The following is a 57,671-nucleotide window of genomic DNA, read 5'->3' on the forward strand; positions in this document are numbered from 1 at the left end:
CGCCTCGAAAACGGTCAGCGGGACGCCGACCTCTCCGTTGTAGGAACCGCGCGGGGCGACGGTCGGAGCGTCGGCGGCGAGGATACCCGCCAGCAGGTCCTTGGTGGTGGTCTTGCCTGCCGACCCCGTGATGCCGATGACCGTGAGGTCGCCGTGCGCACGCAGCCGTCGCACGGCTTCGGCGGCGAGCTGACCCATCGCGAGGACGGCATCGGCCACGATGACGGCGGGGAACGGACCGTCCGGACCGGCCACCGCGCGCTGCGCCAGGGCCAGGACGGCACCGCACTCGAACGCCGATGCGATGAACAGGTGTCCGTCCGACTCCTCGCCGGGCTTTGCGACGAACAGGGATCCGGGCACGCATTCGCGCGAATCGGTTGCTGCGGAGGTGACGGTGATGGCGGGACCGGTGGGGTCTGTACCGGTCAGGACACCCCCTGTGAGTGCCGCGATCTCGGCTGCGGTGAATTCAATCATGACGGTTCAGGACTCTATCCCGGAGGTGGAAAGCCCAGAGAATCCGTGCCTTGTCAACGCGGTGCGCAGTTCCACGCGGTCGTCCAGGGACAGATTGACGCCCTTCACCTCCTGCCACACTTCGTGGCCGCGGCCCGCGATCACGATGGTGTCGGAAGGGGTCGCCAGCGCCACCGCACGATCGATCGCATCGGCGCGGGGGAACACCTCCAGCACCTGGCACGAGAGCCCCTCGTTCCGCACGGCGTCCCTGGCCCCCGCCAGCACGGCACTGCGGATGACGGCCTCGTCCTCATCGTGCGGGTCGTCGTCGGTCACGATGAGGATGTCCGAAAGCCGGGCTCCCACGGCCCCCATCACGGGGCGCTTGGACTCGTCACGCTGCCCGGTGGCCCCGAAGACGGCGATGACGCGTCCGGTGGGACGGCGGACCGAGGACAACGTGCGCTCCAGCGCGTCGGGGTTGTGCGCGAAGTCGACGATGGAGGCGGGCTCCTCGCCGATGAGCTGCATCCGGCCCGGTACCTCGGTGGTGAAGGGATCGTGCGCGTCGAGGGCACGCTGAATGTCCTCCAGGGCGACGCCTGATGCGAGGACCATGATCGTCGCGAGCGCCGCGTTCGAGATGTTGAAGGTTCCCGGCAGTCCGGTACGGACCCGGAGCCGCTCGCCCGAGCGGTTCTCCAGCACGAAGGCATGACCCAGCCCGCTCGGCTCGACCGAGGCCACCACCCAGTCGGCGTCGACGGTGCCGCCGTCTCGCGAGCGGTCGGTGCGAAGCGTCAGCACGGGGACGTCCGCCGTCTCGGCGAGCTTCCGCCCCCACGCATCGTCGACCAGCACGACCGCACTCCCGCACCGCTCGTGCGTGAACAGTGAAGCCTTGACCGCGAAGTAGTCCTCCATCGTCCCGTGGAGGTCGAGGTGGTCCTGCGTCAGGTTCGTGAAGCCCGCGACGTCGAAGCGCACTCCGTCCACGCGACCGAACTCGAGGGCGTGGGAGGAGACCTCCATCGATGCCGCGTCGAGCCCGCGCTCTCCCATCAGGGCGAGCAGGGAGTGGACCTGCGGGGACTCCGGCGTGGTCAGCAGACTGGGGATCGCTTTCTCGCCCGCGCGGATCTCGATCGTGCCGATCAGTCCGGTGGTCCTGCCGAGCGCTTCGAGCAGCGCGTTGAGGAAGTAGGTGGACGTGGTCTTCCCGTTCGTCCCAGTGATGCCGAAGAGCGTCGGCGCGGAGCCCTGCTGCCGGCTCTGGAAGACCTCGCGCGCGAGGGGCCCGACGGCGCGCCGCGGATCGGGTACGACGACGACCGGAGGCAGGTCGATGCCGGCGGCAGCGGCCGAGCGAGCCGCGATGGCTGCTCCTGCCTCATCCGTCATGATCGCCGATGCACCGCTGAGGACGGCCTGCGCTGCGAACTCGGCGCCGTGGCGCGACGCTCCCGGAAGGGCCGCGTAGACATCTCCCGGAAGGACGGACCGGGAGTCGAGCGTGACGCCGCTGACGGTTGGCAGCGAGCCGGCGTCAGGTGTGCCTGCGAGGGGACCGAGGACCGCCAAAGCGGTCGAGAGGCTGATAGGGCGCGGAACTCGCGGCCGCATCAGGGAAGCGGTGCTCCCCCGGGGAGTGTTCGATTGCACGGTGCTGTGTCCTCCGGGTCAGAATTCGACCGGGTAGATGTCCGGTTGCGTTGTCGATGCCGGGACGTTCCTGGAGTTGAGGACCTGCTTCATGACCTTCTGGAAGGACTCGCCCGGGATGAGGTAGTACAGGTCGCCCTGGGGCTTCTGGAGCGTGATGACGACGACGTACTGGGGATCCTCGATCGGCGCGATGCCGGCATAGGAGAGAGTGTAGCCGTCGTAACCGCCGGTCGCGCTCGGCGCCTCGGCCGTGCCGGTCTTCGACCCCACCCGGTACTGCTCCAGTTCGCCCGACTTCCCGGAGCCCTCCTCCGTCACCGTCTCGAGCATCTTGCGCATCGTGAGGGCTGTCTCCTCGGAGACGACCCTCGTGCCCTCGTCCTCGGGCACGACGTGTTCGGTACCGTCCGGGTCGATGTACGCGTCGATCAGCCGTGGCTGCAGCCGAACGCCGTCGTTGGCGAGGGTCTGGTACACCATCGCGGTGTGCAGGGCGGTCTGCGTCATGCCCTGACCGAAGAGGACGGTGTACTGCTGCCGGTCGTCCCAGTTGTCGGGGGTCGTGAGGAGGCCCTGGTTCTCCTCGTTGAGTCCGGTTCCGAGAGGCTCGCCGATCCCGAACTTCTTCAGCCAGTCGTAACGCTCCTGCTTCGTCAGCTTCTCGCCGATCTGCACCGTCCCGGTGTTCATGGACTTGGCCAGGATGCCGGCGGTCGTGCGCTTCTCCGTGCCGTGCTCGAAGGCATCCTTGAACGTCTGGGCGCCGACCGTGTACCGGTTCTCGAGGGTGAATTGCGAGGTGGGTTCGATCAGCCCCCCTTCCAGCGCCGCCGCCATGGTGATCACCTTCGTCGTCGAGCCAGGCTCGAAGGAGGCGCTCACCGAGTTGGGCGTGCGCTTCTCCGGCGGGGTCGCACCCGGATCATTCGGGTCAGGGGTCGTCGATTCGGCCATCGCCCGGATCGCGCCGGTCTTCGCCTCGACGACGACGATGTTGCCCCACTCTGCGTTGTAGTCCTCGACCTGCGAGGCGATGGTCTGCTGGGCGAACCACTGCAGGTCCTGGTCGATCGTGAGCCTGACGTCCTGGCCGTCGACGGCGGGATCGTCCTCGTTCGTGGCGTAGGGGATGCGGATGCCGTCTCCGCCGATCTCGAACGTCCGGCTGCCAGGGGTGCCTTCCAGGGCGTCGTTGAGCGAGTACTCGAGGCCCTCCTGCGGCTTGCCGTTCTCGGACACGAAGCCGATGATCGACCCGGCGACGGGACCCGCGGGATAGGTCCGTACGCTCGTCTTGTCGGCGTAGACGCCCGGTATGCCGACCGCGAGAGCCCGGTTCTTGACCTCCGGCGTCACCGATCTCGCGACGTAGTTGAAGGGCATGTCCCCCATGATCGAGGCCCTCAGCGTCTCCGCGTCGATGCCGAGGACCGCCGACAGCTCGTAGACACCCTGGTCGATGGGGACGCCGGTCTCGCGCTGGTCGGAATCGGGGATGGTCCTGGTGAAATCGTCCACGGCGCTCAGACGCTGGTCGACGACGATGTCGTAGCGTTCCACGCTGCGGGCGAAGTACTTGCCGTTCATGTCGACGATCGACCCGCGGATGGGCTGCACCGCGGTATTGGTGAGCCGCTTCGACAAGCCGGTCTGCGCCATCCCGTTCAGGTCGAGTGCCTGCAACTGGAACAGCCGCACTCCCAGCACCAGGAGCAGCACGAGGACGAAGGCGAGCCCCACGCGGAGCCGCGTCGACCCGAGGGCCAGTCGGAGGCTGTCCGGGCTACCGGTGCGTGCAGGGGTCACGAGCAATCCTTGTCGGTCGGTACGTGCAGTGCGGGGAGCGGCGGACGCGGACCCCGCTACCGGTCGGAGCCGAGCTGCAGGGGCGCCGGAATGGTTCCGGGGATATCGCTGCCGTCGTAGCTCTCGACGGCCGGGAGGTCACCGGCTGTGGCAGCACCCTCCACCGGTTCGATCGCCTGGACCGGCGCGGGCTCCTCAGCGACAGGATCGGACGGCGCCTCCACCACCGGCGGAGCCGGCTGCACGGCGAGGTTCGGCGCGGCGATCAGCACCTCCGGCTCGGGGCCTTCCTTCGCGGGTTCGGGAGTGCCCGTCACCTTCTTCGAATCTAACTCAACCGTTCCGAAGGTCGGGGAGGAAACCATGCCGAGTTCCGTCGCTGCCGCCGCCAGGTTCTGGGGCGTCTCCCTGCTCTCGATCTCGAGGACCAGCGCCTCGTTCTGCTGACTCAGCGCGACCTGCTGGTTCCGGAGCTGCACGAGGTCGTACTGCGTGCCGGAGACGGAGATGTTGAGCATGAGGACGGCGGTCAGGGCCGCACCCAGCACGAGCAGGCTGAACACCGCGAAGGGCACCCTCCGGCGTGCAGGTGGGGCCGGGACGACCGACAGGGGTGTCCGCGGCTTCTGGGCGACGTCCGGCGCTCCCCCGCTGAGCCTGCCGCGAGCGACGGCGAGAGCGCCGTTGTCGGAGTAGGCGGCAGCGGTGTGTGGCTTCTCAACAGTCAATGCCTGGCTCATCTGCTGTTCCTGTCGACTGGTCCTGCTTTGATTCGTTCCACGGCCCGGAGTTTGGCCGAAGCCGCCCGGGGGTTCTCCCCGATTTCGGCCTCAGTAGGTGCCTCGGTGCCGCGGGTCAGCGAACGGAGGTAGGCCTTGTGCTGCTCGAGTTCCACGGGGAAACCGACGGGCGCCGACGATTTCGCACCGGCGGAGAAGGCGCTCTTGACGATGCGGTCCTCGAGCGAGTGGTAGGACATGGCGACGATGCGCCCACCGGTCAGGATCGCATCCACGGCTGCGGGTATCGCGCGCTCGAGGACGGACAATTCCTCGTTGACCTCGATGCGCAGAGCCTGGAAGGTGCGCTTCGCCGGGTGACCCCCGGTGCGCGCGGCGGATGCGGGCACCACCGCTCGGATCACCTCGACGAGCTGCGACGTCGTCCGGAACGGTTCTGCTGCCCGGGCCTGGACGATGGCCGTCGCGATCCGCCCGGCGAACCTCTCCTCGCCCCAGGAACGGATGATGCGCAACAGGTCCTCGGCGGAGTAGGTATTGACGACCTCGGCCGCCGTGATGCCCCTGCTGGTATCCATCCGCATATCGAGCGGCGCATCGTAGGAGTAGGCGAAACCCCGGTCGCGCTCGTCCAACTGCAGGGAGGAGACGCCCAGGTCGAACAGGACGCCGTCCACTCCGTCGATCCCGAGGTCGGCCAGGACCTCGGGCAGTTCGTCGTAGACGGCGTGCACGAGGTCGGTGCGGTCGGCAAAGGGCTCGAGCCGCTCCCCGGCGAGGTCGAGCGCTTCGGTGTCGCGATCGATGCCGACGAGGTGGGCGGTCGGGAAGCGCTGGAGCATCGCCTCCGAGTGCCCGCCCATGCCCAGGGTGGCGTCGACGACGACGGGGCGGCGTCCGGCCGCTTCGGCGGAGGCGACCGAGGGAGCGATGAGGGAGACGCAACGGTCGCGGAGGACGGGTATGTGTCGCTCGCCCGTCGGCCGGTCACCGCTCATGCGTCCTCTCCTTCCTGCAGCTGTTCGTCCATCGTCTCGGTGTGGTCTGCAGGCTGCCGGAAGGAGGCGCCGCCCTCTTGAATCAGACCCCCATCCGGCCGGATAGTCGTCGCCTGGCTCCGGGGAAGTGAAGCCAGGTGGCGATCCATGTCCGGCGGCTGGAGATCTCATCCAAGGGATGGTGCCGTCCGCGTTGTGATTGCTGCGTCCTGGTCCTGCTGGTGCTGCCTGTCCTGCTGGTGCTGCCTGTCCTGCTGCTCGGATCAGATGATGCCCGGGAAGGCATCCTCATCCGTTTCGGAGAAGGCGGTCTCCTTCTCCGAGAGGTAGGACTCCCAAGCCTCCGCCGCCCAGATCTCCGCTCGACTTCCTGCGCCGATGACCGCGAGGTCCCGGTCCAGTCCGGCGTACGTCCTGAGTGCAGCTGGGATGGTGATCCTGCCCTGCTTGTCCGGCACCTCGTCCGAGGCCCCCGACAGGAAGATGCGGTTGTAGTCCCTCGCCTGGCGTGACGAGATGGGCGCCGCCCGCATCTGCTCGTGAACCCTTTCGAACTCACTCATGCTGAAGACGTAGATGCACCGCTCCTGGCCCCTCGTGAGGACCAGCCCTTCGCTCAGTTCCTCCCGGAACTTCGCAGGAAGGATGAGCCTGCCTTTCTCGTCGAGGCGCGGGGTGTGAGTTCCGAGGAACATCCCTGACCGCCTGTTCTGAGTCCGCCAAGCCCAGCTCGTTGCCGTCTTGCTCTTATGTCCCCCACTTTACTCCACAACTCTCCACCGTCAATGCTTGCGGGGCGTGGCGCGCCCCTCGTGCTCCCTTGGGAGGAGAAAGCGGCCCGTGAGAATCTGCAGATTCCGGGGTCCGCTTCGATGGGGGAGGGAAGTGGAGGACAAGTGGAGGGAAAACGGCACACCAGAGCTCGAAGCAGTTGTTCCAGGCTTTAAATGGAGAAGAACCCGCCGTGGCGGGTTCTTCTCCATCGTGACGATCTCTTCGGTTACTGCGACCCGAGGATCAGATGCTGCCGCACGGGCAGCTCCTGCTACGTCTGGTCGCGCTTCCGCTCATCCCATTTGTCCTCGAGGCTCGACATGAAGCCGCTCTTGCCGCCCGAGGTCGCCTTCGTGGGCCTCCCGAGTGGCTGACCCGCTTCAACCTGCTTCGACTTCGTCGTCGCGAAGTAGACGCCGCCACCCATGATCAGGAATCCCGCTACCCCGATGAAGATGTTCTGGTACACGATGCCGGCAAGCAGGACGAGGATGCCGGCGATCGTGATGAGGGACCCGATGACCAGGCGCCTGGTCGACATAGACCTGCGAGTATCGGAAGCCATCGAGTGCGCGAACTTCGGATCGTCGGCGTGCAACTGCTGTTCAAGCTGATCAAGCAGCCTCTGCTCGTGTTCCGAGAGTGCCATGACCGCCTCCTTGATGTCGGTACCAACGTTCCTGCATCCAACTAACGTCCCGGACGCGGACCGGGTTCCCGGCGGAGGGATCGACGGCCTCGGGTTCCGGAAAGTGGATTGTGCGTGTCGGACGGCAGCTGGACTACCTGATCCAAGACTAGTTTGCTACGGGGTGGGTGCAAAGTCACAATGCGGTGTTGATCGGGTGTGAGGGCGGTGCTATCTGCCCGTGATTCCCGCTCAGTCACGCGGTTTTCGCGACTGGACGGCAGGGGGACGCAGCCGCGCTCCTGGCACGTCCCGCTTCCCGGCCCAAAGCCGCGCCGGCTGCTCTCCCTCCAGCTGCTCGTCCTGTCCATCACGTGGTCCGTCCGTCGAGTTCGCTCGCCCCCTCGGAATGAGCAGACCCGCCGGCACGACACCGGCGTCACCGAATTTGCGGTTCACGTCGTCCAGCGCGCGCTCCGCTATCCTCCAGTTGTCGTCCCGGCGATCGATCGTCAGCTGTGTGGACCCGTCTCCGCCCGGCTCGAGCGATTCGGCGCGCAGACCGATCAACCGGACGGCCATCGGCCGGTCCCCCAGCGCTGCGAGCAGCGCGGTGGCGGCACTGTAGAGGGCGTGAGCGCTGTCCACCGGCTCGTCCAGCTTCCGGGACCGCGTGAGAGTCGAGAAGTCGGCATAGCGGAGCTTCAGGGCTACTCCCCCGGCACGGTAGCCGGAGGACCGCAGCCGCGTGGCGGTCCTGTGCGCGAGCCTCAGGAGTTCCCTGCGCAAGACGTCCGTATCGTCCACATCGCTCGAGAAGGTCTCTTCCGCACCGATGCTCTTCTCGGGCCTGGAGACCACCACGCGCCTCGGGTCCCGGCCCCAGGCGAGGTGGTGTACGTGCTCCCCCGACGCTCCCAGCAGGCTCCGGAGGGTCGAGAGCGGCGTACGGGCGACATCCTCGACGGTCCGGATGCCGATGCGGGCCAGGACTTCCTGGGTCTTCGCTCCGACGCCCCACAGCGCGGACACCGGCAGGGTATGGAGGTAGGCGACCGTCTGGTCGCCCGGGATGAGCAGGAGGCCGTCGGGCTTCGCCCTGGTCGACGCGATCTTCGCGACGAACTTGGTGCTGGCGGCCCCGACACTGGCCGTGATGCCGAGAGTGGAGCTGATCTCTGCACGGACCTGTTCGCCGATCTCGCGGGGGCCGCCGAGCCTGCGCATCGAGCCGGCGACGTCGAGGAAGGCCTCATCGACGCTCAGCTGCTCAACGTCGGGCGTGACGGAGCGGAAGATACCCATCACCCGGGCGGAGACCTCGGCGTAGCGCCGCTGGTGAGGAGGAAGGATCACGGCCGTCGGGCACTGACGCATCGCCACCGACATGGGCATCGCTGAGCGGACTCCGAACCGGCGAGCCTCATAGGAGGCCGAGAGTACGACGGACCGTCCGGACGGTGAGCCGACGATCACCGGGACACCGTGGAGGTGAGGATGATCCAGCAGTTCGACGGAGACGAAAAAGGCATCCATGTCGATATGCAGGATGTGGCACTCCGCATGCTCAATCGCCGTCGGGCGCTCGTCCTTTGACACGCAGTCATCGTACGCAGTGCCACTGACACGCGGGCGCGGCGTCCGGCGGAAGGGCGGGCAGAGGGCGCACCGCCCTCCGGATAGAGTGGGATCACCACGACCAGCCGAGCTGCCCGGGAGACCCATGCTGTCCGCACCCGCCACCCCCGACCAGGGCGGCTCCACTCCCGAGACCATAGCGGCGGAGCAGGACGTGTTCCGGGCCGCACTCACGAGCAGCATCGACGACTTCCTCACGAACCAGCGGGATGTCCTCGCAGCCATCTCCGTCGAGTCGCTTCCCCTGATCACGAGCATCGCGGCCCTGACGAGCGGGGGCAAGCGGATGCGCGCCCTCCTGTGCTATTGGGGGTGGCGGGCGGCCGGCGGCTCACCAGCAGCACCTGCTCCCGTGATGGCGGGGACGGCCCTCGAGTTCTTCCAGGCGGCTGCCCTGATCCATGACGACATCATCGACCGTTCGGATACGCGGCGAGGACGCCCCAGTGTCCATCGGGAGTTCACGACACAGCACGCCGACGCGGGCTGGCACCTCGACCCCGAGCGCTTCGGCGTCTCGGCGGCGATCCTGGCGGGCGACCTCTGCCTCGCGTTCAGCGAGGAACTGTTCACTGCGTCTTGCTCCGGTACGGGTGGCAGTGCGGCGAGGACGATCTTCAACCGCATGCGGACGGAGGTCATGGCGGGCCAGTACCTCGATCTCCTGGAGGAGGCTGTCGGCCCTGATCAGGCACCGGCGGTGGCTGAACAGCGCGCCCTGAACATCCTGCGCTTCAAGTCGGCGAAGTACTCGATGGAACGTCCACTCATGCTCGGCGGTGCTCTGGCAGGTGCGGACGGCGCCCTGCTCGCGGCCTACTCGGCCTTTGCGCTGCCCCTCGGGGAGGCGTTCCAGCTGCGCGACGACGTCCTGGGCGTGTTCGGCGATCCCGAGGTCACGGGGAAACCGGCGGGCGACGACCTCCGCGAGGGCAAGCGGACCTTCCTCATCGCGCGCGCCACCGGCGCGAGCGACGATCGGGCCTGTGCCGAGATCAATGCGATGCTGGGCGACACGGACATGGACGCCGGCGCTGTCGAGAGGCTGCGGTCGCTCATCACGGCCAGCGGCGCGCTGGCCCACACTGAACAGCTCATCGAGGAGAAGTCCGGGGAGGCGTTCGCCGCGCTGTCCACGCTGCCGGTCGATCCGGTCTCACGTCAGGCTCTGCAACTGCTCGCCGAGGCGGCCGTCACCCGCACGGCCTGACCGGACCACGCCGTCACCAGCACGGCCCGACGGAGTCTTGACACGCCGGCCGGCATCAGCAAGCAGACTGGAATGGTCCCCGGTACGGCCGCTCCTCCTACAGCCCGGGACGGTACCGGCTCAGGCACGGGCCCCAACGCCGCGCGGTTCGACCTGCGCAGCTACCAGGCGGCGGCTTGTGCCCGACGACGTATCTCGGTCTTCCGCCCCGCACGGAGCGCGTCGATCGGCCGGCCGGGTAGCGACTCGTCCTCGGTGTAGAGCCACCGGATGATGTCCTCGTCGCCGTAGCCCGAGTCCGCGAGGACCACGACGGTGCCCTTCAGACTGTCGAGCACCTCACCGTCCGCGAGGAACTCGGCGGGAACGCTCCTGATCTTCCGCTCACCGACCCTGACGCTCACCAGGGACCGTTCGCTGATCAGCGAATGCACCTTGGTGATGGGCAAGCCGAGAGTGGCGGCCACTTCGGGAAGATTGAGCCAGGCGGGAACGAGTTGTTCGAGTTCAGTCACCGTCCAAGGGTGCCACGGCTTCAGCACACAACTCCACTCGCGGAAGGTGCCGCCCGACGGCCCGGATCGAAGCGATCAGCGCAGGGACTCCCGGGGCCGTAAACACCCGACGGGAGCGACACGCCGTAACCGGTCCTCCACTAATTTCGGGACCTCTTGTGCTAACGCCTTTTTCGTGTAAATTCACAGGAGTCACACAAGTAACAATATCAACAGGTGACACAAGAGCATCACAGCACCTGCATGCGCCCGGACAGGAAGAACTGCCCCGGGCACGTGCGTCCGCGCGGACTCAGCCGCCAACAGACGAGGAACGAAACATGACTGCCCAGCGTTCGAACGCACCGCTGAACGGCACCAGCAGGAGGGCACGCGGCACCGGCTCGCGTGGCCTGAATGTCGCCGTGACCACCGCCGCTCTGCCTGCGGTGATCCTCTCCTCCGTAGCCCTGGCTCAGCCTGCGTCGGCGGCTCCGGGTCAGCAGGCACCGGCTGCACGGCATCTCGGAGGGACAGTAACACCAGCCACCCAGCGTGCGGTCGTACCAGCGGCACTGGTCGCCACCCAGATCCCTGCGCAGAAGATCGCTGTCGCGACGCAGAACGTGCCGAGCGAATACACCATCAAGCCGGGCGACACGATCGGCGCGATCGCGAAGCGTTTCGGTCTCGTCACCCAGGAAGTCCTCTCGCTCAACTCTCTGGACGCGCGCACCCTCATCTTCCCAGGCCAGAAGATCAAGCTGACGGGCTCCGCTTCGCCCACAGCCGGGCCGGCTGCCCCCGCAGCTCCTTCGCCCGCGTCCGGTGCCGCCTCCTACACCGTCAGGTCGGGCGACACGCTCGGAGCCATCGCAGCCCGTCACGGCGTGGACCTGCGGGCCCTTCTCCAGTCCAACGGTCTCTCGATGACGTCCATCATCCACCCGGGCCAGAAGATCAACCTGGGCGGACCCGCTCAGACACCGGAGAAAGCTGCACCCGCACCCGCACCCGCTGCACCCGAATCCGGAGCGTCGTACACGGTCAAGCCGGGAGACACCCTCAGCGCTATCGCAGCCCGCAACGGCGTCAGCCTGCAGACCGTCCTCGCGTCGAACAACCTGTCGATGACGTCGATCATCCGACCCGGCCAGAAGCTGACGCTCGGCGCCACCGTCAGCACGCAGTCCACGCCACCGGCGACGGCGGCACCCGCCGCTCCCGCTCCCGCTCCCGCTCCCGCTCCCGCTCCCGGCAGCTACAGCGTCAAGGCGGGCGATACCCTCGGCGCCATCGCCTCACGACACGGAGTCAGCCTCGGCGATCTCCTGGCGGCGAACAACATGTCGCGAACGACCGTCATCTACCCGGGCCAGAAGCTCGCACTGCCCGGTGCCGGTTCTGCTCCCGCACCGGCAGCCGTCCCCGCACCGACCGATCTCGTTCCGTCGACTTTCCTCGGATACAGCTACCCGGACAAGGTGGTGGCGGACGCCAATGCGAACAAGGCCCTGCTCAACTCCCTGCCCGCCCCGTCGCAGGCGGAGATGAAGCAGATCGTCGCCGACACCGCGAGGTCCATGGGCGTGGACCCGAGCCTCGCCATGGCCTTCGCCTTCCAGGAGTCGAGCTTCAACCAGCGGGCCGTGTCGCCGGCGAACGCCATCGGCACGATGCAGGTCATCCCCTCGTCCGGGCAGTGGGCGGGCGACCTCGTCGGGCGCAAGCTCAACCTGATGGACCCCTACGACAACGCAACGGCAGGCGTCGCCATCATCCGGTCGCTCATCCGGACCAGCCCGTCGCTCGACGTCGCCATCGCCTCCTACTACCAGGGTCAGTACTCGGTACAGAACCGAGGCATGTTCGAGGACACCAAGCAGTACGTCGCCGCGATCAAGGCCCACCAGAACAACTTCCGGTAGGCCTGCATCGGCGGACGCCGCATCAATGGAGGGGGCGGGACCCGTGGTGGTCCCGCCCCCTCCTGCTGTGCCCGCTTAGTATCGAGAGGTGCACCAGCAACGGAAGGACCCTCTCGAGGGCGCGATCGTCGACGGACGCTATCTCGTCCATTCGCGTCTGGCCCGCGGCGGCATGTCCACTGTCTATCTGGCTACGGATCATAGGCTGGACCGCCGGGTGGCGTTGAAGGTCCTGTACCCCCACCTTGCCGAGGAGCCCGGCTTCATCGACCGCTTCGAGCAGGAGGCGAAGTCCGCGGCGCGCCTGTCCCATCCCCACGTGGTCGGTGTCCTCGACCAGGGCGTGGACGACGTCGGTGGACAGCCGGTCGCCTACCTCGTCATGGAGTTCGTCGCCGGCAGGACCCTGCGCGACGTCCTGCGCGAGCACGGCCGCCTGACCCCGCGCCACGCCCTCGTGCTGCTGGACGCCGTGGTGGAGGGTCTGGCCGCAGCCCACGAGGCCGGGTTGATCCACCGCGACGTCAAGCCCGAGAACGTCCTGCTGTCCGACAGCGGACAGGTGAAGATCGCCGATTTCGGCCTCGCCCGCGCGGTCTCTGCCGCTACCGGGACGGCGACGCTGGCCGGGACCGCCGCCTACCTCTCGCCCGAGCTGGTGCTCGGCCGCCCGGCGGAGGCCCAGAGCGACATCTATTCCACCGGCGTCATGCTGTACGAGCTCCTCACGGGACAGCAGCCCTTCACGGGCGAGACTCCCATCCAGGTGGCGTTGCAGCACGCGCAGGCCGACGTTCCGGCACCATCGGTACTGCTACCCGGACTTGCGCCCGATATCGACGAACTCGTCCAGTGGTGCACCTCGCGGGATCCGGAGGACCGGCCGGTCGACGGATCGGCACTCCTGGGCGAACTGCGCCACATCCGTACCACCCTGAGCGACGAAGACCTGGACTTCACGGCAGCTGATGCCGGCGTGCTGCCACAGCACCAGGATCACCCCACGGTCGCCGTCGTACCCCCTCCTCCCCTGGATGACGCACGGACCGAGGTGTTCAAGCGCGCAGCGTCACGGTACGACGACGGCTCGACCGCTCCGTCCGGTTGGACGGAGGTGCTGCCCGGGGATGGGAACGGCGACGACACGACGCGTGTCATCAGCGGCGATCGGCACGCGACGCGGGTGATCGGAGCGATGCCACCGAGGCCGCCGTCGCCCGCGCATCAGGGACTGCCGGACCCGAACGCCACCTCCCGGTTCGGTAGGAACGAAACCGAGCACGACCACCGGCACGGCACCTGGGACGACGACGACGCAGCCGACGATGAGCCGGGACTGCGTTCCGACGCCCGCTTCGTCGACGCTTCGGCCGATGGACCGTCCGCACGGCACGGGGGCAGCAGTGCCGCTCCACTGTCGAAGAGGCAGCAGGCACGGCAGGCGCAGCGACCGCAGAAAACCCTCCGCAGCCGCGCCGCGCATCGCTCGGTGCGCCTGCTCGTGGTCCTGCTGGTGCTCCTCGCAGCCCTCGTCGCAGGAGCGGGTTGGCTCTTCGGCGCGGGACCGGCAGGCGTGGTCTCCCTCCCCGACGTCGCCAATGTGCCGCTGGCGGAAGCACGTGCCGCCCTTAGTGAGGAGGGGCTGGCGACGCTGTCCACCGAGGAAGTGTTCAACGAGGAGGTGCTGCCAGGCCTCGTCGTCGCTACCGATCCGGGTGCCTTCTCGGAGGTGCGACGCTTCGAGCGCGTCGAACTCATCGTCTCGAAGGGCCCAGAGCTGTTCCGGGTTCCGGACCTGCTGGGTCTGACACGATTGGACGCTGACGCAGAGCTCCAGGAGGCGGGGCTCGCCGTCGGCGGCCTGCAGGAGGAGTACAGCGAGTCCGTACCGGCGGGCGACGTCATCCGCCAAACCCCGGAGCACGGGGCGGAGCGTCGCCGCCACTCCACCGTGGACCTTGTCGTGTCCCTCGGACCCGCGCCCGTCGCAGTCCCCGACGTCGTCGGGCTCACCGCGCAGGAAGCTGTCACCGCACTCTCGGATGCCGGACTCGAAGCGGTGGTGAGCGATGTCCCGGAGTACAGCCGCACCGTACCGGCGGGCGCCGTGCTCGGGCAGGACCCTTCGGGGGTCGGGGTTCCGCGCGGAACGCGTGTGACGCTGACACTGTCGCAGGGGCCGCGCATGGTCAAGGTGCCGAACGTCTTCTCGTTGCCCGAGGGCCGCGCGGTCGACGCCCTCGAGGCGGCCGGGTTCACCGTGCAGGTCGACTACACCTTCGGCAGTGCGGTGCTCGGGTTGGTAGCGGGCCAGAGCCCGTCGGGCGAGCAGCCGGAGGGTACGACCATTCGCATCACGGTCACCTAGGACGGGCTCCGGCGGAACGACCGAAGGCGGCCACCGGAGTGGCCGCCTTCAGTCGTTCTCCCTGGTCGTCGGACCTCAGCTCTTCGAGAGGGCGCCCGCGACGAGGAACGCCATCTCCAGGGACTGCATGTGGTTGAGGCGGGGATCGCACACCGATTCGTACCGCTCGACGAACGCCTCCTGGTCGATGGGATCGGCGCCGCCGAGGCATTCGGCCACGTCGTCGCCCGTCATCTCGACGTGCAGGCCGCCGGGGAACGTTCCCAGCGAGTTGTGCACCTCGAAGAAACCACGTACCTCGTCGATGACGTCGTCGAAGTTGCGGGTCTTGTACCCGTTCGGTGACGTCACGGTGTTGCCGTGCATCGGGTCCGTCACCCAGAGGACCTGGGCCCCCGAGCCGGTGACGCGCTCGACCAGCTTCGGCAACTTCTCCCGGATGTTCTGCGCGCCCATGCGGGTGATGAACGTGAGCCTGCCGGGTTCGCGGTTCGGATCGAGCTTGTCGATGAGCGCGAGGGCGTCGTCCCCCGACGTCGAGGGTCCGAGCTTGACGCCGATCGGGTTCCGCACGCGGGACAGGAAGTCCACGTGCGCGCCGTCGATGTCGCGGGTCCGCTCACCGATCCAGAGGAAGTGTGCCGACGTGTCGTACGGCAGGGACGTGCGGGAATCGATGCGGGTCAGCGCGCGCTCGTAGTCGAGGAGCAGGGCCTCATGGCTGGCGAAGAACTCGACGCGCTTCAGCGCCTCGAAATCGGCACCGCAGGCATCCATGAAGCGCACCGCACGGTCGATCTCGCGGGCGAGTGACTCGTAGCGGGAGTGCGCCGGGTTGGCCATGAAGCCCTTGTTCCAGTGATGGACGAGCCGCAGGTCCGCGAACCCTCCCTGGGTGAAGGCCCTGATCAGGTTCAGCGTCGACGCCGACGTGTGGTATGCCTTCACCATGCGTGACGCGTCGTGCCCACGGCTCTCCGGGGTGAAGTCGTAGCCGTTGACCATGTCGCCCCGGTAGGCGGGGAGTGTGACGCCGTCGCGTGTCTCGTCATTGGAAGAGCGGGGCTTGGCGAACTGGCCCGCCATCCTGCCCATCTTGATCACGGGCAGCGACGCGCCGTAGGTCAGGACGACGGCCATCTGGAGGATCGTCCGCACGCGGGCGCTGATCTTGTCGGCGGTTGCCCCGTCGAAGGTCTCGGCGCAGTCGCCGCCCTGAAGGAGGAAGGCCTTGCCCTGCGCGGCGGCGGCGAGCCGTTCACGCAGTACGTCGACCTCACCGGCGAAGACGAGTGGAGGCAGGCTCGAGAGTTCCTTGACCGACGCCGAATAGACTCCAGGGTCCTGCCACGAAGGCTGCTGGACTGCGGTCATCGAACGCCAGGCATCGAGGCCCTGGGTGGTGGACGAGGCAGGTTCCGCTGTACGCGGGAGGACGGGAGCGAGTGAATCAGTCACACCGAAATTCTACCGGTTGCGCGTCGGGCTCCCGATTCGGCCCGTCATCGCCGCTTCACAGTCCGACGGCGGTCACGCTAACCGGCGGGCGGGCCGGCGTTCCGACCGTCGTCCGTCCCCGTGGGTCCCTCCGCAGGGGCCGTGCGACCGATCTCCGTGACGGTGCCGGGGGCCGGGCCGGCGGCCTCGTTCGACATCCTCACCGCGGCCCGGCGGGTGTCCGCTCCGGGCTTCGGCGTCTTGCGCCCGGCAGCTTTCTCGGCGGCGAGGCGCTCCTTGACCGTACTGGCGTAGGCGTCGACGTACTCCTGGCCCGACAGCCGCATGAGCTCGTACATGATCTCGTCCGTGACGGACCGCTGGACGAAGCGGTCGTCTTCGAGCCCCTCGTAGCGGGAGAAGTCGAGGGGTTCGCCGATGATGATCCCGACACGCCGGATGTTCGGGATGCGCCGGCCGATGGGCTGCACCTTGTCGGTGCCGATCATCGCGACCGGGATGACAGGAACGCCCGTGGCCAGGACCAGTTTGGCGACGCCGGTCTTGCCGCGGTAGAGGCGGCCGTCGGGGCTGCGGGTTCCCTCGGGGTAGATGCCGAGGATGCCGCCTTCGTTGAGGATGTCCATGCCGGCGGACAGTGACGACGACGACGCCGCGCCACCCGAACGATCCATGGGCAACTGGTTCGACAGCCTGAAAAAGAGCGCCGTCAGGCGACCCTTGAGGCCCTTGCCCGTGAAGTACTCGGACTTGGCAAGGAAGACGACCGGCCGCGGGACGACGATCGGGAGGAAGATCGAATCGGAGAACGACAGGTGGTTGCTGACGATCACCGCCGGGCCTGACGACGGGATGTTGTCGAGCCCCTTGACCCATGGCCGGAACAGGAGGTTGAGGATCGGACCGACGATGATCCGCTTCATCACCCAATAGAACACGCTGCCAGCCTCCCTGCATGGACGGCGCGGCATGTGGCATGCCGCCCGCTTTTTCATGTGGAAGCCTACTCTAAGGACGCGGTGCCGTCGGCTGGTTCCGGCATCGGGGAGACCCGCGGCGGGCAGGGCGACTCCCGCCCGTATCCTCCCGAGGTGCGATGCCGTGGTACCGGGCCTGTCGAGCACTGTCGACACGCGGACGGACGGTTGACGTAGCGGCGCGCTGTGCCCACGATTAGACGAGCACGCCCTCTGATTTCCACGACGCCGGGCCGGATACCGTCCGACCCCAGCCGCAGCACGCGACAGCAGGTAGCAAAGTATGGGCCCCCGAGGTCAGGAACCGAACGAATCCACTGATGACGCCGTCTGGCAGGATCTCGTGGCACGCCTGGAAGGAACGCCCGCGGACTCCGGTCCGCCGGACGTCCCTCCCGCCCAGGGCGCCTCGCCCGTGACGGCCAAGGGGCCACACCAGGATGAAGCGGCCCGTCGCAGGCCGGAGGCGGCAGAGCCCCTCGGTGAGACGGGCGCGGGCGGTGCCGGCCTCACGGACAGGGAGAGGGCGGATGCCATCTTCCGCAATCAGCCGTTCCGGTCGACGGGACCCCGCGACTACAGCCCACCCGACGGACCTGAGGACGACGAGGGGTTCGTGCCGGAGGAGCCGCCGCCCCTCGGTACGGGCGATCCGCTGACGGTTCTCGCCTGGATCGGCGCCGCGGGCGGGCCCATCCTGCTGCTCCTCTTCGCCATGTTCTGGCGTGACGCGCCGCTGGCCGCCACGCTGGGGGTCCTCGCACTGTTCCTGGCCGGCGCCGGCTACCTCGTCACGAAGCTGCCGAAGCATCGCGACATAGGGGACGACGGCGCCGAGGTCTAGCGACCAGCCTGGCGCGACCAGCCCGGCGATCGCAGCGCGACCCTTCAACTCGATCGTCCAGCGCCGGGCCCGCGCCACCCTCCGCCGTCGTCCGGAGCGCCGCTCACGTACCGCTGCGGGAGAGCAGGCGCGACAGGTCGGCTGCTCCGATGAGCCCCGCTTCCGGCCCCAGCGCCGCGCGCTCTATCCGCGCCGCGGGTCGGAAGCCTCGGCCCGTCAGGTTCCTCCCGAAGGCCCGCCTCGCCGGATCGAGCAGGAGTTCACCGGCTGCGCTGAGCCCACCGCCGATGACGAAGGTTCCAGGGTCGAGGGCGGCCGCCAGGTTGGCGAGCCCCAGCCCCAGCCACTGACCGACGTCGTCGACCAGTTCACGGGAGGCCGGATCGCCCTCCATGGCCAGCCGGGTGACGAGCGCGCCCGTGATGGGCGATCCGTCGACCGGCGCTGCTCCGATGATGGCCTGCGCCACCGGGCTGTTCGCCGCGGCCAGCTCCCGCGCCTCGCGCCCGAGTGCGTTGCCGGAGGCGTACTGTTCCCAGCAGCCGCGGTTCCCGCACTCGCAGCGGTGCCCCTGCGGAACGATGATCTGGTGCCCGAACTCCCCCGCCACGCCGTACCGGCCCCGCTCCACGCGCCCACCCATGATCATGGCGCCGCCGATCCCCGTACCGAGGGTGACGCAGACCAGGCGGGACTCGCCCCTCCCCGCACCGAATCGCCATTCCGCCCACGCAGCGGCGTCCGCGTCGTTCACCACCGTGACGCGGCGTCGCAGCAGCTTCTCGAGGTTGCGGCGCAGCGGCTCGTTGCGCCATGCCAGGTGGGGACTGAACAGGACCGTGCTGTTGGACAGGTCCATCCACCCGGCCGCGCCGATACCGACCGAGCGAATCCGATACTCGCGTGACAGCTCGCGAACGAGTTCCGCGATGACCTCCTCGACCGCGCGCGCATCCTGGCCCGGCGTCGCCCGGCGTGCCTCGGCGAGGATCCGGCCCCGCACGTCGACGACCCCGGCGGCAACCTTCGTCCCGCCGATATCGATGCCGACCGAGAGGCCGCGACGTGCCGGGTTGGGGAAGGTGCTGCGGGCGGCCCGCGCGCTCAACTGGCCGTTCCCCCGCCACGCGGCACCGGCGTCGGTCCGGGGTCGGCGGGCGCGTGGGCCGGCGGCCTCCGGCATGATCGGCATGCGGTCCTTTCGTCGTCCCCGGGGGAAGCGTGTGCCGCCACCGTTACCGATTCGTACATTACTGGACAGTGATTCAAGCAGGCGAAGCTATAGGCTGAAAGCCACCCACGGTCGAGTGATACCAAAGGAGCTATCGTGCGCGACATCAGCGTTCCCGTCCTCGTGGACGTTCCCCGCCAGACCAATACGACCGACCTCGTCGTCCGGCAGGCAGCCAAGCCGTCGAATCCCGCGTTGTTCGCCGTCAAAGGTGCGTCCGGCGATTGGGAGAACATCTCGGCCACCGAGTTCCGACGTCAGGTCGAGGACGTCGCCAAGGGCCTGATCGCTTCGGGCGTGCAACCGGGCGACCGCGTGGCGATCATGGCCCGCACCCGCTACGAGTGGTCCCTGGCGGATTTCGCGATCTGGTTCGCTGGCGCCGTGTCCGTGCCCGTCTATGAGACGTCCTCCCCGGCGCAGGTCGCGTGGATCCTCAGTGACTCCGGTGCCGTCGGAGCCTTCGTCGAATCGGCGCGTCACGAGAACGTGGTCCGCGAAGCCGTCGCGCTCGAGGACATCGAGTCCGTCCAGCACGTCTGGCAGTTCGACGGCGACGGACTGGACACGCTGAGGACCGCCGGTGTCGGGACCGACGAGCAGACCCTGTCCGACCGGCGAGCGTATGCCGGCCTCGACGACATCGCGACCATCATCTACACCTCCGGTACCACCGGCAAGCCCAAGGGCTGCGAACTGACCCACGGCAACTTCGTGGAGCTGTCGGAGAACGGTGCTGCCGCACTGCCGGAGGTCGCCCACGAGGGCGCCCAGACCATCATGTTCCTCCCCCTGGCCCACGTCTTCGCGCGCTTCATCTCCGTGCTCTGCGTTGCTGCGGGCGCCACCGTCGCCCATACGCCCGACGTCAAGAACCTGTTGCCGGACCTGCAGAGCTACAAACCGACGTTCATCCTCGCCGTGCCGCGCGTCTTCGAGAAGGTCTACAACAACTCGATGCTGAAGGCCGAGGACGGCGGGAAGGGCAAGATCTTCCATGCGGGTGCCGACGTCGCCATCGCCTGGTCGAAGGCAGAGCAGGCCGGGAAGATCCCACTGGGTCTGAAGGTCAAGCACGCCCTCTTCGACCGGCTGCTCTACGGCAAGATCCGGACCGCGATGGGAGGCCGTGTCCAGCACGCAGTCTCCGGTGGCGCGCCCCTCGGAGACCGGCTCGGACACTTCTTCCACGGCATCGGGCTCATGGTGCTGGAGGGCTATGGCCTGACCGAGACGACTGCACCGATCACCGTGAACACGCCGAAGCGCATCAAGATCGGAACGGTCGGGGCGCCCCTTCCGGGCAACGCCGTCAGGATCGCGGACGACGGCGAGATCCTGGCGAAGGGTGTCTGCGTCATGAAGGGCTATTTCAACCGCCCCGACCTGACCGAGGAGGCCTTCGTGGACGGCTGGTTCCGGACAGGTGACATCGGCGAACTCGATGAGGACGGCTTCCTGAGCATCACGGGCCGCAAGAAGGAGATCATCGTGACGGCCAGCGGAAAGAACGTCATCCCGGCGTTGCTGGAGGACGCGATCCGCGCCAACGCCCTCGTCTCGCAGTGCGTGGTGGTCGGTGACCAGCGCCCCTTCATATCGGCGCTCGTCACCCTCGACGAGGAGGCGCTGCCGGGCTGGCTCGAGCGGCACCACCTGCCGGCCGCCACCACGACGGCGGAAGCCGCGGAGCACCCGGCGGTCCTCGCCGAGATCCAGGAGCTCGTCGATACCGCCAACACGACCGTATCGCGTGCGGAGGCGATCAAGGTGTTCCGCATCGTTCCGACCGACTTCACCGAGGCCACCGGTCACCTGACGCCCTCGATGAAGATCAAGCGGGCGCAGGTCCTGAAGGACTACTCGGACGTCGTGGAGTCGATCTACTCGACGGCCAAGGTCTAGGTCCGGACGCGGTCTCCCCGGACGTCAGCCGGTCTTGAGGTTCAGCAGCGCGTTCTCGACCACCTCGGTCAGGGCCGGGTGGATCCAGTACTGACCCCGCGCCATCGTATGGGCATCGAGCCCGAAGGACATCGCCTGGATGACGGGCTGGATGATCATCGATGCCTCATGGCCGATGATGTGCGCGCCGAGGATCCGTCCGCTCGCCTGCTCCGCGATGAGCTTCACGAATCCCTGGGTGTCCTCCATGGCCCACCCGTACGCCGTCGAGCCGTAGTGCTGCACCGCCGTGACGATCGCGGTGTCGGTAGCCTCCGCGTGTCCGAGTGCCTGCTCCTCGGTCATGCCGACGGCGGCGACCTGCGGGTGGGAGAAGACCGCTGACGGCACGAAGCGATGGTCACTCGCCCGCAAGTCCTGCGGATGCAGCAGATTGTGGGCGACGACCTTTGCCTCGTGATTCGCCACGTGCTTGAGCTGGTACCCGCTGCTCGCGTCGCCGAGCGACCACAGTCCGTCCACGGGCTTCCCGCCGCGGAGGACCCGCTGGTACTCGTCGACGACGAGGCGTCCGTCGTCGTGCAGGTCGAGTCCGGCGTCCGCCGCTCCCAGCCTGTCGGTGTTCGGAATCCGACCGACGGCGACCAGGACCATGTCGACCTCGAGAGGGGTCGGACCCGCCGGTCCGTTGAGGCGGGCGGTCACGCTTCCGTCGTCGTTCGCGGCGATCCCGGTGACGTCGGTGTCCAGTCGAAGATCCCATTGCTCCGCCGCCTGCTCCGTGAAGGCTTCGGACACCGTGTGGTCGAGGTGGCGCAGCATGGCGCCGGAGCGGACCGCGATGGTCACGCTGGTACCGAAGGCGGCGAAGACCTGGGCGAACTCCGCCGCGATGTAACCTCCTCCGACGATCAGCAGTCTCCTCGGACGCTGATCGACGCGCATGATGGTGTCCGAGGTGTGGACCTGCGGCAGGGATATCCCGGGAATGTCCGGCAGGACGGCTCGGGACCCGGTCGCGATCACCAGCTGGTCGGCCGTGATCAGATCGCCGGCTGGTGTCTGGAAGGACCTCTCCCCCGTCAGCCGGACGTGCTCCTCGATCAGGGTGACGTTCTCGAGCTCGTCGGCACGGTAGGCCCGTCCACCGCTCGATATCGCGTCTATGCGCGTGAAGATGCGGTCACGGATATCCCGCCACCGCACACCGTCGAGGGAGAGATCCACGCCGAGCCGCGACGAGGTTGCCGGTGCCGATGCAAGGAGCGCCGGGTAGACGTACATCTTCGTCGGGATGCAGCCGACGTTCAGGCACGTTCCACCGAAGGTTCCGCCGTCGACGAGCACGACCTTCCGGTCATCCCACTCGGGTGAGATGAGCGTGTTGCCGGAGCCGGAGCCGATGATGGCGAGGTCGTAGTGGGTCACAGGACGCAGTCTAGCCCCGGTCAGGACGCGAGCTGGTCCACCAGAAGCGCCGCCAGTTCGGTCACCGCCCGCCTGGTGGCGGGGCGGAGTTTGGCCAGGTCGATGCGCGATCCCTCCGCCAGGTGACGGTCGTAGGGAATCCGGACGACGGTGGAGACACGCGAGCGGAAGTGCTGCTCGATCTGGTCGATGTCGACCTGTGTCCCGTTGCCCGAGGACAGGTTGATCACGACGATCGCCTTCGCCAGCAGGTCCTGCCGACCATGCGCCTCGAGCCAGCTGAGCGTCTCGGACGCAAGCCTCGCCTCGTCGACGCTTCCACCCGAGACCAGGACCACGGAGTCCGCCTTCTCCAGCGTGCCCTTCATGACGGAGTGCACCATGCCGGTGCCGGAGTCGGTCAGGACGATGGAGTAGTAGCGGCTCAGGACGTCCGTCACGGCGCGGTAGTCGGCATCGTCGAAGGCCTGTGCCACGGCGGGGTCGGTGTCCGAGGCGAGCACATGGAGCCGGGAGCCGTCGCGGGTGACATAGCCCGCTAGCTGGGCGAACGATTCGATCGTGTAGCGGTTCTGCACGAGCTGGCGGGCGGTGTAGTCGGCACGGCCCGGCGAGCGGTCCGACAGCGTGCCGCGGTCGGGATTCGCATCCATCGCGATGATGCGGTCCTCGCGAAGATCGGCGAGTGCCATACCGAGGAGCGTCGTCACGGTCGTCTTGCCGACACCACCCTTGCGGGACAGGACGGGAACATAGCGCGTCCGGCCGCCGAGCCTGACGGAGATGCGGTGCTCGAGCGCACGCTGGACGCGCACGGCGTCGGAATCCCCGACATTGACGCGGCCGAACGTGATGGCGTGGAGCCACCTCCGCCAGCCGGCAACCGGAGGCTTGTCGGCCGCGACGAGCAGCCGATCGGCCGTGAGCGCCGACGCGGGCTCCGGTCCGACCTCTTTCTCCCGCCGGGCGCTGCGTTCCGTCACCGGCTTTCCCTGCGCAACCGCTCCGTGCGTCAGGACCACGGCGTCGGTCGATGGAACGATGCCTCCCGGCACAGCTGCCTGCTGCGAGGCGGCGGCCCGGCGGTCGTCACCTGTAGCGGTCGCAGCGGTCGAAGAGGTCGAATCGGACGGAGCGGTCGAAGAGGACGGAGCGGTCGAAGAGGACGGAGCGGCCGAAGAGGACGGAGCGGCCGAAGAGGACGGAGCGGCCGAAGAGGACGGAGCGGCCGAAGAGGACGGAGCGGACGGCGGGAAGGCCGGAACGGTGAGGGCCGGTCCCTGCAGGATGGCTGGGGGGACGGTCGTGACCGGTACAGCGAAGGCGTCCAGGTGGAAAGCGACAGGGTCAGCGGAACCGGCTGCGTCCTTCGATGCCGGCTCATGGGTGGGCGCACTGCTGTCCCTGCTGTCCCTGCTGTCCCTGAGGGCAGGATCGGCCGCACCTGCCGCGCCGTCATCGACGCTTCCGTTCCCACCCGTGGCTTCGCGTGGTTCCCCATCCCTCCCCTGGTTCGGGGTGGGCTCGATGAAGGGGACGCCCGGCACGATCGGCACGCCGTGCGTCGGGTTCCCCGTCGTGCCGTCGGTGCCGCCGTTCAAGGGCTCATTCGGGTCGCTTGCCATGGTTCCTCACACATCGTCGGCCGGGCCACTCGGTCGATCGGACCGGAGCGGCCGCACTGATTCCAGCGCCCTACTCTAGCGTGCTGGCCCCTGCCCGCAGGAAGGCCCGGTCCACCTCACGCGGGGGCCACCACCAGGAGGAGATCGCCGCCCTGCGCTGGCCCGGCGCCGTCGAGCGCGACGCGTTGTACCGTGCCGCTGATGGGACTGGTGATGTTGGCTTCCATCTTCATCGCTTCGATGGTGGCGACGGTGTCGCCGGCGTTGACGGCCTGCCCCTCGGTGACGGTGATGGTCACGGATCCGGCGAAAGGCGCGGGGACATGGCCCGGAGTGCCGGGGTCGGCCTTCTCCGCCGCCTTGACGTCGCTGGCGATGCTCCGGTCACGGACACTGACGGGCCTCATCTGCCCGTTGAGGGTGCACATCACAGTGCGCATGCCCTTCTCGTCAGGTTCGGACACCGCTTCCAGGGTCGCGATGAGCCGCACACCCTTCTCCAGCTCGATGACGTGCTCAACCCCGGGCTGCAGGCCGTAGAGGTAGTCAGCCGTACTGAGCAGGGACACGTCACCGTAGGTGTCGCGCGTGGCCGTGAACTCCTTCGTCGGCCCGGCGAACAGCAGGGTATTGAGCACAGTGCGGCGCTCCGAGGAGGTGCCTGCGAGCTTCGCCTCGTCGTCGTCGGACAGCTCGGCGTCGCGGGGTTTGAGTTCCCGTCCCTGCAGTGCCTTCGTCCGGAAGGGCTCGGGCCAGCCACCCGGAGGGTTGCCCAGATCCCCGTTCAGGAACCCGATGACGGAGTCGGGGATGTCATAGTCCTGGGGATTCTGCTCGAACTCCGCCGGGTCGGCGTTCCTGCCGACCAGGGCCAGGGCGAGGTCGCCGACGACCTTCGACGACGGGGTGACCTTGACGAGCCTGCCCAGGATCCTGTCGGCCGCGGTGTACATGTCCTCGATGGCCTCGAAGCGTTCCCCCAGGCCCAGGGCGATGGCCTGCTGCTTGAGATTGGACAGCTGCCCGCCCGGGATCTCGTGCCGGTATACGCGGCCGGTGGGGCCGGGAAGCCCTGACTCGAAGGGCGCGTACATGCGCCGCACGGCTTCCCAGTAGGGTTCGAGCGCGCACACGTTTCCGAGATCCAGTCCGGGGTCCCTCGGAGTATGGGCCAGGGCGGCAACCAGGGCTGACGCCGAGGGCTGGCTCGTCGTGCCTGCCAGGGGTGCGCTGGCGACGTCGACGGCGTCCACGCCGGCTTCGACCGCTGCCAGCAGCGTGGCCAACTGACCTCCCGCGGTGTCGTGGGTGTGCAGATGCACCGGCAGGTCGAACCGTTCGCGCAGGGCGGCGACGAGTTTCGCGGCCGCGGCCGGACGGAGGAGCCCTGCCATGTCCTTGATCGCGAGGATGTGCGCGCCGGCGTCGACGATGCGCTGCGCCAGCTCCAGGTAGTAGTCCAGGGTGTAGAGGTCCTCCGCGGGATCGAGCATGTCCGCCGTGTAGCAGAGCGCTACTTCGGCGACCGCGGTCCCGGTGTCCCGGACCGCCCGGATCGCCGGCTCCATCTGGGACACGTCGTTGAGCGCGTCGAAGATCCGGAAGATGTCGATCCCCGACGAGGCCGCCTCGTGCACGAAAGCGGCGGTGACCGCTTCCGGGTACGGGGTGTAGCCGACGGTGTTCCTTCCTCGCAACAGCATCTGCAGGCAGATGTTCGGCACCTCGCGGCGCAGCGCGTCGAGGCGCTCCCACGGATCCTCACCCAGGAAACGGAGCGCGACGTCGTACGTCGCTCCACCCCATGCCTCGACCGACAACAGCTCCGGCGTCAGTCGTGACACCGAAGCACCGGCCGCCACGAGATCCGACGTCCGCACTCGGGTCGCGAGCAGCGACTGGTGGGCGTCCCGGAAGGTCGTGTCCGTGACCGCGACCGCTGTCCGCTCCCGCAGATGACGCGCGAAGCCCTCCGGCCCGAGCTCCTGCAGACGCTGGCGGCTCCCCGACCCCGGCGCGGGGACCTTCGGCCCGGCGTCGCGGTCAGCTTGTTCGGTAGGCAGGGCGGGCAGTTTCTGGCGGGGGTCCAGGTGCGCCGGACGTGCACCGTTGGGCTGGTTCACGGTGACGTCGGCGAGCCAGGTCAGCAGCTTGGTGCCCCGGTCCGCCGGAACCCTGGCGGTGAGCAGTTCGGGACGTTCGTCGATGAACGACGTCGCCACATTGCCCGCGATGAAATCCGGGTCATCCAGGACCGCCTGCAGGAAGGAGATGTTCGTGGACACACCGCGGACCCGGAACTCCGCCAGGGCGCGCCTGGCCCGGGTCACGGCCGACGGATAGTCCCGGCCGCGGCAGGTGAGCTTGACGAGCATCGAGTCGAAGTGCGGGCTGATCTCCGCCCCCGCGTACACCGTGCCGCCGTCCAGTCGCACGCCGGCACCCCCGGCGGAGCGGTACGCGGAGATCCTCCCGACGTCGGGCCGGAAGCCGTTGGCCGGGTCCTCCGTGGTGATCCGCGACTGCAGGGCAGCGCCGCGCAGGGTCACCGTGTCCTGCGACAGACCGAGGTCCTCGAGCGTCTCGCCCGCAGCGATGCGCAGCTGGGACTGCACCAGGTCGACGTCGGTCACCTCCTCGGTGACGGTGTGCTCCACCTGGATGCGCGGGTTCATCTCGATGAAGACATGCTGCCCCGCGCGCTCCCCGACCGTGTCCACCAGGAACTCCACCGTTCCCGCGTTCACGTACCCGAGGGTCGTCGCGAACTTCACCGCATCCCTGTGCAGCGCCTGGCGGATCCCCTCGTCCAGGTTCGGGGCAGGGGCGATCTCGATGACCTTCTGGTGGCGGCGCTGCAAGGAGCAGTCCCGCTCGAACAGGTGCATCACATTCCCCTGCGCGTCCGCGAGGATCTGCACCTCGATATGGCGCGGCCGTAGGACCGCCTGCTCCAGGAACATCGTCGGATCCCCGAACGCCGACTGCGCCTCCCGCATCGCCGACTCCAGGGCCTCCGGCAACGCCTCACGCGTATCGACCCGCCGCATCCCACGGCCACCGCCACCCGCCACGGCCTTCGCGAACACCGGGAAGCCGATCTCGTCCGCCGCCGCGATCAGCTCGGCCGCGTCCGCGCTCGGACGGGACGACGCCAACACCGGTATGCCCGCAGCCCGAGCAGCATCCAATGCCTTGACCTTGTTCCCCGCGAGCTCCAGCACATCCGCGGGCGGGCCCACGAACGTGATGCCGGCGTCCGCCGCGGCCCGGGCCAGGCCCGGGTTCTCCGACAGGAACCCGTACCCCGGATAGATCGCATCACACCCGGCCTCCGTGGCGACGCGGATGATCTCGTCGATATCCAGATACGCCCTGACCGGGTGGCCCTCCTCGCCGATCAGGTACGCCTCGTCCGCTTTCTGCCGATGGATCGAGTTGCGGTCCTCGTGCGGAAAGACAGCGACCGTCTTCGCTCCCACCTCATGTCCGGCCCGAAAAGCGCGAATGGCGATCTCGCCACGGTTAGCTACCAGAATCTTCGAGAACATCGCACTCCTGCATCCTTGCCGGTCGGGTTCTTCACGCTGCGTCGATCCTACCCGCCGGCCATTCCGGGGGCGCGCTCATTGTCGGGCCGCTGCCGGACCCGTCGGAGGGCGATCCCGGGTGCAGCTGTTGGCCGGGGAACCGCGGCGGAACGGGGCGCCGCACCGGATCGCCCTATGATGGTCGGGGATCAATATGCGACCCGCCTGCCCGGCGGCGGCTACAGATAGGTATGGGTTTATCACGTGCAGGTAGTGAGCATCAGCAGCCTCAAGGGCGGCGTGGGGAAGACATCGGTCACTCTGGGGCTCGCCTCGGCAGCATTGGCGGCTGGGATCCCGACGCTGGTGGTCGACCTGGACCCGCACGCTGACGCAACCACCGGTCTCGGGGTGCGGCCGTCAGGCCAGATCGACGTCGGACGCCTCCTCAAGAACGCACGTCGCGGCGACCTGGGCGGCAACACGGTTCCCAGCGGCTGGGTTGCGACCGCGTCCAAGCAGACCACTGCGTCCCCCACCCTAGACGTCGCCATGGGCTCCGCGTACTCGGGCATCTATGACAGGCCGGACCTCGGGCGTCGCGACCAACGCCGTCTGGCGACGCTGCTCTCCCGCGTCGAGGGCTACAGCCTCGTCCTGGTCGACTGCCCGCCTTCGCTCAACGGGCTGACGCGCATCGCATGGACAGCGAGCAACAAGGTCCTCCTCGTAGCCGAACCAGGCCTGTTCTCCGTTGCGGGCACGGAGCGCACCATGCGTGCATTGGAGCTCTTCCGCCAGGAGTTCGCGCCGAATCTGCAGACGGCCGGCATCGTCGCCAACCGTGTGCGCTCCACCTCCAACGAACACTCGTTCCGTCTGAACGAGATGAAGCAGATGTTCGGGGAGTTGCTGCTGAGCCCGACGATTCCGGAGCAGGCCAACTGGCAGCAGATCCAGGGCGCCGCCCACTCCGTGCACCACTGGCCGGGCGAGTCCGCCCAGCAGGCTGCAGGCTACTTCGACGACCTGCTGAAGAGCGTGATGGATTCCGGCAGGATGCGAAGCCGTAGCGCGAGGCGCTAGCTACTCCTAGCTGTGGAGAACCGGTACCTCCGTAGCGGGCGCGACGTCTGATCGGCCCGGAGGGTTCGGTCAGCTGATCTTCCGCGTCGCGCGCCGCTTGCTGAGTTCGTCGCCGGGGAAATCCTGCTCTGCAGCATGCTCGCTGGGGAGGGCCGCAAGGCTTCCCTCGACCTCGCGCCACACGCGCCCGACAGCGATGCCGAACACGCCCTGCCCGCCTTGCACGAGGTCGATGACTTCGTCCGCCGACGTGCATTCGTAGACGCTGGCGCCGTCGCTCATGAGGGTGATCTGGGCGAGATCCTCGACGCCCCGCTCACGCAGGTGTTCGACCGCCGTGCGGATCTGCTGTAGGGAGACTCCCGTGTCGAGCAGGCGCTTGACGACCTTCAGGACGAGGATGTCCCGGAATCCGTAGAGGCGCTGGGTGCCCGAGCCGGAGGCGCCCCGCACGGCCGGTTCGACGAGACCTGTGCGGGCCCAGTAGTCGAGCTGGCGGTAGGTGATACCTGCCGCCTTGCAGGCCGTGGGGCCGCGGTATCCGGCGTCTTCGTCGAGGACGGGCAGGTCTTCCGTGAAGAGTAGGCCCTGGGCGCTAGGTGGGATACCAGCGCCTGCCGGGCTGGTTGCCTTGCCGGCGTCACCCTTCGGACTCACGTGCTGCCTCCTCGTCGGGTTCCCGGGGAAGTCTGCTGTTCGGGGCGGAACGTCGGGTGCGCACCCAGGGTGCCCCGAGCCCCCCACACACGCAATGGGAACTGTATGCTTCGACGTTAGGCCGCGCGAGGGTCGAGGTCAAAGATGCAGCACTCCAAGAATGGGCGTGTCGCCCGTGTCGCACCCCTCGATCCCGGAGTGCGCGGTTGCAGGACCGCCTCAGCGCTCGAAGTCCTCGGGCTCGACGTCCGCCAGGAATTCGCGGAACTGGAGCACCTCTTTCTCCGCGGTCTCCTCGGTGTCGCCCTCCTCGGCGTCCTCGGCGTCCGCGTCCGCGATCTCGACGCCGGCGACGGCGAGCACCTCGTCGGCGCAATAGATCGGGCAGGGTACGCGGAGCGCCACGGCAAGCGCGTCGGAGGCGCGGGAACTCACCGTCACGCCATCACTGAACACCAGCTGTGCGTGGTACACGGTGTCCTCGACGGAAGTGATGCGCACCTCCGTGATCTCCTTCCCTGCGGCCGCCACGACGTCGACCAGGAGGTCGTGGGTCATGGGTCTGGGCGGCACGATGCCCTGCTGTACGAAGGCGATCGCGCTGGCCTCGGGCGCTCCGATCCAGATGGGCAGGTGCCTCTCCCCCGCAGTCTCCCTGAGCAGCACCAACGGCTGGTTCGATGGCAGCTCGATTCGTACGCCTACCACTTCTACTTCGATCACGGGAGAGCCGCCTAACTGTCCATTCGGGCTATGTGGCTGTGCACGAGGGCGCTGTGGAGACCGAGGCAGAGTTCACTGATCTCGCGGGCCGTCTCCGCCGCGCGGGCCTTCGACGCGACATCCTTGCGCGATGCGACCGGTGCGACGACGCGCTCTACGAGTCCGAGCTCGCGGTCGGCGGCCGCGCGGAACGGCCGCAGGTGGCGCGGCTCTATGCCATGTCCCTCGAGTTGCACGCACGCCTTGGTGATCTTGAGCGCGTGCTCGTCGAACCGGTTGTCGACGGCGGTGATCAGCCCGAAGCTCACGAGGTCGTCGACGAGCCTGCGAGGCGCTCCTGCCTCCGCGGCCAGCGTCTCCGCCGTCAGTCTGCGCGAGTGCGCATTCAGTTCGAGGGACAACTGGTCGGAGACCACGCGCGGGGACAGCGTCATGCCCCCGGGCAGCGAATCGGGTCGCTCACCGCGGTCGATCGCGTCGACGTAGTCCTTGATGACCTTCAGGGGGAGGTACTGGTCGCGCTGCAGCGCCAGGACGAAGCGGAGACGCTCGACGTCGTGCGCTGCGTACTTGCGGTACCCGGCACGCGAGCGCTGCGGCGTGATCAGCCCCTTCTCCTCCAGGAACCGGATCTTGGAAGCCGTGACCTGGGGGAACTCCTCGGTCAACTCGCGCAGCACCTCACCGATGGTGAGGACGCCGGCACCGGGGTGGACGGAAGCGATGCCGGCCGGGCTACGGGCGGGTTGGGAGACAGGCATGAACCGGATTAGGCCTGCGCTGAGGAGTGCTGCGCGGCGTGGCCCGAAGCGGTACGTGCTGCGTAGAAGGTCAAACGGAACTTGCCGATCTGCACCTCGTTGCCATTGCGGAGGGCAACGCTGTCCACGCGGTCGTTGTTGACGTAGGTGCCGTTGAGGCTCCGGGTATCGACCACCATGAATCCGTTGGCAGTGCGACGGAACTCGGCGTGCTGCCGGGAGACCGTGACGTCATCGAGGAAGATGTCCGCGTTCGGGTGGCGGCCGGCCTTGGTGACGTCCTCGTCGAGCAGGAAACGCGCACCCGCGTTCGGCCCGGAGTGGGCTATCAGCAGCGCCGATCCCGCAGGCAGGGCAGCGACGGACGCCTGCTCCTCGCGCGTCAGATGCCGTTCCAGCTCCGACGTCGCTGCCTGCGGCGGCATCCCGATCGTCGTTGTCTCAGGAGACGTCATGTTCGGCTCTTCTCCATTCACGGCTGCGTTCACGTTGGGCGTCATCGGTATTCCTCCCCTACTGCGTGGTCCGATCGTCACCGACCGAACCGCCCCTGCTGCCTTCGCCGGGTAGACCTAGCCTACCTGCTGGGAGTAATCGGCTGAACTCAGGAGGCCCTGCACCACGGAGGGATCGGAGACCTTGATCTCGAGCAGCCAGCCCTCGCCGTACGGATCCGAGTTGATGAGGGAGGGGTCGTCGTCGAGCGCCTCGTTCCGGGCTACGATCTCGCCCGTGACGGGCGCGTAGATGTCACTGACGCTCTTGGTCGATTCGACCTCTCCGATGACATCGGCACCGGTGACGCCGGTCCCTGCCTCGGGCATCTGGACGTAGACGACATCCCCGAGGGCATCCTGGGCGAAGTCGGTGATACCGACGCGCACGGTGCCGTCGATGGCGGGCTCACTGACCCACTCGTGCTCCGCGGTGTAGTACAGGCCATCGGGAATCGTGCTCATGCTTGCCTCTCGGACGCGCGGGGTGCAGAGGCGGCTGGACGTGCCGCCTGGTGCGGGTACTGGTCGAGTATAGGCACAACCGGCAGAGCCGTGACGCACCTCTCAGACGGGAAATATCCCTCATCGGAGGAATCCCTGCGACATGCAAAAAGCCCGCTCCCTCCGGCGTATCGCCGGTGGAAACGGGCCCTGCAGTGTCGGGATGACAGGATTTGAACCTGCGACCCCTTGACCCCCAGTCAAGTGCGCTACCAAGCTGCGCCACATCCCGATCAGCCTGTCCAGCAGGCCAAACCACTCGGATAACAATACATCATTCCGGGAGCGGGTCGGCACACCGGGGAGGCGTCAGCGCTTGCGGCTCCGCTTCTCGCGGACGCGCATGCTGACCTCGATGGGCGTGCCCTCGAACCCGAAGGTCTCGCGCAGGCGGCGTGTGATGAAGCGGCGGTAGCCGGGGTCGAGGAAGCCGGTGGTGAAGAGCACGAACTTGGGCGGACGGCTCGAAGCCTGCGTGCCGAAGAGGATTCGTGGCTGCTTGCCTCCCCGCACCGGGTGCGGGTTGGCGGCTACGAGCTCGCCGAGGAACGCGTTCAGGCGTCCCGTGGGGATGCGTCGGTCCCAGGACTCCAGCGCGACGTCGAGGGCCGGCACCAGGCGGTCCTTGTGCCAGCCGGTGAGCGCGGAGATGTTGACGCGCGGAGCCCACTCCACGTGCGCCAGGTCCTGCTCGATCTCGCGCTCCAGGTAGCGGCGGCGCTCGTCGTCCAGCAGATCCCACTTGTTGAAGGCCAGCACGATAGCGCGGCCGGACTCGATGGCCATGTTCAGGATGCGGATGTCCTGCTCACTGAGCACCTCGTCCACGGCGAGGAGCACGACGGCGACTTCCGCCTTCTCCAGTGCCGACTGCGTCCGCAGTGAAGCGTAGAAGTCCGCTCCCTGCTGCATGTGCACGCGGCGGCGGATGCCTGCGGTGTCGACGAAGCGCCAGGTGCGCCCGCCGAGCTCGATCATCTCGTCGACCGGGTCGCGGGTGGTGCCCGCGAGCGGATCCACCACGACGCGTTCGGAACCGGCGAGCTTGTTGAGCAACGAGGACTTGCCGACGTTCGGACGACCGATGAGTGCGATCCGGCGCGGACCACCGGATCGCTCGATGCCGCCGTGCTCCGAGAACTCGGGCAGCACCTCGAGGACCCTGTCCAGCATGTCTGCCGTACCGCGACCGTGCAGGGCGGAGACCGGCCAGGGCTGCCCGAAGCCGAGACCCCACAGCACGGAGGCGTCGGCCTCGTTCTGGATGTCGTCGACCTTGTTGGCCACGAGGATCACGGGCTTCTTCTTGCGTCGCAGCATGCGCACCACGGCTTCATCGGTCGCCGTCGCACCGACCGTCGCGTCCACGACCAGCAGGACGGCATCGGCCATGTCGACAGCGATCTCCGCCTGATCGGCGACGCGTGCGTTGATGCCCTTGGCGTCCTGCTCCCAGCCGCCCGTGTCCACGAGGGTGAAGTTCCGGCCCGTCCACTGGGCGGGGTACGACACCCGGTCGCGCGTCACGCCCGGGGTGTCCTCGACGACGGCCTCGCGGCGTCCGAGGATGCGGTTCACGAGGGTGGACTTGCCGACATTCGGTCGCCCGACGATGGCGAGCACGGGATTGAGCCGGCCCTCCGCGTCGTCGTCGTAGTCCTCGTCCTGCCGGGCGAGAAGCACAGCGTCCTCGTCGTCGAGCTCGTAGTCCTCGAGGCCCGCGCGCAGCGACGCAGCGCGCTGCTCGGCCTCGGCGTCGTCGAGGTTCTCGAGCAGCTCGCTGACGTGGTCCTCGCCGCTCGGCACGTAGTCCTCGTCGGCTGCGGGACCCTGGTCCGTCGCGTTCGGCGAAAGGTTCTCGCTCATCGTTTGTTCCTTCGGTTGGTGTTCACCGTCTCCCGACGGTGATTCTGGTGGGCTCACGCCCGTAAGTTCAGGGTGGTGCTGCGGCTAATGCGCCACGGTGCGCACGATGCCGAGGACGGCGGCTACTGTCTGCTCGAAGTCCAGATCCGAGGAGTCGAGCGTGACGACGCCGTCCGCAGCCTGACGGAAATTGACGACCGTCGAGTCCTTCGCATCGCGATCGATGACCTGTTGCTTCAGCTGCGCCTCCGACTGTGTTCCGCCGAGCTGATCGCCGCGGCGTCGTAACCGGGCTTCCTCGCTCGCCGTCAGCAGGATGCGGACCTCGGCGTCGGGTGCGACGACCGTGGTGATGTCGCGTCCTTCGGCCACGATCCGGTGACCGGCGCCCGCGATCAGCGCACGCTGGCGGCGGATGAGCTCGGCACGGGCGCCCATCGTCGTCGCTACGGCGCTCACCGCCGAGGAGACCCGCGGTTCGCGGATAGCAGCGGTGACGTCGTCGCCCGCGATGGTCACGGACTCGCGGTCGGGGCTTGTGCTGATGAAGAGTTCGATGGACCGGGCCACTGCCTCGACCGCCGCGCTGTCCTGCAGGTCGACCCCCGTGGCGATGCACTGCAGCGTGACCGCCCGGTACATCGCTCCCGTATCGAGGTAGGCCGCCCGGAGGCGTCGCGCAACCTCACGGCTGACGCTCGACTTCCCGGAGCCGGACGGGCCGTCGATGGCGACGACGAGCGACTTGCCGAGGCGGAAACCGGAATGCGGGCTCGACGGCACCGCCTCCCCCGTCGGATCCGTCGCCTCGGATGCCTGCGCGATCTCTGCTGAAATCTGACTCACTGCACTACCTTCCAACCCCGCTGCGTCAGGGACTCCGTCAAATCGTGGCGTTTACCGGGCAGCACGGAGAGCTCCGCAAGGCCCACTTCGCGTCCCGGCGAGTGCTCCAGGCGGAAATCCTCCACATTGATACCGGTGTGTCCGATCTCCGTGAGGAGCTTCGCGATCTGGCCGGGCACGTCGTCGACGAGCACCGTCAGTCGCGCGAACGAGTTCGGCGGTGTCCCGTGCTTGCCCGGCACACGCGCCTGCCCCGCGTTTCCCTCCGACATGAGCTGGGCCATGTCGAGGCGGGCACCACCGGCCGTCGGGTCCTCGAGGGTACCTATCAGGCGGTTGAGGTCCTCGCGCACCCCGTACAGGATGTCGACGAGGCGACCGGCGTTGGCCGACAGGATCTGCACCCACAGCCGCGGATCGCTTGCAGCGATGCGCGTGACGTCGCGCAGCCCGTTGCCCGCGAGCGACAGGGCCTGCACCGGGGAATCCTGCAGCCGGCTCGCCACGAGCGACGACACGACCTGCGGCAGGTGCGAGATCAGAGCCACGGCCTCGTCATGCTCCTCGACGGACATGCGCGCGGGCACCGCGCCGAGATCGACCGCGAGTGACTCGGCGCACAGGACTGCTTCCGGGGCGCTGGCGGCATGGGCGCACAGCACCCAGGGAGCACCGGTGAACAGCTCGGCACGGGCAGCAACGGGACCGGACTTCTCGCGGCCCGCCATCGGGTGCGTCCCCACGTAGCGGAACAGCTGCTCAGCAACGTCGGGTGTCGCGGTGAGCTCGGCCAGGATGGCTTCCTTCACACTGCAGATATCGACGACGATGGCGCCCGGATACTTCAGCAGCGCATCCGCGACCACCCGAGCGGTGACGTCCGGCGGCGTCGCGACGACGACGAGTTCCGGGGACAACTCCTCCCCCGGGCCCTGCGTTTCGGCGAGGAGCCGGCCCGCGCCGATGTCGCGCGCCACGGCCTCCGTCGACGGCGAGCTGTCGGACAGGACGACGTCGAGCCCGCGGGCCCGCAACCCCAATCCGATGCTCGCGCCCAGCAGCCCCGCCCCCACGACGAGGACGGGCCCGGTGAGGTGCGTTCCCTGATCCGTGCGCGTGGTCATCGGCTAGAGGCCCACCGACGCCAGCAGGTGCCCGACCTCCTGGCGTCCGAGCACGCGGATGCTGCCCTGGCGCTGGTCACCGACGCGGATGGGTCCGAGCTGCGTGCGCACGAGTCGCTCGACGGGGTGGCCCACGGCGTCGAACAGCCTGCGGACAACGCGGTTTCGCCCTGAGTGCAGGATGACCTCGACCAGGATGTGGCCCGGCGTCGAGTCGACCAGCCTGAAGGAGTCCACCTTCGCCACGCCGTCCTCGAGCTCGATTCCTTCCTTCATCTGCGCACCGATACCCTGCGCCATGGGTCCGCGGACCTGCACGAGGTAGGTCTTCGGGACTTCGTAGGACGGATGCGTCAGGCGGTTGGTGAGCTCGCCGTCGTTCGTGAGCAGGAGCAGCCCCTCGGTCTCGGCATCGAGCCTGCCGACGTGGAAGAGCCGCTCGTTCTTGTTCTTGTTCTTCAGGAAGTCGCTGATGCAGGGGCGGCCCTCGGGATCCTCCATGGTGGAGACGACGCCGCGCGGCTTGTTGAAGACGTAGTACTTGAGGTGCTCGTTCAGCTGGAGTCGGATGCCGTCGACATGGATGGCCACCTGTTCGGGGTCGACGCGGACACCGAGTTCGGTCACCACGGTGCCGTCCACCTCGACGCGACCGTCGAGGATCATCTCCTCGCACACGCGGCGGGACGCGACGCCGGCGAGCGCCATCACCTTCTGGAGGCGTACGCCCTCCGGGTTGTGCACGTCGATCTCGTCAGCGGGGCGGCTGGCACGCTTCGGCTGCGCCGCGCGTACCGGTCCGAGGTTCTGCCCGAAGCGCTCCCGCCCGAAAGCCTGTGCCCCGGCCGGCTTCTGGCGTCCGCCGCCGTCCTGCCCGAACGACCGCGCACCGGTCCTGGCGCCCGTACCGGTTCCGGTCCCGGGACGGCCCGGTCTGCCTCCCGCGCGTCCTCCGGCCTTGGCGCCGAAACGGCTCGACGGAGTGCCGGCAGAGGGACGGCCCGCGGCCGAGCGAGCTCGGCCGTCGGCCGATTCGCGCCGATCGGAACCGGCCGAGCGGCCTTCCGACGAGCGTCCCGCAGCCGGCCGGCCACGCTCACCGCGCTCCTGGAACGGACGCCCCTCACTCGGGCGACCGGCACCACGCTCACCACGGTCCTGGAACGGGCGCCCCTCACTCGGGCGACCGGCACCACGCTCACCGCGCTCCTGGAACGGGCGCCCCTCGTTCGGCCTGCCCTGTGAGGCACCGCGCGGCGAGGACTTTCCACGGGAGCGCGCAGCGTCGGATGGGCGTCCGGCCGACCCGCCGCGGCGGGGCGTATTGCGTCCGGAACCGGATCCTGGCGGCTGTGTCATGTACAAAGTCCTTCTCGTTGGTCGTGCTCAATACGTCGTTTCGTCATACTCCCCGAGGCTCTCGAGGCCCGGCAGATGGGGAGCTATCCGGGGCAATTCGTCGACGCTGCCCAGTCCCAATCTTTCCAGAAAGACGGTAGTGGTCCCATAGAGGACCGCGCCGGTCTCCGGATCGGTCTCCATCTCGACAACCAGCCCACGCTGCAGCAGCGTACGGACCACGGAATCGACGTTGACGCCCCGAATTGCAGAAACCCGGGCACGGGACACGGGCTGGCGGTATGCGATGACCGCCAAAGTCTCGAGTGCAGCTTGTGAAAGCCGGGCAGATTGGCCATCGAGCACGAAGGCGGCAACGACGGAAGCGAAGTGCTTCCGGGAGAAGATACGCCACCCGCCAGCGATATTTCGCAGTTCGAAACCGCGCGCCGAGGGTGGTTCGGTGCTCTGGGGGCCGACCCCAGTATAGCCGTCGTACTCACGCTGCAGTTCCACCAGCACCTCGTGCACCCGCGCCGTCGGCCGCTCCAGGACCGCTGCCAGCTGCTCGTCCGTCACGGGCCGCTCCGCCACCATCAGGATCGCTTCGATCGCCCCGCGCAGTCCGCCCGGACGCTGTTCGACGGGTATCCCGTCGCCGTCCACGACGGCTTCGGCTTCCTCAGCCAACCCGTGCTCCCTTCTCCTGCGCATCTGATCCCGCGGTGCCGATGTCATGGCCGCCCTCGGGAGCACCACCCGTTCCACCGCCGTGCTCCAGCCCGGCGGCCCCCTGGCTGCCGTCGTCCTCGAAGTCGCTGGCGAGTCGGTCTGCGGACCATTGCTCGTCCTGCGTACTCCAGGTCACCAGCAGTTCGGACAGCGGCGCACCCTGCTCGAAGGTGATTGCGCCATCCCGGAACAACTCGAGCAATGCGAGGAAGCGCACCACCAGCACCATCCGCGAGCCCACGTCCTCGGTGAGCTGCCGGAAGGACAGCGGCCCTCTCTCCCGCAGGAGATCCTGCAGCACCACCGCTTGGTCCCGCACGCTGACCGGCGGGGAGTGCAGGTGCTCGATACTGACCTCGCTCGGTTCCTGCCGGCGTGGGGCGAGCACCTTCGCGGCGAGTGCCGCGAACTCCTCCGGAGAATGTCTCCAGATCAGCTCCGGCAGGAGTCGGGTGAACTCCGGCTCCAGGGGTACCATCCGAGGATGCCGGGCGTCCTCTTCCTCGAGCCGCCCCGCCAGGTGCCGGGCCATCTCCTTGAACGCCTTGTACTGCAGGAGCCTGGCGAACAGGAGGTCACGTGCCTCGAGCAGTGCGATGTCCTCCTCGTCCTCGACGCTGCCGGCGGGAAGAAGCCGGGCCGCCTTCAGGTCGAGGAGGGTTGCCGCGACGACGAGGAACTCGCTTGCTTCATCGAGCTTCCATTCCCCCTCGGCAGCCTGGATACGGCGGATGTGCCCGATGAACTCGTCCGTCACCTGCGCCAGGGCGATCTCGGTGATGTCCAGTTCGCGCCGGGAGATCAGGTTCAGCAACAGATCGAAGGGGCCGCTGAAGTTGGTCAGCTGCACCTCGAACACCCTCGGGCCGGTGGTGCTGTGCCGGCGGTCGCCGTCGTCCCCGACGCTGCCGGAACCTCCAGCGACCCGGTCGCTCGCAGTCCGGCCCGCGGCAGCTCTGCGCGATATGGCAGCACGCGACGCGTGGGCCTGCCGACCCTGGTGCGTGGCCGGCGCGGGCGCCACCTAGTGCTCCCGGGCGAACCGTACGTGCCCGGGCACTAGGGGGCTCCGCCCCTGCTGATCAGTTCCTTGGCGAGCCTGCGGTAGGCGTCCGCTCCCGAGTGGTTCGCGGCGTAGGTCGTGATCGGCTCGGCGGCGACGGTCGCGTCCGCGAACTTGATCGTGCGCTTGATGACCGTCTCGAAGACCTTGTCCCCGAACGCTTCCACGAGCCGTGCGATGACCTCGCGGCTGTGCAGCGTCCGCGCGTCGTACATCGTCGCCAGCACGCCGTCGATCTGCAGGCGCGGGTTCAGGCGGTCCTGCACCTTCTCGATGGTCTCGACGAGCAGTGCCACCGCTCGCAGGGCGAAGAATTCGCAGATGAGCGGGATGATCACGCCGTGCGCTGCCGTGAGGGCATTGACCGTCAACAGTCCCAGCGACGGCTGGCAGTCGATGAGGATGACGTCGTAGTCGTCGGACACCTTGCGCAGGGCCCTGTCGAGCACCTGCTCGCGCGCCACCTCGTTGACCAGCTGGACCTCTGCCGCGGACAGGTCGATGTTCGCCGGTAGGAGGTCGATGTTCTCGATCGCCGTGTGCTGGATGGCATCGTGGATGGTCACCTTGCGGTCCATGAGGACGTTGTAGACGGTGACGTCGAGTTCGTGCGGGTTGGTGCCGAGACCGGCGGAGAGCGCACCCTGCGGGTCGAAGTCCACCAGGAGCACCTTGCGTCCGGCCTCTGCGAGCGCCGCGCCCAGGTTGATGGTCGACGTCGTCTTGCCGACGCCGCCCTTCTGGTTCACCATCGCGATGACGCGTGCCGGCCCGTGCGAGTCGAGGACCCGGGGCTCGGGGAACTCGGTCACAGGGCGGCCTGTCGGGCCCAGTTCCGCGTCCGCTGCGCTGGGCAGAGTGGTGGAACCCTGTTCGCTACTCACGTATTTCTCCACGCTTCCATCAGTATCGGTGCAGGCCGCCGGTCCTCGGATCCGAGCGGCTTTCTTCTACTCCCACGGTACAACGCCTGCGGCGCCGGTCGTGGAGGCCTGCTCCGCCGGGACGCGAGCCTTGATCCTCAACCTGAGGTCGAATGTTGGCCAGGATGGCGGGAACGACGACGGCGACGACCCGGAGCTTCCCGGGTCGTCGCCGTCGTTCGTCGTAGGGCGCCTGGCCCCGCGCCGCAGAGGTGTCAGCGCGCCGACGTTCCCCGCACGGCAGCGTCCGTGGTGACGGCCGATCCTTCCTCGACGTCGTCGTTGTTCTCGAACCGGTGATCCGTGCTCATCGTGGTCTCGTCGAAGGGAAGGCGTCCCTCGAGGACCTCGTCGACACGTGCACGATCGATCTCCTTGGTCCAGGTACCGATCAGGACCGTGGCGACGGCGTTGCCGGTGAAGTTCGTCAGGGCCCGCGCCTCCGACATGAAGCGGTCGATGCCGACGATGAGTCCGACGCCGTCGACCAGGTCGGGGCGGTGCGACTGCAGCCCGCCCGCGAGGGTCGCGAGGCCTGCTCCCGTGACGCCTGCCGCACCCTTGGACGCGATGATCATGAAGATCAGGAGGGAGATCTGCTCGCCGAGTGCCAGCGGCTTGCCGAGGGCTTCCGCGACGAACAGGGCGGCCATCGTCAGGTAGATCGCCGTGCCGTCCAGGTTGAAGGAGTACCCCGTGGGGACGGTGACGCCGACGACGGGCTTGGAGATGCCCAGGTGCTCCATCTTCGCGATCAGCCGGGGCAGGGCGGCCTCGGACGAGGAGGTGCTGAAGATGAGCAGGTACTCACGGCCGAGGTACTTCATCAGCTTCAGGATGTTGACGCCCGTCACGAGCTTCAGCAGTCCGCCGAGGATGATGACGATGAAGAGGATGCAGGTGATGTAGAACGCGATCATCAGGGTGGCCATGCTGACGATCGCCTGCACGCCGGTCTCTCCGACCACCGCGGCGATGGCACCGAAGGCGCCGATGGGGGCGAGCCACATGATCATGACCAGGATGCGGAAGACGAGTGCCTGGATGTGGCCGATGCCGCGCAGGACGGGCTTCCCGGCCGAGCCCATCTTCTGTAGCGCGAAGCCGACGAGCAGTGCCACGAACAGTGTTTGCAGGATGCTGGGACCGGTCAGCGCCGACAGGAGCGTCGTGGGGATGATGCCGAGCAGGAACCCGACGGTTCCGCCCTCGCCGCCTTCTGCGGCCTCCGGGACCGTGTACGTCGACGACGAGATGTCGAGTCCCTCGCCCGGCTGGATGAGGTTGCCGACCACGAGGCCGATCGCGAGCGCGAAGGTCGACATGAGCATGAAGTAGCCGAGTGCGAGACCACCCACCTTGCCGACCGTCGCTGCTTTCGCGATGGAGCCGATACCGAGCACGATGGTGCAGAAGATGATGGGGGCGATCATCATCTTGATGAGGTTGATGAAGCCGGTTCCGAGCGGCTTGAGGGACTTGGCGAACTCGGGTGCTGCGAGGCCGAGGATCGCCCCGAGGATCACGGCGGCGATGACCGCGATGTAGAGGAAGTGGGTCTTGTCGACCCGCTTGCGGGGTTGCGCTGGTCCGCTGTCGGACCGCGATGGCGCCATAGCCATGCTGTTCTCCCTTGATGTCCAGCCGCCCGGAGGCGCCGGCGGGGAAGTTCGTTCTTCGTCCGCGGGGGTCGGTCCAGGAAGCGTACTGTTGAGTGTTTCCCCCTCATCATGGCACCGGGAGTGACCGGGCTCACGATTGAGTTCATACTGGTCGTGGCCCGGCGCGAGGGACGTACCGACAGTCGCACAGGGCCGACGGAACCCGGAAGGAGCAGGATCACGGCGTGAGTCGATGGAGCCTCGCCCGGCAGTTCTTCCTGGCCCAACTCGTGTTCATCCTCGTCCTGTCGACGTCCCTGTCGGTGATCCTGTACGTCGACGCGGCGCGGGGCGTGAACGACGCGGCTGCAGAGCGCATGGTCGCCGTCGCCACCGCCATCGCCCTCGAACCGGCCGTCCTCGAAGCGGTCGAGGGGCCCGACCCTTCCGCGGCGCTGCAGCCCTACGCCGTCGAGGTCATGGACAGCCTGGGTGTGGACTTCATCACCATCATGGCCACGGACCGGACGCGGTACACGCACCGCAACCCGGCGCAGATCGGCAAGCCCTACCTGGGATCGGTGTCCGAAGCCCTCGCGGGCCGGACCCAGACGGAGACCTATGCCGGGACGCTCGGTCCGTCGATCCGCTCGATCGTGCCGATCGTCGACGACAGCGGAACCGTGCGGGCGATGGTCGCCGCCGGCATCACCGTCGATCGCGCCGCCATCGCGCGCAACGCACAACTTCCCCTCGTGGCCCTCATCGCCCTGGGCGCCCTGGCGTTGGGAGCCCTCGTCTCCTTCCTGCTCAGCAGGCGCCTGCGCGTCGCGACCCTCGGCATGGGACCAGCCGAGCTCGCCCGCACCTTCGTGTTCTACGACTCGGTCCTCCACTCCGTCCGGGAGGGGCTTCTCCTGACCGATGCGGCGGGGCGGCTCGTCCTCTACAACGACCAGGCGGCCCGCCTCCTCGGACTCGACGGCTCGCAGGAGCCCGTTGCGGCGTCGCGCCTTGCCGTTCCGCCTTCCCTGCGTGACCTCCTGTCGTCGGGACGACGCGCGCGGGACGAAGTGCACCTCACCGACGACCGGGTGCTGGTGGTCAACCAGGAGCCCGCGGTCCCGCCCGCTCCCGCTGGGCGGGGCAACCACGCGCAGGGGGTGCTTGGCACGGTGACGACCCTGCGGGACCACACCGAGATCGAGGCGCTCACCGGCCAGGTCGAGACGATGCGAACCCTGACGGACGCGCTGCGCTCGCAGACCCATGAACACGCCAATCGCCTGCACACCATCGTCTCGTTGGTCGAACTCGGGCGGAATGCTGACGCCCTCGCCTTCGCGACGCGGGATCTGCAGCAGTCGCAGCGGCTGACGGACGAGGTGGTTCAGGCCATCGACGAGCCCTTCATCTCCGCGCTGTTGCTCGGCAAGGCCGCGCAGGCGAACGAGCGCGGCATCGAGCTCGTTTCGGACATCGCAGCCGACGCGCAGGCAGGCTCGCTGAATCCCATGGACCTCGTGACGATCATCGGGAATCTCCTGGACAACGCCTTCGATGAAGCTGCCGGGTCGGAGGAACCGCGCGTGCTCCTCGGCGTGCGCCGCGTAACGACCGGCAACGCGCCGCCTCAGCTGGAGATCGTCGTCGAGGACAGCGGGAACGGCCTGCCCGACTCGGAGAAGGCGAAGGTGTTCGAGTTCGGCTACAGCACGAAGAAGTCCGACGACAGACCGGGCGGCGCCCGCGGCATCGGCCTGGCCCTCGTCCGCCAGGCCGTGCAACGCTTCGCCGGCACCCTGGAGGTGACGGACGCGGACCACGGAGGAGCCCGGTTCACCGTCCGGCTCCCCTACTCGAGCGGTCGAGGAACGACCGGGGCGGTCGACGGCGACGCTGCGCCCCGTGCCGTCGGCACAGGACTCGGGAGCAGGACGTGAGCGCCATCCGTGTCCTCGTCGTCGAGGACGACCCGGTGGCCGCCGACGCGCACGCCGAATACGTCCGACGGCTGGACGGCTTCGAACTCGCCGGAGTCGCCCGCAGCGGTGCCGAGCTCGCGGCCTTCCTCCACCTCGGGGGTGGAGCGACGGGACGGTCCGAACCGGCTGTCGACCTCATGCTGCTCGACATGAACCTGCCGGATGCGCATGGACTGGACATCATCCGCCGTGTGCGCGGGCTCGGCCTGCCACTCGACATCATCGCCATCACCGCCGTCAGGGACCTGCACGTGGTGCGCTCGGCCATTTCGTCGGGCATCGTGCAGTACCTGATCAAACCGTTCACCTACTCCGCGTTCAGGGAGAAGCTGGGCGCGTACGAGGAGTTCCGACGGAACATGGTCGGGCAGGCGTCCGCCACCACCCAGGCCGAAGTGGACCAGGCGTTCGCGTCCCTCCGTCCCCTCACGGCTCCCGCGCTCCCCAAGGGTCTGTCGGCCGAGACCCTGCGGGCGGTCTCGCGCCTGCTGAAGGAGCTCCAGGCGCCGACATCCGCCGTCGAGGTGTCCGAAGCGCTGGCGATGTCCCGCGTGACAGCCCGGCGCTACCTCGAGTACCTCGCCGACCAGCAGTCGGCCCTGCGCACCCCGCGGTACGGCACCAGGGGGCGGCCCGAGTTCGAATACAGCTGGGCGCGGAGCTCCGAGCACCAGTAGCGGGCGCCGTCGTTCAGCGCTCGTTTGTATACACTCATGCCAGCGTGACCCACCTTCGGCGAGCGAAGAGCGCTGTTCCGCTTGCCACCACCCATCCTCTGTATACACTGATCTCCGTGATCAGTGCCGACCGGCACAGTCGTCGACGGGGGCCGGGAGGAAGAGGCATGCGAGCCAGCGACCGCGCGTACTTCCTCCTCCGCTCCGACATCGTCGAGTGGCGCCTGGCGCCCGGCGAGCTGCTGGGCGAGGTCGAACAGTCGGCCCGGCTCGGCGTGTCGCGGACCCCCCTGCGCGAGGCGCTGTCACGACTGATGGCCGAAGGACTCGCCGCTCCCCACGCGGGGCGCGGGGTGGTCGTCTCGCCGATCTCGCTCGAAGCGGTCACCGACCTGTTCCACGTGCGACTTCCGCTCGAATGCGCAGCGGTCCGGCTCGCGGCCGTGCGCGGGAACGGGGGCGCCTTCGCCGCCCTCGCCGAGGAATTCGCTGCCGCCGGCCGCCTCATCGAGGACGACGACGGTGGACAGGACGCGTACTACGCGCTCGTCGCTCGGCTGGACCAGGAGATCGACGACGCCGCCCGCAACGCGTACCTCCTTCAGGCACAGAAACCGATCCGCACCCATCTGGCGCGCGTGCGGAGGCTCGCCCGGAACGACCAGGACCGCCTTCTCGCCTCCGCCCGGGAGCATGAGCAGATCGCCCTCGCCCTGGCTGCGTCGAACACCGAACTCGCCGAAGCCGCCATGCGGGTACACCTGCTCAACAGCCTGCAGCATCTGCTCGCCCCCCATCACGGGCACCACCCGCCACCGAACCATCGAGAGGAACACCATGGTTGAACACCATCCCGTCCGCGTGCACCGGAGCGAGGAGAACCTGCCGAGGACCGGCCAGCTCGCCTGGAAGATCGCGGAGGTCGCCACCGATCCCGTCGAGGTCCCGGCCGACGTCATCGACATGGTCGTCAACCGCATCATCGACAACGCATCGGTGGCCATCGCCTCGCTCAACCGGGCACCCGTCGTCGCTGCCCGGGCCCAGGCCCTAAGCCACCCGGTCTCCGCGCACGGTGCAGGTGCCTCGGTGATCGGCGTCGACTCCCTCGTCTCGGCGGAATGGGCAGCATGGGCTAACGGGGTCGCTGTTCGTGAGCTCGACTACCACGACACGTTCCTCGCCGCGGACTATTCCCACCCGGGCGACAACATCCCGCCGATCCTCGCTGCTGCGCAGCATGCCGGCGCGTCCGGCAGGGATCTCGTGCGGGCGATCGCGACGGGCTACGAGGTCCAGGTGGATCTCGTCAAGGCCATCTGCCTGCACAAGCACAAGATCGACCACGTTGCACACCTCGGCCCGTCCGCCGCCGCCGGCATCGGCACGCTGCTCGGTCTGGACCCGAACGTCATCTTCCACGCCGTCGGGCAGGCCCTGCACACGACGACGGCGACCCGGCAGTCCCGCAAGGGCGAGATCTCGACCTGGAAGGCCCACGCCCCCGCCTTCGCGGGGAAGATGGCCGTGGAAGCGGTCGATCGGGCGATGCGCGGACAGACGTCCCCCACACCCATCTACGAGGGCGAGGACGGAGTCATCGCCTGGCTCCTCGACGGTCCCGAGGTCACCTACCACGTGCCCCTGCCGGCAAAGGGAGAGCCCAAGCGCGCCATCCTCGACACCTACACCAAGGAGCACTCGGCCGAGTACCAGGCGCAGGCGTGGATCGACCTCGCGCGCCGTCTCAACAGCGCGCACCCCGAGGCCACGAACCCGGACGACGTCGTGTCCATCGTCATCCACACCTCCCACCACACGCACTTCGTCATCGGGTCGGGCGCGAACGATCCCCAGAAGTACGATCCGACGGCTTCGCGCGAAACCCTCGACCACTCGATCCCCTACATCTTCACGGTGGCTCTCCAGGACGGCCGCTGGCACCACGAGGACTCGTATGCCCCGGCGCGGGCGGCCCGCCCGGACACCGTCGCGCTCTGGCGGAAGGTGACCACCGTCGAGGACCCGGAGTGGACGCGCCGCTACCACTCCCTCGATGTCGCGGAGAAGGCGTTCGGCGGCAGGGTCGAGATCACCCTCACGGATGGCTCGGTCATCACCGACGAGATAGCCGTCGCGGATGCCCACCCGCTCGGCGCGCGACCGTTCGCCCGGGCCGATTACGTCGCCAAGCTGCGGATGCTGGCGAAGGGTGTGGTCGACGACGCCGAGCTGGACCGCTTCCTCGGTGCCGTCGAGCGATTGCCGGACCTGCCCGCGGGCTCGCTCGGACAACTGAACATCGTTGCCCGCCCCGGCGTCATCGATGCGGCCGCCGCGCCGCAGGGACTCCTGTAGGGGCGCGCCGTGCTGTATTCGAGCGTCACTCCCGAACAGAAGCGCCGTGACCTCAGGAACGGGCTCGCATCCGGGCGCCTCCAGCAGTTCCCGGGCGCCTTCAATCCTCTGTCCGCCCGCCTCATCGGTGACAAGGGCTTCGACGGCGTGTACATCTCCGGTGCCGTGATCGCGGCGGACCTCGGTCTGCCGGACATCGGCCTGACGACCCTGACGGAGGTGGCGCACCGAGCCGGACAGATAGCCCGTATGACGGACCTGCCGTGCGTCGTCGACGCCGACACCGGGTTCGGCGAGCCCATGAACGTCGCCCGCAGCGTGCAGGAACTCGAGAACGCCGGGCTGGCCGGGTGCCACATCGAGGACCAGTTCAATCCGAAGCGCTGTGGCCACCTCGACGGCAAGAACGTCGTCGACCTCGATACCGCGGCGAAGCGTATACGCGCGGCTGCCGATGCCCGCCGTGATCCGAACTTCCTCATCATGGCCCGCACCGACATCCGGGGTACCGACTCGCTCGAAGCGGCACAGGAGCGGTCCCGCGCCCTGGTCGACGCGGGTGCAGACGCGATCTTCCCCGAGGCGATGCGGAGCCTGGACGAGTTCCGGGCCATCCGGGACGCCGTCGACGTGCCGATCCTCGCCAACATGACCGAATTCGGCAAGAGCGAGCTCTTCACCGTGGACCAGCTCGAGGCGGTGGGGGTCACCCTGGTGATCTATCCGGTCACCCTCCTGCGCAGCGCGATGGGCGCCGCCGAGCGTACGCTGGACTCGATCAGGGCCCACGGGACGCAGGAACCGGCCGTGGGTGAGATGCAGACGCGCAGCCGGTTGTACGAGTTGGTGGACTACGAGGGGTACAACCGCTTCGACTCCTCCGTCTTCGACTTCGAGGTGCCCGACGGCCGTCGGCGCGACCACGGGGGTGAGCGCTAGGTTCCCCCCGCTCGGACCCCATCCGCAGGACGATCTCCAGGAGGAACAGCCGTGACAGAACCAGCGATCCACAAGGGCCTGGCGGGAGTCGTGGTGGACTACACCGCCATCTCGAAGGTCAACCCCGACACCAACTCACTGCTCTACCGGGGGTACCCCGTGCAGGAGCTGGCCGGGCACCGCGACGTCGAGGACGTCGCCTACCTGCTGTGGAACGGCGAGTTGCCCGATGACTCCCAGCGCCGCGGCTTCGATGCCTTCGAGCGCGCGCACCGTGCGCTTCCCGGGCACGTGGTAGCCGCGATCGACCTGCTCCCCGTGACCGCGCATCCCATGGACGTCGCCCGTACCGCCGTCTCCGTGCTCGGCGCGAGCCACCCTCTCGCGGGGGACAACTCGGTCGAGGCGAACATGGAGAAGGCCGCGACGCTGTTCGCCACGTTCCCCGCCGTCGTCGCCTACGACCAGCGACGACGCCGCGGCCAGGCGCTCGTGGAGCCCCGGGGCGATCTCGGCTACTCGGCCAACTTCCTATGGATGACCTTCGGCGAGGAGGCACCGGTCGAGGTGGTCCGGGCCTTCGACATCTCGATGGTCCTGTACGCCGAGCACTCGTTCAACGCGTCGACCTTCACCGCGAGGGTCATCACATCGACCCTCTCCGACCTGCACTCCGCCGTCACCGGCGCGATCGGAGCGCTCAAGGGCGCCCTGCACGGCGGTGCGAACGAGGCCGTCATGCACACCTTCGAGGAGATCGGCATCCGGAAGGACGAGACCTCCGAGGAGGCTGCCGCCCGTGCAAAGGCCTGGATGAAGGACGCACTCGCGTCCAAGAAGAAAGTGATGGGATTCGGCCACCGTGTCTACAAGAACGGCGACTCCCGTGTGCCGACCATGAAGTCCGCGCTCGACGCCATGATCGAGTACTACGGGCGCAGCGAGATTCTCGGCCTGTACTCAGGGCTGGAGACCGCCATGGACGAGGCGAAGGGCATCAAGCCGAACCTCGATTACCCTGCCGGTCCTACCTATCACCTCATGGGGTTCGACACGGAGATGTTCACACCGCTCTTCATCGCCGCGCGGATCACGGGCTGGACGGCGCACATCATGGAGCAGGTGGCGTCGAACTCGCTCATCAGGCCGCTCAGCCTCTACAACGGTCCCGACGAACGGCACGTCGGCGACTGAGGCCGAAGCGGCTGCCGTGCCTCGTCGTGTCGCCCCGTGCCATCAGCGCAGGACGGCGCTCGCGACACCCTCGTTGTCCCGCTCCATCTCGATGTGCGCGTCGACCGGTCGACCGTCCAGCAGTGTCGGGAGCCAGTAGGGGGCGTCCCTCCACATGGCATCCCAGGGGATCGCCCCGACACCGTACCAGTGCGGTTCGATCTCCTCGCTCGCCGTAGGATCCGCGGAACCCGCGTCGGCCGTGAAGAGGAATGCCGTCATGTTCCAACTCGGCTGATCAGGGAAGGACCAGCTGACACGGCCGGCGTGGTGCAGTGCGTCCGGAACGAGTTCGATCCCGCTCTCCTCCGCGACCTCGCGCACTGCAGCTTCGACCGCTGATTCCCGCCCGTCGATCTTCCCGCCCAGTGCTACGACCCTGCCGGTTCCGAAACCCGTCCTCTTCAGCCCCAGGAGCACGCTCCTCTCCGGCTCCTCGTCGACGCGCCTCCTGCTGCGGAAGAGGAAGCACAGGACCACGCACCGGTATGCGGTGCCGTCGATGGTCATCCACTCCCCCGGACGCTCCAGACTCGGCTCCGGATTCGGCTCGGGATTCGACTCGGGATTCGACTCGGGATTCGGCCCGGGATTCAGCTCGGGCGCAGGCTCGGGCGCGCCGGGCTTTGAGGACACGTCAGGCACGCGCCCTCGGGTGAGCCGCCGCATACACTTCGCGCAGCGTGTCCGCCGTGACGAGCGTGTAGACCTGTGTGGTCGTGACGGACGCATGCCCGAGCAGTTCCTGCACCACCCGCACGTCGGCACCGCCTTCGAGCAGGTGCGTCGCGAAGGAGTGCCTGAGCGTATGCGGAGAAACCTCCCGCGACACACCCGCCCGCTCCGTCGCCGTCTTGAGGATGGTCCACGCGCTCTGTCGGCTGAGGCGTCCCCCGCGCATGTTGAGGAAGAGAGCCGGACCGCCCTTGCCTTTCGACGCGAGCGCCGGGCGGCCCTGCACCAGGTACGCATCCACAGCCCGCGCCGCGAAGGATCCGACCGGGACGAGCCGCTCCTTCGACCCTTTCCCGGTAAGGCGGACGACAGCGGGACCGTCGGGATCACCGCCTGCGATGTCGTCGACGTCGAGGCCAACGGCTTCACTGATCCTGGCTCCGGTGGAGTAGAGGAACTCCAGCAGCGCACGGTCACGCAGTCCCGACGGCGTTGCGGTGTCCACCGATTCGAGGATTCGCACCACCTCGGGAACCGGGATCGCCTTCGGCAGGCGCCGGCCGGCCATGGGCGGATGCACATCCCGGGCCGGGTCGCCCTCCGTGAGGCCCTCGAGCGCCCAGAAGCGATGGAGACCACGGACGGCCACCACAGTTCGTGCGGCGGACCGGGGACTCAGGGCAGAAGAGCCGTCGTCTCCGGACACGACGGCCTGCGCGAAGGCCGACACGTCATGGCGGGAGATCTGAGCGGGTTCCTCCACACCGCGCGCCGCCAGGAATGCTCCGTATCGTCGCAGGTCGCGCCGATAGGCCGCGAGCGTGTTCACCGACAGCCCCCGTTCGACGGACATGTGCTGCAGGTAGTCACGCAGGAGGACGGCCAGGGGTCCGTCCTCCTGCGTGCGCGCCGGATCCGGCAAGACGATCAGTCCTCGAGTACGGCGCCGTGCGGCCAGGACGAATGCTGGCTGGGGTGCTCGGGCCACGGTGTCATGGCCGGACGGAGGTCCACGAACCCGTTCTCGCGGGCCACGCGTGCGGCAAGGATCGCCGCGACCGCCGAAGGACTGTGGATGCGTCCTTCGAGCACTGCGTCCACGGCGGCGTCGAGGTCCACCCACTTCAGCTCGATCTCCGCCTCCTCGTGCGTCCGCGTGTGCCGGTCCGCCTCCGGAACCTGACCGACGCCCCGCGCGAGGTACACGCGCAGTGCCTCCGAGGATGAACCGGGAGACAGGAAGAGATCCACGAGGACGTGCCAGTGGCGTGCCGTCAGGTCCGCTTCCTCGGCGAGCTCGCGCGCAGCGGCATCGACGAAGTCCTCACCCTCCTCGTCGAGCAGACCGGCCGGGATCTCCCACAGCGCCATCCGGACCGGATGACGGTACTGCCGCAGCAGCAGGACCTGTCCGTCGTCGTTCAGTACCAGAACCGCCACGGCCCCCGGATGCTGGATGAAGTCGCGAGTGATGGCCTCGCCATCATCCGTCAGGACGAACTGCTCGCTGACGACATCCCACACCCGACCCTCGTAGACCGTGGTGGTCCCGAGGAGCCGTCGTGGGCTCTGCTCATCACCGAAGGCGGCGGTGTGGGGGGTGGAGGTGTCGTGCCCGGACAGCTCCACCGTCAGACCTTCGCGCCGCGGCGCTCGAGGGCCGCCTTGACGAGCCCCGCGAACAGGGGATGCGGCCTGGTCGGGCGCGAGCTCAGCTCGGGGTGTGCCTGGGTCGAGACGTAATAGGGGTGGACGTCCTTGGGCAGCTCGGCGAATTCGACGAGCTTGCCGTCCGTCGTCGTACCCGAGAAGACGAGTCCCGCCGCGGCAATCTGCTCACGGTACTCGTTGTTCACCTCGTAGCGGTGGCGGTGGCGCTCGAACACGGTGGTCTTGCCGTACGTCCCCGCGATGACCGAGCCCTCCTGGAGCTTCGCCTCCCAGCGGCCCAGGCGCATCGTGCCGCCCATGTCGCCCTCGCCGGCGACGATCTCGAGTTGCTCAGCCATCGTGGCGATCACAGGGTAGGCGGTGTCGGGCTCGAACTCGCTCGACGAGGCGCCCTCGAGTCCGACGACGTTCCGTGCGTACTCGATGACCATGCACTGCAGTCCGAGGCAGAGGCCGAGGGTAGGGATCTTGTTCTCGCGCGCATAGGTGAGGGCTCCGAGCTTGCCCTCGAGGCCCCGGATACCGAAGCCGCCCGGGATGCACACCGCATCGACACCGTCGAGTGCCTTCTTCGCCCCCTCGGGCGTCTGGCACTCGTCCGACGGCACCCACTTGATCGTGACTTTCGCCTTGTTCGCGAATCCACCCGCGCGCAGCGCCTCGGTCACGGAGAGGTACGCGTCCGGCAGGTCGATGTACTTGCCGACCAGCGCCACCTCGAGGTGGTGCTTCGGGTTGTGCACGGCTTCCAGGAGTTTGTTCCATTTGGTCCAGTTGACGTCCTTGAACCGGAGGTCGAGCGCCTGGACGATGTACGCGTCGAGGCCCTGGGCGTGCAGCGTCTTGGGGATGTCGTAGATGCTCGGCGCATCGGCGGCATTGACGACGGCATCGATGTCGACGTCGCACATGCGACCGATCTTCTCCCGCATCGCCGCCGGGACCTCGCGGTCGGAGCGGATCACGATGGCGTCCGGCTGGATACCGATGGAGCGCAGCATCGCGACGGAGTGCTGCGTGGGCTTGGTTTTCAGTTCCTGCGAGGGGCCGATGTACGGAACGAGCGAGACGTGCAGGAAGAACACGTTGTTCCTGCCGACGTCCTGGCGGACCTGGCGAGCCGATTCGAGGAAGGGCTGCGACTCGATGTCGCCGACCGTTCCGCCGATCTCGGTGATGATGACGTCGGGGGCTTTCTTGCCCGGCGAAGGCTCCGCCGGCAGGCGCATGCGCCGCTTGATCTCGTCCGTGATGTGCGGGATGACCTGGACGGTATCGCCGAGGTACTCGCCGCGGCGCTCCTTGGCGATGACGGTCGAATAGACCTGTCCCGTGGTCACGTTGGCGGACCCGTCGAGGTTCTCATCGAGGAACCGTTCGTAGTGGCCGATGTCGAGGTCGGTCTCGGCGCCGTCGTCCGTCACGAATACTTCACCGTGCTGGAAGGGGTTCATGGTGCCGGGATCGACATTGAGGTAGGGATCAAGCTTCTGCATCGTCACGGAGAGGCCGCGCGCCCTCAGGAGGTGACCCAGGCTGGATGCCGTCAGTCCCTTGCCGAGTGAGGAGGCCACGCCGCCAGTCACGAAGATGTGCTTGGTCGTTGCGGATTTAAGGAACCGGGAGTTTAGTTGCTGCGCCACGGAATTCGAGCTTATCACCGAGCGCGGGTGCGGGCCGCATCGGCGAGGAGTTCCTCCGCGTGGGCACGGGCCGAGGCGGAGTCCTCCTGGCCCGCGAGCATCCTCGCCAGCTCGCGCACGCGCTCGTCATCAGGCAGGACCTCGACGTCGCTGGCGGTCACTCCCCCTCCGTCGCCGTCCCTGGACACGTTCTTGGTGACACGGATGTGCCGCGCAGCGAAAGCCGCGACCTGCGGCAGATGGGTCACCACGATGACCTGGACGTGCTCGGCCAGCATGGCGAGCCGACGGCCGATCTCGACGGCGGCCTTGCCGCCGACACCGGCGTCCACTTCGTCGAAGACGAAGGTGGGTACGGGATCGACTGCCGCGAGCACGACCTCGATGGCGAGCATCACTCGGGAGAGCTCACCGCCGGAGGCTCCCTTGCCCAGCGCGCGTGGCGCGGAGCCCGGATGCGGCTGCAGGTTGAAGGCGATGTCGTCGGCGCCGTGGAGTGTCAGCGACTCCGCCGGCGTGACCTCGATCAGGAGCTGGGCGTCCGGCATCGCGAGCGCGGTGAGCTCGTCGCTGACTCTTTCCGCCAGGCTTCCCGCCGCCGCACGCCGCAGCGAGGACAGCGCGTCGGCCCGTTCGTGCACCTGCCGGTCCAGGTCCTCGATGACCTCGTCGAGCTCCTCCACCCTGGACGAATCGCTGCTCAGCTCGAGCAGGCGCTTGACGGCATCCTCCTGCCAGGCCAGCACCTCATCGATGGAGGGTGCGTACTTGCGCACGAGGACGGACAGGGCCGCGCGTCGGGACTCGACCTCCTCGAGCCGGCCCGCGCCCTCTCCGTCGAGTGCTGCGCCGTAGCCGGCCAGGTCGGCCGAGATGTCGGCCAGAAGGTATCCGACCTCCGCAAGGCGTCCAGCGAGCGTGCCGAGGTCGGCGTCGTGCTCGGCCACGGCCTCGAGCTGTCGCTTCGCCTCGTCGACGAGCGACACGGCATCCGCACTGGTACCGATGTCCTCGGAGACGAGCGCCTGATGGGCGACGAGGGTGGCCGTGCGGAGCTCCTCCAGGTTGCCCAGGCGCATCGACTCCGCCTTGAGTACCGCGTCCTCCCCCGGTTGTGGGTCGATCTCCCCGATCTCCGTGAGCGCAGCCTCGAGGCCCTCGGCCTCGCGTAGCCGCTCGCGGGCCTCGCTCCTCAGCCGGTCGCGCTCGGCAAGCGCATCGCGCCATCGGTGAAAAGCGTCCTCATACGCCCCCAGGGCCTCCTCGACGGCCTTGCCGCCGAACTTGTCGAGCGCCTGCCGCTGGGCGGGCGCGCCCTTGAGGCGCAGCTGGTCCGATTGCCCGTGCACGACGACGAGTTCGTCACCCAGTTCGGCGAGGACGCCCACGGGAGCTGCGCGACCACCGACATAGGCGCGGCTGCGGCCCTCGCTCGTCACGGTGCGTGCGAGGATCAGCTCGGCGACGCCGTCGTACTCCTCGAGGGTCGCCCCCGCCTCCGCGGCCCTGATGGCCGCCGGACTTCTCGGGTCGAGGCGCAGAACCGCCTCCGCGGACGCCGATTTGGCATCGAGACGGACGGCTCCGGCATCCGACCGCGCACCGCGCAGGAGCCCCAGTGCCGTGATGACCATGGTCTTGCCCGCGCCGGTCTCGCCGGTGACGACCGTCAGTCCCGGGCCGAGGCTGAGCGTGGCGTCGGTGATGACCCCGAGGTCGCGGATGCGCATCTCCTCGATCACAGCGACCGACCGTCCTGGTGTTTCACGGGTCCGCGCCAGCCTTGGATGGGTAGTTCGAACTTCCGCACGAGCCGTTCCGAGAACGGCGTCTGGTGGGTGCGGGCCAGACGCACCGGGTGCTCCGAACGACGGACTTCGACCCGCGCACCGGGTGGCAGGTCGATGCTCCTGCGTCCGTCGCACCAGAGCACGCCCGAGGCGTCGGTGCGAGTCAGGAGTTCGACGGCGAGCACTGAGGTGGGTGCGACGACGAGGGGCTTCGCGAACAGGGCGTGGGCGCTGATGGGCACCATGAGCAGCGCCTCCACCTCGGGCCAGACGACAGGACCGCTGGCCGAGAACGCGTACGCCGTCGACCCTGTCGGAGTCGCGAGGACCACACCGTCGCACCCGAAGGAACTGACGGGACGGCCGTCCACTTCGATGACCACCTCGATCATGCGCTCACGATTCGCCTTCTCGACGGCGGCCTCGTTGAGGGCCCAGCTCTGCCCGAGCAACGCTCCCCCGTGCCAGACGAGGACGTCGATGGTCGTCCTCTCCTCGACGGTGTAGCTGCGGTCCGCGACCCAGCGCACGGTCTCCTCGAGATCGGCACGCTCGCTCTCCGCGAGGAATCCCACGTGCCCGAGGTTGACACCGAGCAGGGGAATATCAGCTTCCCGCACGAGCTCGGCCGCGCGCAGGATGGTGCCGTCGCCGCCGAGGACCATGACGAGTTCGACGTCGCCGAACCCGACACCGTCACCCAGCACTTCGGCAGGCGCGGCGAGCGCCCCGTACTCCCCCTGGATGTCCGCGAGCTCCTCCTGACGCATGACCGGCTGGAGCCCGAGGTCATGGAGGCGTGTGCACGCTTCCTGCGCGGCGATCATCGCGTTCCTGCGGCCGGTGTGCGCGAGCACCAAGATTCTTCTACTCATCAAGCTCCGTCTGATCGGTTGGGCGGCGTAGCGGAGGGAAGAGGGCGCCCTCGTCGAGTACCTGATCCGTCAACCGGTCCAGCTCCCCTTCGATCCTAGGCATCAATCCCGCCCTCGGCACCCTTATCCACACGAAGTACTCCAGGTTGCCGTCCTGGCCCGGCAACTCGCTCAGGGCAAGCCCGACGACGTCCAGTCCACACCCGAACGCGCTGCGGAGCACACCGGCGACGGCTCGCCGGCGGGCCTCGGGCGACGTGACGACGCCGAGCCGGTTCAGGCCGCTCCGCCCGACCTCGAACTGGGGTTTGACCATTAGCAGCAGGTTCCCGCCGGGCTGCGTGACCGAAGCGAGGGCACCCATGACCAGCCGCAGGGAGATGAAGGACAAGTCAGCGACAGTGAGCTCGACCTGCCCGCCGACGTCGGCGGCCTCGAGATGGCGCACGTTCATCCCCTCGAAGACGTGTACCCGCGGGTCCTCGCGCAACTGCTGCACGAGCTGGCCGTGTCCGACGTCCACTGCCGCGACCTCCCTCGCCCCCCTCCTGAGCAGTACATCCGTGAAGCCCCCGGTCGACGCGCCCGCGTCGAGGCACCGCTTGTCGGTGGGATCCACCTGGGGAAAGGCACGGAGGGCGCCGTCGAGCTTCGTTCCTGCGCGGCTCACGTAGTCCTCGCCGCGATCCTCGATGTCCAGCCTGTCCTCCTGGGTGACCGGAGCGGAAGCTTTCCGTGCCACCGCCCCTTCCCGGAGGACCCGCCCGGCCGCGATCAGCTGGGCAGCGTGGGAACGGGACCGTGCGAGCCCGCGGGCGACGAGCTCCTGATCAAGACGCGGCATGGGCTCCTGCCTGTCGGAGCTTCTGCTCCGGGTTCAGTTCGCCGCTCAGGCGTTCATGGACGGCAGCGTACACACCGGCGTGTTCCGGAACCGGAAGAGTGTCGAGAGCGTCGAGGACCGCGAGGATGGAATCGATCCGGGCATCCCCCGTCGAGGACGCAGCCGTTCCGGGCTCGGCCGCTTCGCCCTCCAACTCGTCCATCACCGTTTGTCCTTCCTGATCTACCGACGCTCCCTGAGTCCTTGCACAGCTTATCCAGCCGTTTCGAACACGATCTCCGGCGTGCTGTCCTGCGCCGGGGCGGGGTTCGCGTCCCACCACGCGGCGCAGGCCGCACGCCAGCTGTCCAGGGAGTCCTCGCGACCGCTGATGGTCACCGTCGACCCGGACACCCGCGCATCCGCGGCACCGCAGGTGAAGGTTCCGCCGTCGGCCGTCACCGACGGGTAGCACTCGTAGAGCTCCGCCAGTGAGCCGATGAGGTAATCCGGCCGCTCGTCGACCCGGGCGACCAGGGCCGTGCGGACCGTGTCGACGCCCGTGAGGACGAGCGCCGTCGCCATGCCCGCGCGGTTGCCGCCGAGGATATCCGTGTCGAGGCGGTCCCCGACGACCAGGGCACGGGTTACACCCGAGTGTCGTGCCGCTGTCTCGAACAGCGCCGCTTCCGGCTTTCCGGCAACCAGCGGCGACTTGCCTGTGGCTGCTGCGACAGCCGCGACGAGCGTCCCGTTCCCCGGAGCGATCCCGCGCTCCTGCGGAATCGACATGTCGGTGTTCGTCGCTACCCAGACCGCACCAGCGGTGACGGCGTAGGCGGCCTCGGCGAGATCCTTCCAGCCGAGAGAAGGAGAGAATCCCTGGATGACGGCGTTCGGCCGTTCGTCCGCGGAGGGGACGACGACGAGCCCCTGCTCCCTGACGACGTCCGCAAGGGTCTCACTCCCGACGACGAGCACCGAAGAACCGGGGTCAACCTGTCCTGCGAGCAACTCCGCCCCGGCCAGTGCGGATCCGAAGACCTGCGCCGCGCTGGCCGGCGCCCCGAGCTCGCGAAGGTGGGCCGCGACCTGCGCCGAGGAACGCGACGCGTTGTTCGTCACGTAGGCCAGGCTCTTACCCTCACCTGCAAGTTTATCGAGGGCGGCGGTTGCGCCGTCGATGGCACGCGGGCCGGCATAGACCACGCCGTCGAGGTCCGCGAGCACGCCGTCGAAACGATCGATCAATCGCTCAGTCATCAGCGGGTTCTTCCTTGCTGGCCTTGGCCTTGCTGATCCGGGTGCGCTTCGGAGCCGGCGGAGCTGCTTCGTCCTTCGTGTCCTCAGCGCCCGCGGCGCTCCCTGCCTCCGCATCCCCGGGCTCGATGTCGGCCGCGCCGGCCTCGTTCATGCTGAAGAGCATCTCCGTCTGGAGCGGCTCAACCTGCGCCGAGGACTCCGCGACAGGCTCAGCTTCATCAGGCGCGGCTCCTTCAGACACCGCTCCTTCAGACACCGCTCCTTCAGCGGGAATACCCGGTGCCGCAGACGCCTCAGGCGCTTCGCCTTCAG

At 68.1% G+C, this 57,671-nt stretch carries 50 protein-coding genes and 1 tRNA gene (2 of these 51 running past the window's edge); 12 read left to right on the forward strand and 39 right to left on the reverse strand.

Going from position 1 to position 57,671, the window contains the following annotated elements:
• The 8 genes from FDK12_RS09735 to dinB form a co-directional block, all read right to left on the reverse strand.
• Positions 1-480 carry the start of a UDP-N-acetylmuramoyl-tripeptide--D-alanyl-D-alanine ligase gene (locus tag FDK12_RS09735; protein WP_137369388.1) on the reverse strand. The gene continues 1,026 nt to the left of window position 1, outside the view, so 480 of the gene's 1,506 nt are visible here — the first part of the coding sequence; the start codon lies at positions 478-480; its stop codon lies off the left edge, out of view.
• 6 nt (positions 481-486) lie between these two features.
• Positions 487-2,085: a UDP-N-acetylmuramoyl-L-alanyl-D-glutamate--2,6-diaminopimelate ligase gene (locus FDK12_RS09740; RefSeq protein ID WP_137369436.1), complete on the reverse strand. Its 1,599-nt coding sequence runs from the start codon at positions 2,083-2,085 to the stop codon at positions 487-489.
• Between the two features lie 57 nt (positions 2,086-2,142).
• A complete protein-coding gene (locus tag FDK12_RS09745) occupies positions 2,143-3,933 on the reverse strand; it encodes a peptidoglycan D,D-transpeptidase FtsI family protein (protein WP_223263210.1) in 1,791 nt (596 codons plus the stop codon).
• Positions 3,934-3,989: 56 nt separating this feature from the next.
• The gene (locus FDK12_RS09750) at positions 3,990-4,673 is read right to left on the reverse strand and encodes a hypothetical protein (RefSeq protein ID WP_137369389.1); all 684 of its coding nucleotides are present in this window, start codon (positions 4,671-4,673) and stop codon (positions 3,990-3,992) included.
• The gene (rsmH, locus tag FDK12_RS09755; RefSeq protein WP_189636317.1) at positions 4,670-5,671 is read right to left on the reverse strand and encodes a 16S rRNA (cytosine(1402)-N(4))-methyltransferase RsmH; all 1,002 of its coding nucleotides are present in this window, start codon (positions 5,669-5,671) and stop codon (positions 4,670-4,672) included. Before rsmH ends, FDK12_RS09750 begins: the two co-directional genes overlap by 4 nt.
• 263 nt (positions 5,672-5,934) lie before the next feature.
• Positions 5,935-6,366, reverse strand: coding sequence for a division/cell wall cluster transcriptional repressor MraZ (mraZ, locus tag FDK12_RS09760; protein ID WP_104117484.1), 432 nt, complete (start codon positions 6,364-6,366; stop codon positions 5,935-5,937).
• Between the two features lie 350 nt (positions 6,367-6,716).
• Positions 6,717-7,094, reverse strand: coding sequence for a DUF3040 domain-containing protein (locus FDK12_RS09765; protein ID WP_104117485.1), 378 nt, complete (start codon positions 7,092-7,094; stop codon positions 6,717-6,719).
• Between the two features lie 231 nt (positions 7,095-7,325).
• Positions 7,326-8,672, reverse strand: coding sequence for a DNA polymerase IV (gene dinB, locus FDK12_RS09770; protein WP_223263211.1), 1,347 nt, complete (start codon positions 8,670-8,672; stop codon positions 7,326-7,328).
• A 124-nt stretch (positions 8,673-8,796) separates the two neighbouring features.
• Between dinB and FDK12_RS09775 the strand changes: the two genes are divergently transcribed.
• Positions 8,797-9,921, forward strand: a complete 1,125-nt coding sequence (locus FDK12_RS09775; protein ID WP_137369391.1) for a polyprenyl synthetase family protein — start codon at positions 8,797-8,799, stop codon at positions 9,919-9,921.
• A gap of 161 nt (positions 9,922-10,082) precedes the next feature.
• On the opposite strand, the gene FDK12_RS09780 is transcribed toward FDK12_RS09775, so the two are convergent.
• On the reverse strand, positions 10,083-10,436 hold the full coding sequence (locus FDK12_RS09780) for an Rv2175c family DNA-binding protein (protein WP_104117547.1): 354 nt from the start codon (positions 10,434-10,436) through the stop codon (positions 10,083-10,085).
• 320 nt (positions 10,437-10,756) lie between these two features.
• Here FDK12_RS09780 and FDK12_RS09785 point away from each other — a divergent pair, with 320 nt between their 5' ends.
• The gene (locus tag FDK12_RS09785) at positions 10,757-12,343 is read left to right on the forward strand and encodes a lytic transglycosylase domain-containing protein (protein WP_137369392.1); all 1,587 of its coding nucleotides are present in this window, start codon (positions 10,757-10,759) and stop codon (positions 12,341-12,343) included.
• An 88-nt stretch (positions 12,344-12,431) separates the two neighbouring features.
• Entirely contained in the window at positions 12,432-14,711 is a 2,280-nt protein-coding gene (locus FDK12_RS09790) for a Stk1 family PASTA domain-containing Ser/Thr kinase (protein ID WP_137369393.1), read from the forward strand.
• 75 nt (positions 14,712-14,786) lie between these two features.
• Here the strand turns inward: FDK12_RS09790 and FDK12_RS09795 are convergent, their stop codons facing one another.
• Together FDK12_RS09795 and FDK12_RS09800 are read right to left on the reverse strand one after the other, a co-directional pair.
• The gene (locus FDK12_RS09795) at positions 14,787-16,169 is read right to left on the reverse strand and encodes a class II 3-deoxy-7-phosphoheptulonate synthase (RefSeq protein ID WP_104117490.1); all 1,383 of its coding nucleotides are present in this window, start codon (positions 16,167-16,169) and stop codon (positions 14,787-14,789) included.
• A gap of 77 nt (positions 16,170-16,246) precedes the next feature.
• Positions 16,247-17,107, reverse strand: coding sequence for a lysophospholipid acyltransferase family protein (locus FDK12_RS09800; protein ID WP_137369394.1), 861 nt, complete (start codon positions 17,105-17,107; stop codon positions 16,247-16,249).
• Between the two features lie 322 nt (positions 17,108-17,429).
• On the opposite strand from FDK12_RS09800, the gene FDK12_RS09805 reads away from it, so the two are divergent.
• Positions 17,430-17,990 carry a hypothetical protein gene (locus FDK12_RS09805; RefSeq protein WP_137369395.1) on the forward strand — a complete coding sequence of 187 codons (561 nt, stop codon included), beginning with the start codon at positions 17,430-17,432 and terminating at the stop codon, positions 17,988-17,990.
• Positions 17,991-18,093: 103 nt separating this feature from the next.
• Here the strand turns inward: FDK12_RS09805 and FDK12_RS09810 are convergent, their stop codons facing one another.
• Positions 18,094-19,182, reverse strand: a complete 1,089-nt coding sequence (locus FDK12_RS09810) for an ROK family glucokinase (protein WP_223263212.1) — start codon at positions 19,180-19,182, stop codon at positions 18,094-18,096.
• A gap of 135 nt (positions 19,183-19,317) precedes the next feature.
• Here FDK12_RS09810 and FDK12_RS09815 point away from each other — a divergent pair, with 135 nt between their 5' ends.
• Positions 19,318-21,126, forward strand: coding sequence for an AMP-dependent synthetase/ligase (locus FDK12_RS09815; RefSeq protein ID WP_137369396.1), 1,809 nt, complete (start codon positions 19,318-19,320; stop codon positions 21,124-21,126).
• A 24-nt stretch (positions 21,127-21,150) separates the two neighbouring features.
• On the opposite strand, the gene FDK12_RS09820 is transcribed toward FDK12_RS09815, so the two are convergent.
• The 3 genes from FDK12_RS09820 to FDK12_RS09830 all read right to left on the reverse strand — a co-directional run bounded on the left by FDK12_RS09820 (position 21,151) and on the right by FDK12_RS09830 (position 27,730).
• The gene (locus FDK12_RS09820; protein ID WP_137369397.1) at positions 21,151-22,554 is read right to left on the reverse strand and encodes a mycothione reductase; all 1,404 of its coding nucleotides are present in this window, start codon (positions 22,552-22,554) and stop codon (positions 21,151-21,153) included.
• Between the two features lie 20 nt (positions 22,555-22,574).
• Complete coding sequence (locus FDK12_RS09825) at positions 22,575-24,179, reverse strand: MinD/ParA family protein (RefSeq protein WP_137369398.1); 1,605 nt, start codon at positions 24,177-24,179, stop codon at positions 22,575-22,577.
• 116 nt (positions 24,180-24,295) lie between these two features.
• Complete coding sequence (locus FDK12_RS09830; RefSeq protein WP_137369399.1) at positions 24,296-27,730, reverse strand: pyruvate carboxylase; 3,435 nt, start codon at positions 27,728-27,730, stop codon at positions 24,296-24,298.
• Positions 27,731-27,973: 243 nt separating this feature from the next.
• On the opposite strand from FDK12_RS09830, the gene FDK12_RS09835 reads away from it, so the two are divergent.
• Positions 27,974-28,795 (forward strand): ParA family protein, encoded by an 822-nt coding sequence (locus FDK12_RS09835; RefSeq protein ID WP_137369400.1) that lies wholly within the window; start codon positions 27,974-27,976, stop codon positions 28,793-28,795.
• Positions 28,796-28,864: 69 nt separating this feature from the next.
• Here the strand turns inward: FDK12_RS09835 and FDK12_RS09840 are convergent, their stop codons facing one another.
• The 14 genes from FDK12_RS09840 to FDK12_RS09905 form a co-directional block, all read right to left on the reverse strand.
• Complete coding sequence (locus tag FDK12_RS09840; RefSeq protein WP_104117498.1) at positions 28,865-29,452, reverse strand: MerR family transcriptional regulator; 588 nt, start codon at positions 29,450-29,452, stop codon at positions 28,865-28,867.
• 219 nt (positions 29,453-29,671) lie between these two features.
• Complete coding sequence (locus FDK12_RS09845; RefSeq protein ID WP_104117499.1) at positions 29,672-30,175, reverse strand: bifunctional nuclease family protein; 504 nt, start codon at positions 30,173-30,175, stop codon at positions 29,672-29,674.
• Between the two features lie 11 nt (positions 30,176-30,186).
• Positions 30,187-30,936, reverse strand: a complete 750-nt coding sequence (locus tag FDK12_RS09850) for a MerR family transcriptional regulator (protein ID WP_137369401.1) — start codon at positions 30,934-30,936, stop codon at positions 30,187-30,189.
• An 8-nt stretch (positions 30,937-30,944) separates the two neighbouring features.
• Positions 30,945-31,436: an FHA domain-containing protein gene (locus tag FDK12_RS09855; RefSeq protein ID WP_104117501.1), complete on the reverse strand. Its 492-nt coding sequence runs from the start codon at positions 31,434-31,436 to the stop codon at positions 30,945-30,947.
• Between the two features lie 72 nt (positions 31,437-31,508).
• On the reverse strand, positions 31,509-31,895 hold the full coding sequence (gene gcvH, locus FDK12_RS09860; RefSeq protein WP_104117502.1) for a glycine cleavage system protein GcvH: 387 nt from the start codon (positions 31,893-31,895) through the stop codon (positions 31,509-31,511).
• A 197-nt stretch (positions 31,896-32,092) separates the two neighbouring features.
• Positions 32,093-32,166: transfer RNA gene (locus FDK12_RS09865), tRNA-Pro, on the reverse strand.
• Positions 32,167-32,243: 77 nt separating this feature from the next.
• Positions 32,244-33,800: a ribosome biogenesis GTPase Der gene (gene der, locus FDK12_RS09870; RefSeq protein ID WP_137369402.1), complete on the reverse strand. Its 1,557-nt coding sequence runs from the start codon at positions 33,798-33,800 to the stop codon at positions 32,244-32,246.
• 84 nt (positions 33,801-33,884) lie between these two features.
• Positions 33,885-34,583: a (d)CMP kinase gene (gene cmk / locus FDK12_RS09875; protein ID WP_104117549.1), complete on the reverse strand. Its 699-nt coding sequence runs from the start codon at positions 34,581-34,583 to the stop codon at positions 33,885-33,887.
• 59 nt (positions 34,584-34,642) lie between these two features.
• Positions 34,643-35,770: a prephenate dehydrogenase gene (locus tag FDK12_RS09880; protein WP_137369403.1), complete on the reverse strand. Its 1,128-nt coding sequence runs from the start codon at positions 35,768-35,770 to the stop codon at positions 34,643-34,645.
• 3 nt (positions 35,771-35,773) lie between these two features.
• The gene (locus FDK12_RS09885; RefSeq protein WP_137369404.1) at positions 35,774-37,129 is read right to left on the reverse strand and encodes a pseudouridine synthase; all 1,356 of its coding nucleotides are present in this window, start codon (positions 37,127-37,129) and stop codon (positions 35,774-35,776) included.
• A gap of 27 nt (positions 37,130-37,156) precedes the next feature.
• Positions 37,157-37,822 carry an SMC-Scp complex subunit ScpB gene (gene scpB / locus FDK12_RS09890; protein ID WP_137369440.1) on the reverse strand — a complete coding sequence of 222 codons (666 nt, stop codon included), beginning with the start codon at positions 37,820-37,822 and terminating at the stop codon, positions 37,157-37,159.
• Positions 37,791-38,699 carry a segregation and condensation protein A gene (locus FDK12_RS09895; RefSeq protein ID WP_137369441.1) on the reverse strand — a complete coding sequence of 303 codons (909 nt, stop codon included), beginning with the start codon at positions 38,697-38,699 and terminating at the stop codon, positions 37,791-37,793. The genes scpB and FDK12_RS09895 overlap by 32 nt, the downstream gene beginning before the upstream one ends.
• Positions 38,700-38,899: 200 nt before the next feature.
• Complete coding sequence (locus FDK12_RS09900; RefSeq protein ID WP_137369405.1) at positions 38,900-39,787, reverse strand: ParA family protein; 888 nt, start codon at positions 39,785-39,787, stop codon at positions 38,900-38,902.
• A gap of 254 nt (positions 39,788-40,041) precedes the next feature.
• Positions 40,042-41,442, reverse strand: a complete 1,401-nt coding sequence (locus FDK12_RS09905; protein ID WP_137369442.1) for a cation:dicarboxylate symporter family transporter — start codon at positions 41,440-41,442, stop codon at positions 40,042-40,044.
• 230 nt (positions 41,443-41,672) lie between these two features.
• Between FDK12_RS09905 and FDK12_RS09910 the strand changes: the two genes are divergently transcribed.
• The 6 genes from FDK12_RS09910 (at position 41,673) to FDK12_RS09935 (ending at position 48,580) form a co-directional block, all read left to right on the forward strand.
• The gene (locus FDK12_RS09910) at positions 41,673-43,370 is read left to right on the forward strand and encodes a sensor histidine kinase (protein ID WP_137369406.1); all 1,698 of its coding nucleotides are present in this window, start codon (positions 41,673-41,675) and stop codon (positions 43,368-43,370) included.
• Positions 43,367-44,089, forward strand: coding sequence for a response regulator (locus FDK12_RS09915; RefSeq protein ID WP_137369407.1), 723 nt, complete (start codon positions 43,367-43,369; stop codon positions 44,087-44,089). Before FDK12_RS09910 ends, FDK12_RS09915 begins: the two co-directional genes overlap by 4 nt.
• Positions 44,090-44,256: 167 nt before the next feature.
• Complete coding sequence (locus tag FDK12_RS09920; RefSeq protein WP_137369408.1) at positions 44,257-44,934, forward strand: GntR family transcriptional regulator; 678 nt, start codon at positions 44,257-44,259, stop codon at positions 44,932-44,934.
• Positions 44,927-46,447, forward strand: a complete 1,521-nt coding sequence (locus FDK12_RS09925) for an MmgE/PrpD family protein (protein ID WP_137369409.1) — start codon at positions 44,927-44,929, stop codon at positions 46,445-46,447. Before FDK12_RS09920 ends, FDK12_RS09925 begins: the two co-directional genes overlap by 8 nt.
• 9 nt (positions 46,448-46,456) lie before the next feature.
• Positions 46,457-47,386: a methylisocitrate lyase gene (prpB, locus tag FDK12_RS09930; RefSeq protein ID WP_137369410.1), complete on the forward strand. Its 930-nt coding sequence runs from the start codon at positions 46,457-46,459 to the stop codon at positions 47,384-47,386.
• A gap of 51 nt (positions 47,387-47,437) precedes the next feature.
• Positions 47,438-48,580 carry a bifunctional 2-methylcitrate synthase/citrate synthase gene (locus tag FDK12_RS09935; RefSeq protein WP_137369411.1) on the forward strand — a complete coding sequence of 381 codons (1,143 nt, stop codon included), beginning with the start codon at positions 47,438-47,440 and terminating at the stop codon, positions 48,578-48,580.
• A 42-nt stretch (positions 48,581-48,622) separates the two neighbouring features.
• On the opposite strand, the gene FDK12_RS09940 is transcribed toward FDK12_RS09935, so the two are convergent.
• The 10 genes in view from FDK12_RS09940 to FDK12_RS15240 are tightly spaced (at most 50 nt apart) and all read right to left on the reverse strand, a layout consistent with a single transcriptional unit that may run on beyond the window.
• Positions 48,623-49,255 carry an 8-oxo-dGTP diphosphatase gene (locus tag FDK12_RS09940; RefSeq protein WP_137369412.1) on the reverse strand — a complete coding sequence of 211 codons (633 nt, stop codon included), beginning with the start codon at positions 49,253-49,255 and terminating at the stop codon, positions 48,623-48,625.
• Position 49,256: 1 nt separating this feature from the next.
• Positions 49,257-50,216, reverse strand: a complete 960-nt coding sequence (gene xerD / locus FDK12_RS09945; protein WP_223263213.1) for a site-specific tyrosine recombinase XerD — start codon at positions 50,214-50,216, stop codon at positions 49,257-49,259.
• Positions 50,217-50,221: 5 nt separating this feature from the next.
• On the reverse strand, positions 50,222-50,917 hold the full coding sequence (locus FDK12_RS09950; RefSeq protein ID WP_137369444.1) for an NUDIX domain-containing protein: 696 nt from the start codon (positions 50,915-50,917) through the stop codon (positions 50,222-50,224).
• An 8-nt stretch (positions 50,918-50,925) separates the two neighbouring features.
• Positions 50,926-52,626 carry a CTP synthase gene (locus FDK12_RS09955; protein WP_137369413.1) on the reverse strand — a complete coding sequence of 567 codons (1,701 nt, stop codon included), beginning with the start codon at positions 52,624-52,626 and terminating at the stop codon, positions 50,926-50,928.
• Positions 52,623-54,350, reverse strand: a complete 1,728-nt coding sequence (recN, locus tag FDK12_RS09960) for a DNA repair protein RecN (RefSeq protein WP_137369414.1) — start codon at positions 54,348-54,350, stop codon at positions 52,623-52,625. The genes FDK12_RS09955 and recN overlap by 4 nt, the downstream gene beginning before the upstream one ends.
• On the reverse strand, positions 54,347-55,273 hold the full coding sequence (locus FDK12_RS09965; protein ID WP_137369415.1) for an NAD kinase: 927 nt from the start codon (positions 55,271-55,273) through the stop codon (positions 54,347-54,349). The genes recN and FDK12_RS09965 overlap by 4 nt, the downstream gene beginning before the upstream one ends.
• Complete coding sequence (locus FDK12_RS09970; RefSeq protein WP_137369416.1) at positions 55,266-56,117, reverse strand: TlyA family RNA methyltransferase; 852 nt, start codon at positions 56,115-56,117, stop codon at positions 55,266-55,268. Before FDK12_RS09970 ends, FDK12_RS09965 begins: the two co-directional genes overlap by 8 nt.
• Positions 56,104-56,319: a hypothetical protein gene (locus FDK12_RS09975; protein ID WP_137369417.1), complete on the reverse strand. Its 216-nt coding sequence runs from the start codon at positions 56,317-56,319 to the stop codon at positions 56,104-56,106. The genes FDK12_RS09970 and FDK12_RS09975 overlap by 14 nt, the downstream gene beginning before the upstream one ends.
• A gap of 50 nt (positions 56,320-56,369) precedes the next feature.
• Positions 56,370-57,359 (reverse strand): HAD-IIA family hydrolase, encoded by a 990-nt coding sequence (locus FDK12_RS09980; RefSeq protein ID WP_189636318.1) that lies wholly within the window; start codon positions 57,357-57,359, stop codon positions 56,370-56,372.
• Positions 57,352-57,671: the 3' end of a hypothetical protein gene (locus FDK12_RS15240; protein ID WP_223263214.1), read on the reverse strand. 871 nt of this gene lie beyond the right edge of the window; the window shows 320 of its 1,191 coding nt (coding positions 872-1,191); its start codon lies beyond the right edge, outside the window — the gene reads right to left on this strand; it ends in the stop codon at positions 57,352-57,354. The genes FDK12_RS09980 and FDK12_RS15240 overlap by 8 nt, the downstream gene beginning before the upstream one ends.

Origin of the sequence: Arthrobacter sp. NamB2, from assembly GCF_005281365.1 — a bacterium.
Lineage (GTDB): Bacteria > Actinomycetota > Actinomycetes > Actinomycetales > Micrococcaceae > Arthrobacter_D.

Bases quoted from the DNA above. Each gene is read 5' to 3' on its own strand.
- FDK12_RS09740 (WP_137369436.1), bottom strand. From the start codon at position 2,085: ATGCGGCCGCGAGTTCCGCGCCCTATCAGCCTCTCGACCGCTTTGGCG.
- FDK12_RS09750 (WP_137369389.1), bottom strand. From the start codon at position 4,673: ATGAGCCAGGCATTGACTGTTGAGAAGCCACACACCGCTGCCGCCTAC.
- rsmH (WP_189636317.1), bottom strand. From the start codon at position 5,671: ATGAGCGGTGACCGGCCGACGGGCGAGCGACACATACCCGTCCTCCGC.
- mraZ (WP_104117484.1), bottom strand. From the start codon at position 6,366: ATGTTCCTCGGAACTCACACCCCGCGCCTCGACGAGAAAGGCAGGCTC.
- FDK12_RS09765 (WP_104117485.1), bottom strand. From the start codon at position 7,094: ATGGCACTCTCGGAACACGAGCAGAGGCTGCTTGATCAGCTTGAACAG.
- FDK12_RS09775 (WP_137369391.1), top strand. From the start codon at position 8,797: ATGCTGTCCGCACCCGCCACCCCCGACCAGGGCGGCTCCACTCCCGAG.
- FDK12_RS09785 (WP_137369392.1), top strand. From the start codon at position 10,757: ATGACTGCCCAGCGTTCGAACGCACCGCTGAACGGCACCAGCAGGAGG.
- FDK12_RS09805 (WP_137369395.1), top strand. From the start codon at position 17,430: ATGGGCCCCCGAGGTCAGGAACCGAACGAATCCACTGATGACGCCGTC.
- FDK12_RS09810 (WP_223263212.1), bottom strand. From the start codon at position 19,182: ATGCCGATCATGCCGGAGGCCGCCGGCCCACGCGCCCGCCGACCCCGG.
- FDK12_RS09825 (WP_137369398.1), bottom strand. From the start codon at position 24,179: ATGGCAAGCGACCCGAATGAGCCCTTGAACGGCGGCACCGACGGCACG.
- FDK12_RS09830 (WP_137369399.1), bottom strand. From the start codon at position 27,730: ATGTTCTCGAAGATTCTGGTAGCTAACCGTGGCGAGATCGCCATTCGC.
- FDK12_RS09850 (WP_137369401.1), bottom strand. From the start codon at position 30,936: ATGCCTGTCTCCCAACCCGCCCGTAGCCCGGCCGGCATCGCTTCCGTC.
- FDK12_RS09855 (WP_104117501.1), bottom strand. From the start codon at position 31,436: ATGACGCCCAACGTGAACGCAGCCGTGAATGGAGAAGAGCCGAACATG.
- gcvH (WP_104117502.1), bottom strand. From the start codon at position 31,895: ATGAGCACGATTCCCGATGGCCTGTACTACACCGCGGAGCACGAGTGG.
- der (WP_137369402.1), bottom strand. From the start codon at position 33,800: ATGAGCGAGAACCTTTCGCCGAACGCGACGGACCAGGGTCCCGCAGCC.
- FDK12_RS09880 (WP_137369403.1), bottom strand. From the start codon at position 35,770: ATGACCACGCGCACGGATCAGGGAACGCACCTCACCGGGCCCGTCCTC.
- FDK12_RS09885 (WP_137369404.1), bottom strand. From the start codon at position 37,129: ATGACACAGCCGCCAGGATCCGGTTCCGGACGCAATACGCCCCGCCGC.
- scpB (WP_137369440.1), bottom strand. From the start codon at position 37,822: ATGCGCAGGAGAAGGGAGCACGGGTTGGCTGAGGAAGCCGAAGCCGTC.
- FDK12_RS09905 (WP_137369442.1), bottom strand. From the start codon at position 41,442: ATGGCGCCATCGCGGTCCGACAGCGGACCAGCGCAACCCCGCAAGCGG.
- FDK12_RS09920 (WP_137369408.1), top strand. From the start codon at position 44,257: ATGCGAGCCAGCGACCGCGCGTACTTCCTCCTCCGCTCCGACATCGTC.
- FDK12_RS09925 (WP_137369409.1), top strand. From the start codon at position 44,927: ATGGTTGAACACCATCCCGTCCGCGTGCACCGGAGCGAGGAGAACCTG.
- FDK12_RS09965 (WP_137369415.1), bottom strand. From the start codon at position 55,273: ATGAGTAGAAGAATCTTGGTGCTCGCGCACACCGGCCGCAGGAACGCG.
- FDK12_RS09970 (WP_137369416.1), bottom strand. From the start codon at position 56,117: ATGCCGCGTCTTGATCAGGAGCTCGTCGCCCGCGGGCTCGCACGGTCC.
- FDK12_RS09975 (WP_137369417.1), bottom strand. From the start codon at position 56,319: ATGGACGAGTTGGAGGGCGAAGCGGCCGAGCCCGGAACGGCTGCGTCC.
- FDK12_RS09980 (WP_189636318.1), bottom strand. From the start codon at position 57,359: ATGACTGAGCGATTGATCGATCGTTTCGACGGCGTGCTCGCGGACCTC.